General features: G+C 72.6%; 50 protein-coding genes and 3 pseudogenes (1 of these 53 only partly in view). 19 read left to right on the forward strand and 34 right to left on the reverse strand.

What is annotated here, in order from left to right; genetic code table 11:
* Positions 1-91: 91 nt before the first annotated feature.
* Both ACZ4MF_RS18850 and ACZ4MF_RS18855 read right to left on the reverse strand, forming a co-directional pair.
* Positions 92-1,039 (reverse strand): GNAT family N-acetyltransferase, encoded by a 948-nt coding sequence (locus tag ACZ4MF_RS18850; protein WP_467493096.1) that lies wholly within the window; start codon positions 1,037-1,039, stop codon positions 92-94.
* Positions 1,040-1,151: 112 nt separating this feature from the next.
* Positions 1,152-1,391: pseudogene (locus ACZ4MF_RS18855) on the reverse strand (ALF repeat-containing protein); the annotation flags it as partial.
* A gap of 320 nt (positions 1,392-1,711) precedes the next feature.
* On the opposite strand from ACZ4MF_RS18855, the gene ACZ4MF_RS18860 reads away from it, so the two are divergent.
* Positions 1,712-2,716, forward strand: coding sequence for a zinc-binding alcohol dehydrogenase family protein (locus ACZ4MF_RS18860; RefSeq protein WP_467493097.1), 1,005 nt, complete (start codon positions 1,712-1,714; stop codon positions 2,714-2,716).
* 37 nt (positions 2,717-2,753) lie between these two features.
* On the opposite strand, the gene ACZ4MF_RS18865 is transcribed toward ACZ4MF_RS18860, so the two are convergent.
* From ACZ4MF_RS18865 to ACZ4MF_RS18880, 4 genes are all read right to left on the reverse strand, one after another.
* Entirely contained in the window at positions 2,754-3,482 is a 729-nt protein-coding gene (locus ACZ4MF_RS18865; RefSeq protein WP_467493098.1) for an SDR family oxidoreductase, read from the reverse strand.
* Between the two features lie 108 nt (positions 3,483-3,590).
* Positions 3,591-4,259, reverse strand: a complete 669-nt coding sequence (locus ACZ4MF_RS18870; protein ID WP_467493099.1) for a nitroreductase — start codon at positions 4,257-4,259, stop codon at positions 3,591-3,593.
* Between the two features lie 158 nt (positions 4,260-4,417).
* Complete coding sequence (locus ACZ4MF_RS18875; RefSeq protein ID WP_467493100.1) at positions 4,418-4,783, reverse strand: MarR family winged helix-turn-helix transcriptional regulator; 366 nt, start codon at positions 4,781-4,783, stop codon at positions 4,418-4,420.
* 221 nt (positions 4,784-5,004) lie between these two features.
* Entirely contained in the window at positions 5,005-5,406 is a 402-nt protein-coding gene (locus ACZ4MF_RS18880) for a cupin domain-containing protein (RefSeq protein ID WP_467493334.1), read from the reverse strand.
* A gap of 347 nt (positions 5,407-5,753) precedes the next feature.
* Between ACZ4MF_RS18880 and ACZ4MF_RS18885 the strand changes: the two are divergent.
* From ACZ4MF_RS18885 to ACZ4MF_RS18895, 3 genes and pseudogenes are all read left to right on the forward strand, one after another.
* A pseudogene (locus ACZ4MF_RS18885) lies at positions 5,754-6,222 on the forward strand (GntR family transcriptional regulator).
* An 85-nt stretch (positions 6,223-6,307) separates the two neighbouring features.
* Positions 6,308-6,787, forward strand: a complete 480-nt coding sequence (locus tag ACZ4MF_RS18890; RefSeq protein WP_467493101.1) for an ATP-binding cassette domain-containing protein — start codon at positions 6,308-6,310, stop codon at positions 6,785-6,787.
* Positions 6,760-6,906: a hypothetical protein gene (locus ACZ4MF_RS18895; RefSeq protein WP_467493102.1), complete on the forward strand. Its 147-nt coding sequence runs from the start codon at positions 6,760-6,762 to the stop codon at positions 6,904-6,906. The genes ACZ4MF_RS18890 and ACZ4MF_RS18895 overlap by 28 nt, the downstream gene beginning before the upstream one ends.
* A 389-nt stretch (positions 6,907-7,295) precedes the next feature.
* On the opposite strand, the gene ACZ4MF_RS18900 is transcribed toward ACZ4MF_RS18895, so the two are convergent.
* Positions 7,296-8,282 (reverse strand): SDR family NAD(P)-dependent oxidoreductase, encoded by a 987-nt coding sequence (locus ACZ4MF_RS18900; protein WP_467493103.1) that lies wholly within the window; start codon positions 8,280-8,282, stop codon positions 7,296-7,298.
* An 87-nt stretch (positions 8,283-8,369) separates the two neighbouring features.
* Positions 8,370-9,701 (reverse strand): cytochrome P450, encoded by a 1,332-nt coding sequence (locus ACZ4MF_RS18905; RefSeq protein WP_467493104.1) that lies wholly within the window; start codon positions 9,699-9,701, stop codon positions 8,370-8,372.
* Positions 9,702-9,842: 141 nt separating this feature from the next.
* On the opposite strand from ACZ4MF_RS18905, the gene ACZ4MF_RS18910 reads away from it, so the two are divergent.
* Positions 9,843-10,379 (forward strand): winged helix-turn-helix transcriptional regulator, encoded by a 537-nt coding sequence (locus tag ACZ4MF_RS18910; protein WP_467493105.1) that lies wholly within the window; start codon positions 9,843-9,845, stop codon positions 10,377-10,379.
* A 73-nt stretch (positions 10,380-10,452) separates the two neighbouring features.
* On the opposite strand, the gene ACZ4MF_RS18915 is transcribed toward ACZ4MF_RS18910, so the two are convergent.
* Together ACZ4MF_RS18915 and ACZ4MF_RS18920 are read right to left on the reverse strand one after the other, a co-directional pair.
* Positions 10,453-11,529 carry an LLM class flavin-dependent oxidoreductase gene (locus ACZ4MF_RS18915; protein ID WP_467493106.1) on the reverse strand — a complete coding sequence of 359 codons (1,077 nt, stop codon included), beginning with the start codon at positions 11,527-11,529 and terminating at the stop codon, positions 10,453-10,455.
* Positions 11,529-12,035, reverse strand: a complete 507-nt coding sequence (locus ACZ4MF_RS18920) for an SRPBCC family protein (RefSeq protein ID WP_467493107.1) — start codon at positions 12,033-12,035, stop codon at positions 11,529-11,531. The genes ACZ4MF_RS18915 and ACZ4MF_RS18920 overlap by 1 nt, the downstream gene beginning before the upstream one ends.
* A 268-nt stretch (positions 12,036-12,303) precedes the next feature.
* On the opposite strand from ACZ4MF_RS18920, the gene ACZ4MF_RS18925 reads away from it, so the two are divergent.
* Positions 12,304-13,497, forward strand: a complete 1,194-nt coding sequence (locus ACZ4MF_RS18925) for a carboxylate-amine ligase (protein ID WP_467493108.1) — start codon at positions 12,304-12,306, stop codon at positions 13,495-13,497.
* Positions 13,498-13,645: 148 nt separating this feature from the next.
* On the opposite strand, the gene ACZ4MF_RS18930 is transcribed toward ACZ4MF_RS18925, so the two are convergent.
* From ACZ4MF_RS18930 to ACZ4MF_RS18940, 3 genes are all read right to left on the reverse strand, one after another.
* Positions 13,646-14,710, reverse strand: coding sequence for a DMT family transporter (locus tag ACZ4MF_RS18930; RefSeq protein ID WP_467493109.1), 1,065 nt, complete (start codon positions 14,708-14,710; stop codon positions 13,646-13,648).
* The gene (locus ACZ4MF_RS18935; RefSeq protein ID WP_467493110.1) at positions 14,707-15,315 is read right to left on the reverse strand and encodes a TetR/AcrR family transcriptional regulator; all 609 of its coding nucleotides are present in this window, start codon (positions 15,313-15,315) and stop codon (positions 14,707-14,709) included. Before ACZ4MF_RS18935 ends, ACZ4MF_RS18930 begins: the two co-directional genes overlap by 4 nt.
* Positions 15,316-15,376: 61 nt before the next feature.
* Complete coding sequence (locus ACZ4MF_RS18940; RefSeq protein ID WP_356036345.1) at positions 15,377-15,745, reverse strand: VOC family protein; 369 nt, start codon at positions 15,743-15,745, stop codon at positions 15,377-15,379.
* Positions 15,746-16,151: 406 nt separating this feature from the next.
* Here ACZ4MF_RS18940 and ACZ4MF_RS18945 point away from each other — a divergent pair, with 406 nt between their 5' ends.
* From ACZ4MF_RS18945 to ACZ4MF_RS18955, 3 genes are all read left to right on the forward strand, one after another.
* Positions 16,152-17,747: a helix-turn-helix domain-containing protein gene (locus ACZ4MF_RS18945; RefSeq protein WP_467493111.1), complete on the forward strand. Its 1,596-nt coding sequence runs from the start codon at positions 16,152-16,154 to the stop codon at positions 17,745-17,747.
* A gap of 119 nt (positions 17,748-17,866) precedes the next feature.
* Positions 17,867-18,325: a cyclic nucleotide-binding domain-containing protein gene (locus tag ACZ4MF_RS18950; protein ID WP_467493335.1), complete on the forward strand. Its 459-nt coding sequence runs from the start codon at positions 17,867-17,869 to the stop codon at positions 18,323-18,325.
* A 26-nt stretch (positions 18,326-18,351) separates the two neighbouring features.
* The gene (locus tag ACZ4MF_RS18955) at positions 18,352-19,005 is read left to right on the forward strand and encodes a CBS domain-containing protein (protein ID WP_467493112.1); all 654 of its coding nucleotides are present in this window, start codon (positions 18,352-18,354) and stop codon (positions 19,003-19,005) included.
* 72 nt (positions 19,006-19,077) lie between these two features.
* On the opposite strand, the gene ACZ4MF_RS18960 is transcribed toward ACZ4MF_RS18955, so the two are convergent.
* The 3 genes from ACZ4MF_RS18960 to ACZ4MF_RS18970 all read right to left on the reverse strand — a co-directional run bounded on the left by ACZ4MF_RS18960 (position 19,078) and on the right by ACZ4MF_RS18970 (position 22,280).
* The gene (locus tag ACZ4MF_RS18960; protein ID WP_467493113.1) at positions 19,078-19,683 is read right to left on the reverse strand and encodes an Rv1733c family protein; all 606 of its coding nucleotides are present in this window, start codon (positions 19,681-19,683) and stop codon (positions 19,078-19,080) included.
* Between the two features lie 36 nt (positions 19,684-19,719).
* Positions 19,720-20,421: a CBS domain-containing protein gene (locus tag ACZ4MF_RS18965; RefSeq protein WP_467493114.1), complete on the reverse strand. Its 702-nt coding sequence runs from the start codon at positions 20,419-20,421 to the stop codon at positions 19,720-19,722.
* Positions 20,422-20,558: 137 nt separating this feature from the next.
* Complete coding sequence (locus ACZ4MF_RS18970; RefSeq protein WP_467493115.1) at positions 20,559-22,280, reverse strand: sensor histidine kinase; 1,722 nt, start codon at positions 22,278-22,280, stop codon at positions 20,559-20,561.
* Between the two features lie 245 nt (positions 22,281-22,525).
* Here ACZ4MF_RS18970 and ppdK point away from each other — a divergent pair, with 245 nt between their 5' ends.
* Together ppdK and ACZ4MF_RS18980 are read left to right on the forward strand one after the other, a co-directional pair.
* Entirely contained in the window at positions 22,526-25,213 is a 2,688-nt protein-coding gene (gene ppdK, locus ACZ4MF_RS18975) for a pyruvate, phosphate dikinase (protein WP_467493116.1), read from the forward strand.
* 23 nt (positions 25,214-25,236) lie between these two features.
* Positions 25,237-25,689: a pyridoxamine 5'-phosphate oxidase family protein gene (locus tag ACZ4MF_RS18980; RefSeq protein ID WP_467493117.1), complete on the forward strand. Its 453-nt coding sequence runs from the start codon at positions 25,237-25,239 to the stop codon at positions 25,687-25,689.
* A gap of 49 nt (positions 25,690-25,738) precedes the next feature.
* On the opposite strand, the gene ACZ4MF_RS18985 is transcribed toward ACZ4MF_RS18980, so the two are convergent.
* Positions 25,739-26,818, reverse strand: a complete 1,080-nt coding sequence (locus ACZ4MF_RS18985) for a zinc-dependent alcohol dehydrogenase family protein (protein ID WP_467493118.1) — start codon at positions 26,816-26,818, stop codon at positions 25,739-25,741.
* 261 nt (positions 26,819-27,079) lie between these two features.
* Between ACZ4MF_RS18985 and ACZ4MF_RS18990 the strand changes: the two genes are divergently transcribed.
* Positions 27,080-27,481 (forward strand): STAS domain-containing protein, encoded by a 402-nt coding sequence (locus ACZ4MF_RS18990; RefSeq protein WP_467493119.1) that lies wholly within the window; start codon positions 27,080-27,082, stop codon positions 27,479-27,481.
* Between the two features lie 39 nt (positions 27,482-27,520).
* The gene (locus tag ACZ4MF_RS18995; protein WP_467493120.1) at positions 27,521-28,069 is read left to right on the forward strand and encodes an Rv1733c family protein; all 549 of its coding nucleotides are present in this window, start codon (positions 27,521-27,523) and stop codon (positions 28,067-28,069) included.
* Positions 28,070-28,360: 291 nt separating this feature from the next.
* On the opposite strand, the gene ACZ4MF_RS19000 is transcribed toward ACZ4MF_RS18995, so the two are convergent.
* From ACZ4MF_RS19000 to ACZ4MF_RS19010, 3 genes are read right to left on the reverse strand one after another with little or no spacing between them, the layout of a single operon-like run.
* Positions 28,361-30,787: a phosphoketolase family protein gene (locus ACZ4MF_RS19000; RefSeq protein WP_467493121.1), complete on the reverse strand. Its 2,427-nt coding sequence runs from the start codon at positions 30,785-30,787 to the stop codon at positions 28,361-28,363.
* Positions 30,788-30,834: 47 nt separating this feature from the next.
* Positions 30,835-31,689: a universal stress protein gene (locus ACZ4MF_RS19005; RefSeq protein ID WP_467493122.1), complete on the reverse strand. Its 855-nt coding sequence runs from the start codon at positions 31,687-31,689 to the stop codon at positions 30,835-30,837.
* Positions 31,690-31,743: 54 nt separating this feature from the next.
* Complete coding sequence (locus ACZ4MF_RS19010) at positions 31,744-32,649, reverse strand: universal stress protein (protein ID WP_467493123.1); 906 nt, start codon at positions 32,647-32,649, stop codon at positions 31,744-31,746.
* 244 nt (positions 32,650-32,893) lie between these two features.
* On the opposite strand from ACZ4MF_RS19010, the gene ACZ4MF_RS19015 reads away from it, so the two are divergent.
* From ACZ4MF_RS19015 to ACZ4MF_RS19030, 4 genes are all read left to right on the forward strand, one after another.
* Positions 32,894-33,568 (forward strand): CBS domain-containing protein, encoded by a 675-nt coding sequence (locus tag ACZ4MF_RS19015; protein WP_467493124.1) that lies wholly within the window; start codon positions 32,894-32,896, stop codon positions 33,566-33,568.
* A 78-nt stretch (positions 33,569-33,646) separates the two neighbouring features.
* Positions 33,647-34,345 (forward strand): response regulator, encoded by a 699-nt coding sequence (locus ACZ4MF_RS19020; protein ID WP_467493125.1) that lies wholly within the window; start codon positions 33,647-33,649, stop codon positions 34,343-34,345.
* Positions 34,346-34,640: 295 nt separating this feature from the next.
* Positions 34,641-35,519, forward strand: coding sequence for a universal stress protein (locus tag ACZ4MF_RS19025; RefSeq protein ID WP_467493126.1), 879 nt, complete (start codon positions 34,641-34,643; stop codon positions 35,517-35,519).
* A gap of 30 nt (positions 35,520-35,549) precedes the next feature.
* Entirely contained in the window at positions 35,550-36,539 is a 990-nt protein-coding gene (locus ACZ4MF_RS19030) for an Acg family FMN-binding oxidoreductase (protein ID WP_467493127.1), read from the forward strand.
* 75 nt (positions 36,540-36,614) lie between these two features.
* Here the strand turns inward: ACZ4MF_RS19030 and ACZ4MF_RS19035 are convergent, their stop codons facing one another.
* The 3 genes from ACZ4MF_RS19035 to ACZ4MF_RS19045 form a co-directional block, all read right to left on the reverse strand.
* Entirely contained in the window at positions 36,615-37,058 is a 444-nt protein-coding gene (locus ACZ4MF_RS19035; RefSeq protein WP_467493128.1) for a universal stress protein, read from the reverse strand.
* A gap of 129 nt (positions 37,059-37,187) precedes the next feature.
* Positions 37,188-38,054 carry a universal stress protein gene (locus ACZ4MF_RS19040; RefSeq protein WP_467493129.1) on the reverse strand — a complete coding sequence of 289 codons (867 nt, stop codon included), beginning with the start codon at positions 38,052-38,054 and terminating at the stop codon, positions 37,188-37,190.
* Between the two features lie 81 nt (positions 38,055-38,135).
* Positions 38,136-39,173: an alcohol dehydrogenase catalytic domain-containing protein gene (locus ACZ4MF_RS19045; RefSeq protein WP_467493130.1), complete on the reverse strand. Its 1,038-nt coding sequence runs from the start codon at positions 39,171-39,173 to the stop codon at positions 38,136-38,138.
* A 138-nt stretch (positions 39,174-39,311) separates the two neighbouring features.
* Between ACZ4MF_RS19045 and ACZ4MF_RS19050 the strand changes: the two genes are divergently transcribed.
* On the forward strand, positions 39,312-40,235 hold the full coding sequence (locus ACZ4MF_RS19050) for a pyridoxamine 5'-phosphate oxidase family protein (RefSeq protein ID WP_467493131.1): 924 nt from the start codon (positions 39,312-39,314) through the stop codon (positions 40,233-40,235).
* A gap of 24 nt (positions 40,236-40,259) precedes the next feature.
* Here ACZ4MF_RS19050 and ACZ4MF_RS19055 read toward each other — a convergent pair.
* From ACZ4MF_RS19055 to pdxR, 6 genes and pseudogenes are all read right to left on the reverse strand, one after another.
* Positions 40,260-42,182: pseudogene (locus tag ACZ4MF_RS19055) on the reverse strand (beta-galactosidase).
* A gap of 242 nt (positions 42,183-42,424) precedes the next feature.
* Positions 42,425-43,969, reverse strand: coding sequence for an FMN-binding glutamate synthase family protein (locus tag ACZ4MF_RS19060; protein ID WP_467493132.1), 1,545 nt, complete (start codon positions 43,967-43,969; stop codon positions 42,425-42,427).
* A 128-nt stretch (positions 43,970-44,097) separates the two neighbouring features.
* Positions 44,098-45,624 carry an FAD-dependent monooxygenase gene (locus ACZ4MF_RS19065; RefSeq protein ID WP_467493133.1) on the reverse strand — a complete coding sequence of 509 codons (1,527 nt, stop codon included), beginning with the start codon at positions 45,622-45,624 and terminating at the stop codon, positions 44,098-44,100.
* A 1-nt stretch (position 45,625) separates the two neighbouring features.
* Positions 45,626-46,762 (reverse strand): glycosyltransferase, encoded by a 1,137-nt coding sequence (locus tag ACZ4MF_RS19070; RefSeq protein ID WP_467493134.1) that lies wholly within the window; start codon positions 46,760-46,762, stop codon positions 45,626-45,628.
* Between the two features lie 282 nt (positions 46,763-47,044).
* Positions 47,045-48,601 (reverse strand): FAD-dependent monooxygenase, encoded by a 1,557-nt coding sequence (locus tag ACZ4MF_RS19075; protein ID WP_467493135.1) that lies wholly within the window; start codon positions 48,599-48,601, stop codon positions 47,045-47,047.
* 520 nt (positions 48,602-49,121) lie between these two features.
* Positions 49,122-50,735, reverse strand: a complete 1,614-nt coding sequence (gene pdxR / locus ACZ4MF_RS19080) for a MocR-like pyridoxine biosynthesis transcription factor PdxR (RefSeq protein WP_467493136.1) — start codon at positions 50,733-50,735, stop codon at positions 49,122-49,124.
* A 21-nt stretch (positions 50,736-50,756) separates the two neighbouring features.
* Here pdxR and ACZ4MF_RS19085 point away from each other — a divergent pair, with 21 nt between their 5' ends.
* On the forward strand, positions 50,757-51,725 hold the full coding sequence (locus ACZ4MF_RS19085; protein ID WP_467493137.1) for a DMT family transporter: 969 nt from the start codon (positions 50,757-50,759) through the stop codon (positions 51,723-51,725).
* A gap of 391 nt (positions 51,726-52,116) precedes the next feature.
* On the opposite strand, the gene ACZ4MF_RS19090 is transcribed toward ACZ4MF_RS19085, so the two are convergent.
* The 5 genes from ACZ4MF_RS19090 to ACZ4MF_RS19110 form a co-directional block, all read right to left on the reverse strand.
* Entirely contained in the window at positions 52,117-52,287 is a 171-nt protein-coding gene (locus ACZ4MF_RS19090) for a hypothetical protein (protein WP_467493138.1), read from the reverse strand.
* 113 nt (positions 52,288-52,400) lie between these two features.
* A complete protein-coding gene (locus ACZ4MF_RS19095; RefSeq protein ID WP_467493139.1) occupies positions 52,401-52,745 on the reverse strand; it encodes a hypothetical protein in 345 nt (114 codons plus the stop codon).
* 417 nt (positions 52,746-53,162) lie between these two features.
* On the reverse strand, positions 53,163-54,446 hold the full coding sequence (locus tag ACZ4MF_RS19100) for a phosphatase PAP2 family protein (RefSeq protein ID WP_467493140.1): 1,284 nt from the start codon (positions 54,444-54,446) through the stop codon (positions 53,163-53,165).
* 186 nt (positions 54,447-54,632) lie between these two features.
* Positions 54,633-55,013, reverse strand: coding sequence for an aromatic-ring hydroxylase C-terminal domain-containing protein (locus tag ACZ4MF_RS19105; protein WP_467493336.1), 381 nt, complete (start codon positions 55,011-55,013; stop codon positions 54,633-54,635).
* Positions 55,014-55,061: 48 nt separating this feature from the next.
* On the reverse strand, positions 55,062-55,647 hold the 3' portion of the coding sequence (locus ACZ4MF_RS19110; RefSeq protein WP_467493141.1) for an acyl-CoA-like ligand-binding transcription factor. Its footprint extends 20 nt past the window's final position; only the last 586 of its 606 coding nucleotides appear in the window; its start codon lies off the right edge, out of view — the gene reads right to left on this strand; the stop codon is at positions 55,062-55,064.

The following is a 55,647-nucleotide window of genomic DNA, read 5'->3' on the forward strand; positions in this document are numbered from 1 at the left end:
CTCGCAATCCACACCGAACCCAGAGGCCCTCACCTCATTCAAGGACCGCTCAAAGCGTGTCGCCTGTCACCAACGTCCCGGGACAGCACACCTAGCCCCCGGTATTGATGAGCGGCTCGTCGCGTGTGAACGGACGGAACCCGACGCCGTAGTACAGCCCACGTGCCTCGGGATGCCCCGGCGCACCCAGACAGGCGACCGTCATGTGACCGGCACCGGCCTCCCGTGCCAGGTGCATCCCGTGCAGCAGCATCGCGCGGCCCAGCCCGAGCCGCCGGTAGTCCGGATGCGTGCCGACCGGCTCGAATTCGGCGGTCCGGTTCGCCTCGTCGAGCCACATGATCGTCGATGCGGCCATCGTTCCGTCCGGTGCCTCCACCAGGAGGTGCAGGTCGCCACGGTACGGCGGTGTCCGCCGGACGCCCTCGTAGGCCTCGGCCGTGTACGTCGTCGGAGCCCAGGCGTCCACATGAGCCTGGACCGCGGCCCGCGGCCCGGCCTCGTCGGCCGTGCGGAACCGGAAACCGTCCGGCAGCACCGGCTGTTCCAGGACATCGAGGTCCCGCACGTTGAGCTGTGTCCAGGATCCGGTGTCGCCGAGCGAGTCCGGATCGGTGTGATAGCCGTGTGCCGCCCATCGCGTCAGGGCGAACTCATCGGCAGCGGCCGGCACCACCGTGCGCTCGACGCCGGGCGCCACGGCGTCGTACCAGTCGATCGCCTCGTCCACCAGCTCGCGGTGGCCGGGATGGACCTGGTACACCAGACAGGCGCTGGTGATGTCCGCCACCGACCCGTCGCTCCGCCGCGCCCGGTGCGGCAGTCGAGCCCAGCCCCACGCGACCAGATCGGTGCCGGAGAACCACAGCCGACGGAGCCAGCTCCCGCCGGCGCGGGTGTGCCCCTTGCCCCAGATCCAGGCCAGCTCGCCGTACGACGCGTCGCTGTTGACCAGGTCGGGACGGACGGCGGTGACCCGCTGCGCCAGGCTCTGCATGAGCTGTACATCCGCAGCCGTCAGGAGCTCGGAGTCATCCATGGTGCGCCACTGTGCCAGTGCTCGGCGAAGCCGGCGAACCATTTTCCAGGGGCCAGGACCTCAGTGGCCGACGGCCCAACTCCCTTGGCGCAGTTCGCCTTTCCCGGCGGGATCAGCGGGAACGGTGGCGTGCGGCGTCCGCGCTCGTCATGCTCCCCTGGGCGCCCACCTCGTACCGGCCATGCTCCAGGAAGTACCGCAACGCCTCCGGCGAGCCGTCGTCGAGGGCCCGCTCCGCGGCCGTGCGCAGTACCGCGCCGGTGGCCGGATCGGCGAGGATCCGGAAGATCGCCACGCGGTCGTCCTCGGCCCGGGCGAGGCGGTAGCCGGTCTCCAGGAAGGCGCGCACGGCGGCCGGTGTGCCCGCGGAGGCCGTGCACGCCGTGCGCAGCGGCTCCGGCAGCGACGACGTCACGGGCGCCGCGAGCGACCTGGCGACGGAGCAGGGCACCGCCGCCGTACGGGAAGCCATCCCCCGCCGTCGACATCCTCGCCTCACCCCACGCCTCCGCCACGACCGGCGGCGGCGTGCGGGTCGACGGCGGCTACATCGACTCCGTCCTTCCCTGAACCCATCGCCCGCCACGGTGGCACCGGGGCGGTACCGCGCGCCGGCCGTCGTGCTGGACCACACTGGAGGGGCAGGCGTGCACAGGACAGGGGGCACAGCCGATGCGTGCATGGGTGGTGGCCCGGCCGGGGCCTGTCGAGCAGGAGCCGTTGCGGCTCGTCGAGCGGCCCGTGCCGGAACCGGGATCCGGTGAACTGCTCGTGCGGGTGCGGGCGTGCGGTGTGTGCCGTACCGATCTGCACGTCGCCGAAGGTGACCTGCCGGTGCGCCGGGCCGGGGTGACACCCGGCCACGAGGTGGTCGGCGTGGTCGACGGCGTCGGTGCGGGTGTGAGCGGGTGGGCGGCCGGCGACCGCGTGGGGGCGGCCTGGCTGCGCCGCACCGACGGCACCTGCCGGTACTGCCTGCGCGGGGACGAGAACCTGTGCCCCGGCTCCGAGTACACCGGCTGGGACACCGACGGGGGCTACGCCGAGTACACCACCGTCCCGGCCGCCTTCGCCTACAGGCTGCCCGCGGACGTCGACGACGTCGCGCTCGCACCGTTGCTGTGCGCGGGCATCATCGGTTACCGGGCACTGCTGCGGACGTCACTGCCGCCGGGCGGGCGTCTCGGACTGTACGGGTTCGGCGGCAGCGCCCACCTGTGCGCGCAGGTCGCCCTGGCACAGGGAGCGACGGTCCATGTCCTGACCCGCGACGAGTCCTCGCGACGGCTCGCCCTCGACCTGGGCTGTGCGTCGGCCCGCGGGGCCTACGACGAGCCGCCGGAGCCGCTGGACGGGGCGATCCTGTTCGCACCGGCCGGTGAGCTCGTGCCGGTGGCACTGCGGGCACTGGACCGGGGAGGGATCCTGGCGGTCGCGGGCATCCATCTCAGCGATGTCCCGGTGCTGCGCTACGAGAGCGAGCTGTTCTACGAGAAGGAACTGCGCAGCGTCACCTCGAACACCCGGGACAACGGCCGGGACTTCCTGGCACTGGCGGCCCGGTACGGCGTCCGGGCCACCACACATCCCTACCCGCTCTCCGAGGCGCAGCGGGCACTGAGCGATCTGAAGGCGGGTCGCTTCGACGGGGCGGCGGTACTGCTGAACGACCTGTGAACCCCAGCGCGCCACGGATCCAGCGCGGGCGGGGATGTCAGGACAGCCACTCGGTGTAGCTGGTGGGGGCGAGGTGGGCGTTCCTGTCCGTGAGGACGTCGCCTTTGACTGCGGCGAACATGCCGGCCGTGGGGTCGGTGACGACGGTACGCTTGTCGCCCTTGCGGGACAGGGTCATCCGGCCCAACTCGTCCAGGGGGTAGATCTCGGGGCCGGCGACGTTCCGGATGCCGTTCAGCGGGGCGCCCGCGGCTACCTCCGCCACCGCGGCGGCCACGTCCTTGGAGGCGATGGGCTGGATGGGCGTGGCGGGCAGCCGGACGGTGTCGGCGTCGGCCGTCCAGGACAGGACCGCCTCCATGAAGTCCATGAACTGCGTGGCCCGCACGATGGAGTAGGGGATCGGCCCGGCCGCGAGGATCCTCTCCTGGAGCAGCTTGGCGCGGTAGTAGTCCAGCTCCGGCACCTGGTCCACGCCGACGATCGAGAGGACGACGAAGTGGCCGACACCGCCCTTCTGGGCCGCGGCCAGGAGGTTGTCCATCGACGTCTGGAAGAAGGCCAGGGAGGCCTCGTCGAAGGTCGGCGAGTTCGTCAGGTTGACGACGACGTCGGCTCCCGCCACCGCCTCGTCCAGCCCCTGACCGCTGATGATGTCGACTCCGGTGGACTTCGAGTGCGGTACCGCCTCGTGTCCGGCCGCGTTCAGGTCCTTGACGACCTGCGACCCGATCAGACCGGTACCGCCGATGACTGCGATCTTCATGTCATACCTTTCATCCGGATTACGTGCGCAATATGGCATACGGAGCGCCGCGTGGGCGGGGCATGAATCAGCCTGTCGCGCTTGTGGGCCGACCGAGGAGGGGCCGCGTCAGAGTCCGTCGACGAACGTGACCGTCTCGTCGAGCGGCGCCCGGCCCGTGCGCTCACCATGGACCTTGACGTCCTCGTATCCGATCGCCATGCCGCAGAAGAGGACGAGGTTCTCCGGCGGCGACACGACTTCCGCGACGGTCCTGCGGTACTCCGACCACGCCATCTGCGCGCAACTGTGCAGACCTTCGGCACGGAGCAGCAGCATGACGGTCTGCAGGAACATGCCGACGTCGGACCATTGAGCCGGGCCCAGGTCGCGGTCGATGTAGCAGAACAGGGCGGCGGGGGCTCCGAAGCAGTTCCAGTTCTCGGTAGCGGCCCTGCGGCGCGCTTCCCAGTCCTCGCGGGCGATGCCGAGTGCGCCGTAGCGCGCCTTGCCGAAGTCGGATCGGCGCTCGCGGTACGGCGACTTCAGGTCGGGCGGGTACATCTCGTACTCCCGCTCGTCCCAGGGGTCGCCTGCGGCCAGCCGTTCGCCGGCCCGCTTCTTTATCTCGGCCAGCGGCCCGCCGGTCACCACGTAGGCGCGCCATGGCTGGATGTTCGATCCGGACGGCGCCCAGGCCGCGGCGGACAGCACCCGCTCCAGCGTTTCCCTCGGCACGGGCCGGTCGGTGAACGCGCGCACCGCCCGTCGGCTCGTGACGGCGTCATAGACGTCCATGATCGCCCGCCTCCATCCACTCAACGAGTTCAGCTTCGTTACACTCAAGATAGTATCACTCGATACCGTATCGCGCTCAACTATCTCGGCGTGGATCTCGGCTCTCGGTGGTTCGCGCGTCGGAGCCGGCGCGGCCGCAAACCGGCGCGCGGGCGCGCTTACGCCTCGCCGTCCACGGGATGGGCGAGCCGGGTCAGCAGCTCCGTCAGCCGCTCGGGCTCCCCGGCAGCCAGTTCGGCGACCAGACGCTCGGCCAGCGGCTCGGCGGCCACGTGAGCCGCATCGAAGAGTTCGATTCCCTCAGGGGTGATCTCCACTGCCCGCGCCCGCCGGTCCCCCGGAACGGCCTTGCGTACGGCCAGACCCTTGCGCTCCAGGTCGTCCACGACCCGCATGATTCCCGCCTTGTCCGACCCGGTCGCCGCCGCCAGGTCCCGCTGCACCGTAGGTCCGCGGTTGACCAGCACGATCAGCACGGCGAAATGCCGCAACTCGATACCGAGCGGCCGAAGCGCTTCCCCCATCAGCGCGGCCGCACGCCAGTGAGCCCGACGCAGCAACAAGCCCAGAGCGAAGGGCGACTGATCCCCAGGGCGGTCGGTCGCGCGCGGGACGGCGGGTTGACGAGGAGCATTGGCGGCCATGAGGGAACATTACCAGCCATCCGCTCATTCGATACGGTATCGAATGAAACCATATGGGGGTGGCCTTCGCGGGTCCCGAGCCTGTGCGAGCAGGCGGCAGGTCAGTCAGTGGGACGTGGGGCGCGCAGATGGGCTCGCTTCTTCAGTTCGTCCTCGTCGACCAGGGTGAGCATCGGCCGGCCCGGGGCGCACATCATGACCAGGACGAACCTGGTCGGCGTGTCCGACAGGGCGTTGCCGTCCTGGTAGTGGATCACGTCACCGCCGGGCTCCCAGAACGTCTCGCCTGCCTTGATCACGCGCTCCGGCTCGCCCTCCAGCTCCCACCGGACCGCGCCTTCGATCACGTAGCCGAAACAGGGCCCCGAGTGGCGGTGCGGAGGAGTCCCGGGGTCACCGGGAGGCCACTCGACGAGGACGGTCATCCCCGAAGCGCCCTCGGGAATGAACGGCGGCTTGACGTCCGCCAGCATCTTGGGTCCGACCCCGGTCACCGATGCCATCTCGCGTGTCTCGCGCACGGTGCTGCACCTCCTGGCCCCTCTCGCCGGACTCCCGCCCGCAGGGGCCACACGGCACTCCACGGCACTCCGGCCGCAGGTCCGTTCCACCGCCGAGCGGGCAGCGCGCCGGCCTTCCTCGCCTGGACGCCGTTCCGGTTCACCTCACGGTTACAGGCTTTCACACTCACGACCGACGGCATCTCGGGGCGCGACCTCGTCCCGCCGGAGGCTTCGCCCACGACGCTTCACGGGCTCGCGCACCCCTCGGCGTTCGGCATCGCCGTCGGGTATCCGCCACGCCTCCATTGATTCATGAGCAGAAGCATGATGGGGTCGAGGAAGGCGACGTGATCGACTACCGGATCGATCGCGGCAGCCACGTACCGGCCTATGTGCAGATCGTCGAGCAGACCGAACGGGCGCTCCGGATGGGCGTCTTGAAGGTCGGGGACAAGTTGCCCACGGCCAAGCAGGTGGTGGCGGCGACCGCCGTCAACCCCGACACCGTGCTCCCGGCCTACCGCGACATGGAGCAGGCCGGAATGGTCGAACTGCGCCGGGGCCTCGGAACCTTCGTGACGCGGTCGCTCGCCCGGCCCGCCGCGGAGGACGACCCACCGCTGCGCCAGGAGATCACCAGGGTGGGTGGACCGCGCGCGAACCGCGGGGCTGGCGCGGGCCGATGTCCTCGCCCTGGTCACCACGGCCCTGGACACCTACGACAACGAGCACGAGCAGCACAGCCGTACCCCGGGGGACCGGGAACCGAAGAAGGAAAAGGAAGAAGAAGGAGGAGGACGTATGACCGGGGCCTGACGCGCCGGATGCGCTGCGCGCCACGGGACTCGGATTCCGGTACCGGAGGCGGGGCGACTGGGCCCTGCGGGACTGCGAGTTCACCGTGCCCGGCGGTCGTGTCACCGCCCTCGTCGGACGCAACGGCGCCGACAAGACCACCCTGTTGCACCTGGCCGGCGGCCTGCTGCGGCCCGGCTCCGGGGAGCTGCGCGCACTGGACGCCGTACCCGGCACGTCCCGTGGCGGACACCCTCTGAACTCGTCGCGGGACCGGACGACCGCCGAGCGGATCGTTCGCGAGGGCGGTATCCCCCTCCACGCCCGCTTCGGCGAGCTGTCCCCCGGGCGACGCCCTCGCGTCGCGCTCGTCCCGGCCGTCGGCCAACGGCCCGAACTCCTGCTGCTCGACGAGCCGTTGGCCGACCTCGACCCCGCGGCACGGGGCGACATCATGGCGGGCCTGATGGCCGAGGCCGCCGAGCGTGGGATGAGCATCGTGCTGTCCTCGCACGTCCTGCCCGAAATCGAGGAGACCTGCGACCGGGGCTGGTGCTGGTGCCGCGCGACGGCCGCGTCGAGCTGAGCGAGGACGCCTACACGGCGCGCGAGAGCCACACCGTGCTGACCGGACAGCCGACCAGGCAGACGCCCCGACCGCAGAGCACACCGTCGTACGGCGCCGTACCGCCGGCAGACAGCTGACCGCGCCGATACGGAGGCACGGGCCGCTGCGCGGCGACTGGCACATCGACCGAGGCGCCCGCCCCGGACGAGCGGGCGGAGGCGGCGGCCGCGGCGCCCGCCGTCCTCGCCGCCGCGCCGAGCGCCCCACGCACATGGACATACGTGAGGTGGCCGGGTTCATCGCCTCGGGCGCCATCGCGCCGCCGCCGCGGACGACGGTGGCGCAGGGCGCCGCGACCTCGGTGCTGCTGGCGGCATCGCCGACGGTGGAAGGCATCACCGGCCGCTGTTTCGAGGACTGCGCCGAGGCCGAGCCGGTCGCCGGCGTCGAGCCCCACGCCCTGGACGGCTGTGGGCCGGGTCCGAGGATCTCGCCCGGTCGCCGAACCGGCCACGGGTCCGGGAAGTTACACCGGGTCCTCGGCGGGAGCGGCGGGGAACGCGTTGACGCCCGTCAGCTCCGCCGAGAGCTCCCACAGCCGGGCCGCCTGCTCCGGGTCGATCGCCCACTCCTTGACGCCGAGGGGCCCGGCGTCGCCCTCCGGCGCGAGTGCGGCGATGTCGCAGTCCTCCAGATAGACGCCACCGATCCCGTCCAGCTGCGGCGAGGTCGCCGCCCACACCTGGGTGGCCGCACCCTGCGGCGGGGTCTTGAAGCCCTTGGGGTTGAGCACGTTGCCGTCCTCGTCGATCCAGCCCCGCTCGATCATCTCCTCCTTGGGCAGATGCCGCTGGAGCGGGGTGATGATGCCACCGGGGTGCAGGGCGAAGGCCCGGACACCGGCATCGCGGCCGAGCTTGTCGAGCTGGACGGCGAACAGGACGTTGGCGGTCTTGGCCTGACCGTAGGCCTCCCACTTGTCGTAGCCCTGCCGCCAGTGGATGTCGTCCCAGCGGATGCCGGAGAAGTGGTGGCCACGGGAGGAGACGGAGACGACCCGGGCGCCGCCGCGTGCGAGCACGGGCCACAGACGGTTGACGAGGGCGAAGTGACCGAGGTGGTTGGTGGCGAACTGGGCCTCCCAGCCGGGGCCCACCCGGGTCTCCGGGCACGCCATGATCCCGGCACTGTCGATCATGATGTCGATCGTCCGCCCGGAGGCGAGGAACCGCTCGGCGAAGCCGCGCACGCTCTCCAGGTCGCCGAGGTCCAGCTCGTCCAGTTCGACGCCGGAGATGCCGGCCAGTGCCTGTTCGGCCGTGGCCGGGCGGCGGGCGGGCACGACCACGTGGGCGCCGGCCTTGACGAGCGCCCGGGTGGTCTCCAGGCCGATCCCCGAGTAGCCGCCGGTGACGAGGGCGAGCTTGCCCGTCAGATCGATGCCGTGCAGGACGTCGTCGGCGGTGCTGGTGGCGCCGAAACCGGATCCGATCTTGTGCTGTGCAGTGCTCATGTCCGGAACGCTACGAATTCGAGTGCACTCGAAGTCAAGTGGCGCCCTGCGCGCCCCTCGGGAAACCGTCGTCGTACCGCACGCGCCTCACGCGAGTGGCGGTTGCAGGGTGGCGGGTGTGGGGCCGTCCGGGCGGACGGTGATGCCGTACGCGGCCTTCTCGGGGGTGGAGCTGAAGACCGGTGTGTGGTGCGGCAGCAGGTGTTCGAGCAGGACCGTCGATTCCCGGAGTGCGAACTGCATGCCGAGGCAGGCGCGGGGGCCGATGCCGAACGGGTAGTACGCGCCGGGCCGGGAGGGGCGGGCGTCGGGGGCGGTGAAGCGCAGCGGATCGAAGCGGTCCGGATCCGACCACAGTCGGGGATCACGGTGGGTGAGGTACGGGCAGACCAGGATGTCCGTACCCGCGTCGACGGCGTAGCCGACGAGGGTGTCGTCCTCCGTGGCGTGGCGGGGCAGGATCCAGCCGGACGGGTAGAGCCGGAGCGTCTCATGGACGAGAGCCTGGACGGCCTCGCGGCGTCGCTCCGATCCTTCGCCGCCCGCCGCGAGGGCTTGCTCACGGGCAGCGGGATTCGCGTCGAGGAGCAGGTAGAGCCAGGTCAGGGTGGTGGCCGTGGTTTCGTGCCCGGCCACGAGCAGCGTGACCAGTTCGTCGCGGATCAGCCGGTCCGTGTACGCGGGGCGCTCGGCCGAGGCATCGATCAGGACGTGCAGCAGGCCAGGGCCGTCAGGCCCGGTCGACCCGCTGCGCACGGCTTCGATGGCGTGCCGGGCGACCGCGTCGATCCGGGCGAGATCGGCGGCAACGGCGTCCTGGGCGTGGCGGACGTCAGCGGGCAGCGTCGGCAGCGCGGCGGCCACGGAAGCCACGGCGGCCAGTTCACGATCGGTCCCGTCGTCGAGGGGGTGCCCGGTGAGGGAGCGCCAGATGGTGTCCAACGCGAAGCGCCGCATCTCCTGCCCGACGTCGAAGGGCTGTCCGGTACGGGCGTACGCGGCCCAGCGTCCGGCGGTGGTCCGGGCGGCCTCGGTGATCCGCCGTTCGTAGCGCCGCATGCCGGTGGCGGTGAACCGGCTCTGCAGCAAACGGCGTTGCTGCCTCCAGGCGGCACCGGTGGCGGACAGGACCCCGTCGCCGATGAGCAGCCGGGCGCGGTGCGACCGTTTGACGTACCGCTCCGGGTGCCTGGCGAGTACGTGTTGGACCGCCTCCGGGTCGGTGACGAGCACGGTGGGGGCCGGTCCCAGGCGGAACGCGGCGACCCCGCCGAACTGCTCGCGCACCTCGGACAGCAGTTCCACCAGTTCGCCGCCCGCCGCACGCCACCGCTCCACCAGTCCGTGACCGGCTTCGGGGACCGGGCACCCCGCTCCGGAAACGTGTGGAAGGGAGCCGGATCCGGCTTCGATACCCATGCTTCTTCTCCTGGTGTCCTGGTCTCCTGCCCGGCTCGGCTCGCCGAGGCACCAGACGTAGTGTGGGGTGTGTTCCCCGCGATCTCCACGATCACCTTCGCCGGCTGCTGAGTCTCACGAGAAGACTCGTACCATCGCCGTATGAGACGCACGTCGTTCGCGAACTGGCCGTGTTCGGTGGCCAGGACCATGGATCTGCTGGGCGACTGGTGGACTCCCCTGGTGCTGAGAGAGGCCTTCTACGGGATCCGCCGGTTCGACGCGTTCCAGCAGGAGTTGGGCATCGCCCGGAACACGCTGGCGGAGCGGCTGCGCAGGCTGGTGGAGGCGGGCCTGCTGGAGAAGCGGGTGTACGAGACACAGCCCGTGCGCCACGAGTACGTGCTGACCGAGTCCGGTCGCGATTTCTACGGTGTCATCCTCGCTATGACGCGGTGGGGCGACCGGTGGCTCGCGGACGAGGAAGGGGCACCGGTGATCACCCGGCACGAGACCTGTGGTCATGACGCCCACGGCGAAGTGGTGTGCTCGCACTGCAAGGAGCCCCTTGCCTGGGAGAACGTCACCGCCCGGCCCGGCCCCGGCTATCCCCCGCGACTCCTCGACCGGCCGTCCGTCCGGCGGCGTTTCCGGTTGGATGAGTCGAGGGAAGAGGCGCCGGATCCGGACGCCGGGTGAACTCGGCGTGCGGATCCGGCGCTCGCGGGACGCCGATCACAGACGTATGCGGCGCAAGCAAGCGCGCCGCGTGTCAGCCGCTCGGCGACGTCTCAGGGCTCGCGTCGACCTCGCGGACCAGCTCGATCGCCCTGGCCAGGGTGTCCAGCCGGTCGCCCAGGGTTTCTCCGGCCGGATAGAGACGTACAGTCGTGACGCCCGCGTCGCACCAGACCCGTAGCCGCTCGCGGACCATGTCCTCCGTACCGATGAGCGTCGTACCGAGCACCATCCCGTCGGTCACGAGACCGACGGCGCCGTCCCGGTCACCGGCCTGCCACCGCTCGCGCACCTCGGCCGCGACCTCGGCCCAACCCTGGCGGCTGTAGGCGTTGTTGTAGAAGTTGGTGGACGCCGAACCCATGCCGCCCAGGCTGAAGGCGAGTTCCTTCTTGCGTCCGGCGATCATGTGGCCGAGTGCGTCCGCGTCCGGTGCGAAGGCGACTTCGGCGCCCTGGCAGACGTCAAGGTCCGCTCGGGTACGACCGCTGCGGGCCAACCCCTCGTCGAGGTGGGCGAAGTAGGCGTCGGCGGCGCCCTCGGGCACGAAGCTGGTGCCGAGCCAGCCGTCGGCGACCTCGCCGGTCAGGCGGAGCATCGCCGGGGACAGTGACGCCAGGTAGACGGGGATGTCGTACTCGGCGCGCACGGACAGTCGCATCGGGACGGCCTCGCTGCCGGCCAGCGGGATCGTGAACTCCGCGCCGGAATAGGCGAGTCGGCCGCCGTCGAGGACCCGTTTCACGATCTCCACGGTTTCGCGCATGCGCCTGAGCGGCCGGGCGAAGGGCACTCCGTGCAGTCCCTCGATCACCTGGGGGCCGGATGCGCCGAGGCCGAGCAGGAAGCGTCCGCCCGACAGGTTGGAGAGGGTGACGGCGGTCTGTGCGACGGCCGCCGGCGTCCGTGTGCCCAGTTGCATCACGCCGGACCCCAGGAGCAGCCGGTCGGTTCGTGCCGCGTAGTAGCCGAGGGCCGAGGGCGCGTCGGAGCCCCACGCCTCGGCGACCCAGCAGATGTCCAGACCCAGTTTCTCGGCCTCGACGACGAAGTCCGCGTGGCCGGACCAGGATTCCCCGCCCGAGGCCTCGATGGTGGTGGCCGTCCGCATCACGCCTCCGCCCGCTGCTTGATCTGCGCCAGCGTGTGCGTCATGGCGCGCTCGAACTCGCGCATGCGCACGAAGACGATCTTCTGTTCCTTCTCCGGCATCCGGTCGATCGCCATGGACAGCCCGGAACGCCCGGGTCCCAATTGCATCCACTGCGACAGTTCCGTCCCGCCATCCCTGGGCCGAAGCCGGAAACGCCAGACCGCGGAGGGATGGGCCGGATCCTCCACCGCCCAGGCGAGGACGGAACGCGGTTCACACTCGATGACGTGGGACGTCGTCTCCCACGTGCCGAGCGCCCCGTGCTCACTGCGGCCGACGAACCTCGCCCCCACCACGGGACCGGCGGCCCCGTCGAGCCACTCCACGGACCGGAGCTCCTCACTCATGCCCGGCATCAGCTCGATGTCGCTGACCATGGCCCACACCGTGTCGGGTGAGGCGTCGATCCATACCCGTACCTCGGTCGTGGGTGTGTCCGCGTAGCACGCGCCCGTCCATTCCAAGACCGCCCGCCTCCTCGTCAATTGCCGCACTGACCTCCAGAGTTGCTTTACGAGACTTACATGTCAAGGACTCGGGTCCACGGATGACGCCCGTGGGCGGACACCGGCCGGCCACGGGGCCGGGCCGCTGTGCCCGGACCGTACGAGCCAGGCCGGACCAGTGTTCCGCCGGCACGGAACCGGGGTTCTTCGGCCATCTGCCGCTTCGTTCGCGGCGTTTCCCCCTCGCGGCGGGAGCCCGGCGGTCGCCCGGTGAAGGATCCCGACTGTGGAGAGCCGAATATCCCGCAGCGAGAGATCACCCGCCCCCGAGACCGGCAGCGGGCCGGTGGCAAGGGTGAGGGGGCCGTTGTTGACGGTGGGGGTGGAGGAGGAGTTCCTCCTCGTCGATCCGCGGACGCGGCTGCTGATGCCGGTGGCCGCGCCGGTCATCGCGACCGCCGAGGCCAGGCTCGACGACCGGGTCGCCCCGGAGCTGACCCGCTATCAGGTCGAGACGCGCACGGACCCCCACCGGGATCTGGGCACGCTCGCCGAACAGCTCTATGCCAACCGCCTGCACCTGTCCCGCGCGGCCTCCGCCCACGGGGCCGGGCTGGTCTCCAGCGGCACCCCGGTCCTCTCCCCCGCGGGTGCCCCGCCGTTCATGCCCGGTGACCGGTACGAGCGCAGTGCGCGAGCCTTCGGCGCGCTGGACGAGGAGCAGGTGTGCTGTGCGTGTCACGTCCACGTGGGGATGGACAGCCGTGCGGAGGCCGTCCGGGTCAGCAATCATCTGCGGGCCTGGATCGCGGTGCTGATCGCGGTGGCGGCGAACTCGCCGTTGTGGGGCGGGCGGGACACCGGCCACGCCAGTTGGCGCACTGTGTGCTGGGCGCGCTGGCCGGCCGCCGGGCCCCCGCCGTACTTCGAGTCCGCCGATCACTACGACGACCTCGTCGCCACCCTGATCGGCACCGGTGTGGTACTCGACGCAGGCGGGATCTACTGGGACATCAGGCCCTCCCACCACCTGCCCACCCTGGAGGTGCGGGTCGCCGACGCGGCCCTGACCGTGGACGACACCGTACTGTTCGCCGCCCTGGTTCGCGCGGCGGCCGCCACCGCACTGGCCGAAGTCCGCTCCGGTCGGTCCGCCCCACGCCCCGACCCCCATCTGCTGCGCGCGGCATCGTGGCATTCGGCCCGCGAAGGCCTTACGGGTACGGCCCTCGACCCGGTCTCCCGCCTGCGCACGCCGTCCTCGCGCCGGATGCGCAGCCTGCTGGACTGGATCCGCCCCGCGCTCGACCGGCACGGCGACAGCGCCCTGTTCGACTCCCTGCTCTCCCGGCTCGACCTGCACGGCACCGGCGCGGTCCGGCAGCGCGCCGCTCTGCGGCAGCGGCGGCGCCCGACCGACACCGTCGACTACCTCATCGCCCACACCCTGACGGCGCCGGGCGGCGGTGGCCGGGGGTGACGGCACCCGGGCACCGCGGGCCGCCGACGGGCGGTCCGCCGGGCGCCACGGCCGAGGGCATGAGGCGGACGCTCACCGCGGAGACGGTGGTGCACGCCGCGTCCTACCGGGGCGGGCACCGGAGGGGCGCCCGGACAGGGCCGTGGCGCTACCCGCCGCCGGCGCGGCCGACCAACTCGTCTCGCGCTTCCTCGGACAAGGGCGCGCTCTCGCGGTGCGGCACTCCGTCCGGGCCCGCCGGGAGGCGGTCGCGGCCCGGAGAAGCCGGGCCGTCGTCGTCCGCTTCCCGCGCCGCCGCCCGGCGGGACGGCACGGTGAGCACGGCGAGACAGCAGACGACCAGGGCGATGCCGATCCAGCCCGGCACGGGGATGCGTTCACCGACGACCAGGACGGCCAGTACGGCGGCGACGGCGGGCTCCAGCAGCGACAGCGTGGTCGCGGTGCTCGCCGGCACGTGCGCCAGACCCCAGCCGAACAGGACGTAGCCGAGGAACATGGGCACCAGGGACATGTAGGCGCCGACGGCCGTGTTGGACCACGAGTCGAGGAGCGGACCGCCGGTCGCCAGCAGTACCGGCATGAGCAGCAGGCCGCCCGCGCCGAACACGGCGCCCATGGCGGCGCGGGAGCTGATACCCCGGCTGATCAGGCGGTGGGCGGCCCAGGAGTAGAGGGCGTAGGTGCAACCGGCGACCAGGCCGAGCCCGACGCCGAGCACGGTCGACCCCGCGGATCGGGCACCGGTGTGCTCACCGGCCGCTTCGGCCACGCACAGCAGCGTCGTACCGGACAGGCCCAGCACCGCACCGACCGTCCAGCGGCGCGTGAGCCGGCGCTTGTCCACGACGCGTTCGACGAGGGCCGAGGCGAGCGGGGCCGAACCGATCGACACCACGGTTCCGGCGGCGACTCCGGCCAGACGCATGGAGCTGTAGAAGGCCAGCGGGTAGACGCCCACCGCCAGGGCGCCGAGCAGCACCGCACCGCGACGCTCGCGCAGCGCTGAGGCCTCCCCGGCGATGCGGGGGCCGGCCATGACGGCTTGGAGCAGGCCGCCCAGACCCATCGCGGCGGCGCCGATCGCGAGGGGACCGACGTCGGGGGCGAAGGTCGCGGCGGTGCCGGTGGTGCCCCACAGCACGGATGCCAGCAGCACGCAGAGCGAGCCCATGCCCACCGAGCGGGCCGGGCGTCCGGCGGGCCGCGTCACAGCCGGTCCAGGAGGGCGGCTGCCATGGTCCGCGCGTGCTGCAGGCGGGTGTCCACACCCTCCAGGCCGGCCCGGGCCATCGCGCCCTCCAGGAGGAACGCGAGATGCTCCGCCGCCGCACGCGCCTCCTCGGGGCGGTCGGGCAGGAGTTGCTCCAGGTGTCCGGCGATCAGGGACTCGACCTGCTCCTTGTGCCGGCGCACGACGGCGCGCCCCTCGTCCCCGGCGGGCAGTTCGGCGGCGGCGTTGAGCAGGCCGCAGCCCCGGAACCCGTGCTCGTAGGCGAAGGCCGCGTGATCGGCATACGCGTCGAAGACGGCGAGCACGCTTTCGCGGGCGCCCCGGGCCTCTTCCAGGCGGCGCCGGTACAGGCCGAGCCACTCCTCGTGCCGCGCGTCGAGGTAGGCCCTCACCAGGTCGGACTTGGACGAGAAGTTGTTGTACAGGCTCATCTTCGCCACGCCCGCGTCCGCGGTGATCGTGTCGATGCCCGTGGCGGACACGCCGTCCGCGTAGAAGCGGCGGGCCGCGGCGGCGAGCAGCCGTTCACGCGCCGGCCGCCGCCTCTCTTTGGACCGTGCTGCCGCACCGCCGATCTCGCTCATGACGACCTTTCCCTCAGATTAGGTAGACCAGTCTACCTAATCTGCTCGGGCGCCGTACGGGTCAGGTGAGGGGTTCGAGGAATTCGAGCCGGTTGCCGACCGAGTCCGTGCTGTAGAAGCGGCGATGACCGGGGAGGGTGTCGTCCCAGACCACCGGGGCGCCGTGCGCCGCCAACCGCCCGGCGAAGGCGTCGATGTCCTTCACCCGAAGTCCCGGGTGGGCCTTCTTGGCCGGGCGGAAGGGCTCCTCGATGCCCAGGTGGAGCTGGACGCAGCCGTCGGCGGTCGCGAACCAGACGCCGCCGCGCCTGGCCAGCACCGGTGGCTTGGGAATCTCGACCAGGCCCAGCGCATCGACGTAGAAGGACCGCAGGCGGTCCTCGCTGGAGGGCGGTGCGGCGAGCTGGACGTGGTCGAGAGCGACAAGCATGGGGAGCGGCCTCCGGTGAGCAATGTGTCGGATGTGGTTCGGGCCGGCCCGGGGCGCGGGGACGGTGCCCCGGGACGTACCGAATGAGTCGGGGTTTCAAGGAGCGGACCGGTCCGCGCGCGGCGGGCGGTACACCCCAACTCGTCGGCGCCTTGGCACTTCACGGCGTCTTCCCGGTGGCCTGTGTCCGCGAAGACGCCTCACCGAACGAGATGCCTCTTCAAACCTTCAGCAGCATAGCCACTTAATTGCGCAATCGTGCAATTGACTGGCGAAACCCGGCCCCGAGGAATCGGCGCATTACGGCTTGCGCGTGCCGGACCGCACGGCGAGCCCGTTGTTCACCTCCGTCGGCACCCGGCTACTCTCTGGCCTGACCGACTCGGATGTCTCTCGGGGGAGTGACATGCACGGTGACGATCCGCGTACCGCCACGGCAACGGCCGAACGGACCCGACGGGCCGAGGACGTGCTGAACATGCAGCGTGCCGCCCGAAAAGGCGGCACCGCGCGACTGCTCCGCTGGCTGGCGGGCCGTACCGGGGCCGCCGCCCTCCTGGTCGACCGCTCGGGCGTCGTGACGTCCCCGCTCCGGTTCCCCCTCGGCAGGGCGGAGCACGTTCTCGTACGGCACGGGGTACGGGAGATCACCGCACGGGGGCTCAAGTCCCTGGTCATCGACGAGGAGGACCTCGTGTGCTTCGTCCTTCCCCTCGACGGCCCGCCGGGCGTCCGCACACCGTTCCTCGCCGCCGTGCTGCGCGGGCCGACGCCGCCCGGTCTGCGGCTCCTGCTCGCGGACGCCACGTCCTGTCTGAGCCTGTGCTGGCAGCTGGAGCACGCCCGGCGGCAGCAGCGGTCGCTCCGGCTCGCCGATGCCCGGACGCGCGAGGCCGTCCTGCATCTGCTGATGAACGGTCAGGTGAGCGCCGCACGCCAAGTCGCCGGGGCGCTGCGCCCCGCACTGCCCGACGTGATGCGGTTGTACGTCGTCGAGGGACCGTCCGCGATACGCCGCGCGGTGGCGGACGCGTTGGCCGCCGCGGTCGACGACGCGTGGGTCGTGCCGTGCCCCGTGTACGCCGATCACCTGGCGGTACTGGAGCCCGCCGGTCCCGAGGCGCACCCCGGCATCGCCACCGAGCCGGTCTGGCTGCGCTCCGTGACGGACACCTGCTGGATCGGAGTGAGCGACCCGCTGCCGTTACGCGACACCGCCACCGCATACGCCCAGGCCTTCCACGCGCTGGCCGCCGCACGCCAACGCGCCGAACGGCACGCCTCGTTCGCGGCCGACCCCGACCTGGCGCTCACCATCGGGCCCCCCGCGGAGGCCTGGGCCGCGGTCCTCCTCGCGCCGCTGCGCACCCACTCCGCACGGCGCTCACAGGACCCGGACGGCAGGGAACTACTGGCCACCGCGGCCTCCTGGCTCAGCTTCTCCTCCCGTGCGACGGCCCACCTGAAGATCCACCGCAACACCCTGACGGCGCGCCTCACCCACGTCCAGAGACTGCTGGGCCTCGATCTGAACCGCCTCCACGACCAAGCCGCGCTGGCCCTCGCCCTCCGCGCCATCGCCGCCGGCATCCCGCCCGGCCCGCAGCCCCGCGCGACGGACCCCGTGAGGACGGCGCCCTCCTTGGACGAACTCCTCGCACTTCCCCACGTCGTGGCCTGGGCACAACGCCAGTTCCGCCCGTTACTGACGCCCGGCGTCCCGGAATGCACCGCGCAGACGCTCACCACCTGGCTGCGGCTCGACGCACGCATCGGCCCGACGGCCGCCGCGCTGTCCCTGTCGACGTCCGCGGTACGCAAACGCCTCGCCCGGAGCGAGGCCCTGCTCCAACGCTCCCTGCTGCGCTCCCCGAGCGCCGTCCACGACCTGTGGCTCGCACAACGGGCCCTCGACCTGGCTGAGAGGCGCCGGGCAGGGCGCACGGGCGGAACCGGAGGCTCGCACTCCGTTGCTCCGGAACCCTCACCTGCCGCACCGTGAGGCGCCCTTGGGCCGCGCGGCATGGGCCGAAGGGCCCCGGGCCGGGTCCTGGCGGCCCGTGGCGGCGAACGCCGAAGGCGCCGAGGCTGGAGGTGACCGCCATGAAGGGAGCCGGTGCGATGGCCTCCGCGACGACCTTGAACTCAGCTCTCGACCCCGCGTACCGCGAGCGGCTGATGCAGCTCGCCCGCGAGGTCTCCTTCGAGGCCGGGACCCGGCTGTTCGAGGAGGGCCGGCGTGCCGACCGCTTCTGGATCGTGCGCTCCGGCACCATCGCCCTCGATCTGCACGTGCCCGGCCGCCGTGCCGCCGTGATCGAAACCCTCGGACACGGCGAACTCGTCGGCTGGTCCTGGCACTTCCCGCCGTGCCTCTGGCACCTGGGTGCGGAGGCGACGAGCCCGGTGCGGGCCTGGGAGTTCGATGCCGAGGCGGTACGGACACGGTGCGCCGAGGACGCCGCGTTCGGCCGGGCGATCGCGGCCTGGGTCGGACAGGTGGTCGCCCAGCGCCTGCACGCGTCCCGGGTCCGTCTGCTCGATCTGTACGCCCCCTACGGCAGCGGAGAGCCGGCGTAGCCACCCGGCCCTTCGAGGAGGAGACCATGGAGACCACCCCGCACCGGGTCAGTGACGTGATGACCCGGGCCGTCGTCGCGGTGGGCCGCAGGGCCCGGTTCAAGGACATGGTCGAGCACATGGAGCAGTGGCAGGTCAGCGCGCTTCCGGTGCTGGAGGGCGACGGCCGGGTGATCGGGCTCGTGTCCGAGGCCGATCTGCTGCCCAAGGAGGAGTTCCGGGGCAGCGACCCGGACCGGTTCACCCAGCGACGCCGGCTGGCCGACCTGGCCAAGGCCGGGGCGGTGACCGCCGAGGACCTGATGAGCGCGCCGGCCGTCACCGTGCACGCCGACGCCACGCTCGCCGAAGCGGCGCGCATCATGGCGCTGCGGCACGTCAAGCGGCTGCCCGTGGTGAACGCCGAAGGCATGCTCGAAGGCGTGGTGAGCAGGGCGGATCTGCTGAAGGTGTTCCTGCGCCCGGACAACGAACTCGCCGACGAGATCAGGCGTGACATCGTCGACGTGCTGTTCCCGGCGCCGGTCGAGCCCGTGCACATCACGGTCGTCGACGGTGTCGCGACGCTGACCGGTCGGGTCCAGGACGTCACGGACATTCCGCTCGCCGCCCGGCTGGTGCGTGGCGTCGAGGGCCTGGTGGGCGTGGACTGCCGGCTCACCGCGGCCGGGGAGGGGTGATCCGGAGACAGACGTCGAGCGGGGCCGACGGCACCTTGTCGTCGGCCCCGTGGGCCATGGCCACCCCGCCGTTCAGCCTCTGCCCCCGCCGCCCCCGCTCCCGCCGCTCAGGTTCCCCCACCGCGGTCCGATCCGCTTCCACTCCTCGTCCCATTCGGCCATGCGCCGCCGGATGAGCCGCGTACGGACCGCCCAGCCCGTGCCCCAGGCCGCGGCGCCGACGGACACGGCGACGAGGGCGCCTGTCATGCCCGCCTCCAGCGTCGCAGCGGCACCGGTGACCGGTGCGGACACCACCCGGTCCCTCGGGTCCGTCCATATCGTGATCCGGGTGCCCGCCGGAGCTCCCGGGGAGACCTTCGCCCGGCCCGTGTGCGCCGAGCCGTCCGCATCGGTCCACCGGACGGCGGCCCACACCCTGCCGTCGTCGTGTCCGCCGGCGCCGACCGGGGTGCGTGCCGCCGCGTCGGTGAGGACGGCGTGCACCGCGTGCACGCCGAGCGAACGGTCGACGCTCTGCGCGGCCGCCGCCCCGGCGACGCCTCCGGCCAGGATCGTGAGCATCCAGATGACGAGCACGACCCAGCCTTCGACGACGTCGCTGTGCCGCCGCAGCGGGTTGCGGCGCCAGCGCCACAGCCGCACCGGGCTGACGGTCGCGGGAGGTGTCCCAGTCATCGTCGCCGCCTCCTGCCCTGTGCCGGCGGCTCCGCGTCACGCCGTGCGGGCCCGGCCGGTGCCGGGGAGGCCGGGGTCGAGGTCCGGGTGCCGGGGCGGGCCGGTCAGTGCGCACCGCACGTCGACCACGCCCGGCACGGTCCGCGAGAGCCGGGCGACCAGCGGGATCAGGAAGGTCTCGCGGACCCGCCCGGAGAGTGCGACGACGCCGTCGTGCACCTCGACCCGGACCGTGTCCGCGCGCGGGCCGAAGAGCCGTACGACGACGTCGCGCCGTACCTCCTCGGCGATGTCGACGTCCGCGCGCAGGAAGACCTTCAGCAGGTCGGAGCGGCTGACGACACCCTTCAGGGCGCCGTCGAGGCCGACGACCGGAAGCCGTTTGACGCCGGTGCGGGCCATGAGGCGCGCGGCGTGGGCGAGGGGGGCGTCGGCTCGCACGGTGACGGCCGGGGCGGTCATCAGCTCACCCGCGGTCACCGCGTCCGCCTTGTACGCGTCGGCCGCCCGCTCCGGTTGCCCGTACCGTCCGCTGACGTCGTCGCTGTACTCCTCCTTGGGCAGCAGATCGGCCTCGGACACGACGCCCACGACCACTCCGCCGTCGTCCAGGACCGGGAGAGCGCTGACCCGCCACTCATGCATGGCCTGCACGATGTCCTTGAAGACCGCGCCGGTGCGCAGGGCGACGACCCGGTGGGTCATCACGTCGTTCACGACGGTCGGAGTGCCGTTCATGGCATCCTCCATGGGCTCGGCTGCCGTCCCGGGACACCTTCAAGGCTGCGACGCCCGGGCCGTCCGCGTCATGGGCCGAGTGGGCCCGACACGCCGCCCCCTCGGCCCCGTCGGCCGCGCACTCCGTGGCGCGCTGCCTAGCTCAGGGGCGGGAGCGGAACGTGCCACTCCAGTACGGTTCCACCGCTCGCGGGGCCGCTGATGTCCAGTGTCCCGCCGAGTTGTTCCGCCCGCTCGGCCATGTTGCGCAGCCCGCTGCGCCGGCCGCCGGCCGCGATGCCCACGCCGTTGTCCGAGACCTTCAGACGCACCTCGCGGCTGTCGGTCGTGAGCGCCACGTCGGCCCGGTCGGCGTGCGCGTGCCGGGCGATGTTGGTCAGCGCCTCCGAGAGCACGGCCACGACATGGTCGGCGAACTCGCGCGGCACATCGGTGTCGAGCAGGCCCTCCATGCGCACGCTGGGCGCGAAGCCCAGCACCTGCGCGGCCTCGCCGACCACCTGGACGACCCTGGCCCGCAGGCCCTCGGCCGCGGTGGTCTCGCGGGCCCGCAGGCCGAAGATCGCCGACCTGATGATCTTGATGGTCTCGTCCAGGTCGTCCACGGCCCGCAGCACCCGCTCGGAAGCCTCGGGGTGCTCGATGAAGCGGCCCGCGCTCTGGAGGGTCATGCCTGTGGCGAACAGCCGCTGGATGGCCAGGTCGTGGAGATCGCGGGCGATCCGGTCGCGGTCCTGGAGGACGGCGATCTGCTGGGCGTCCTGCCGGCGTTCGGCCAGTTCCATCGCGATCGCGGCCTGTGCGGCGAAGCCGCGCAGCATCTCCGTCTCCTTGCCCGAGTAGACCGGCCGGCCGGTCTCACGGCACAGCAGCACCACGCCGCGCGCGCCGTCGTCGCCGGTGCCGATGGGGATGGCCACGGCGGGGCCGAGCCCCTGAAAGCGCGAGGGTTCGGACGAGACCCGCTCGTCACGGGTGACGTCGTCGCTGGTGACCGGGGCGGCGGCGGAGAACGCCAGGCCCATCAGCGTCCGGTCCAACGGCAGCACCAGTCCCCGGTGCGCCTCCGCGTCCACGCCGACGGCGATCTCCACGTTGAGCAGCCCACTGCCCGCGAGCGGCATGGCGACCGCGGCGAGGGCGGAGCCGGAGATCTCCCGGGCCCGTTCCGCGATCAGGTTCAGCGCCACGGTGCGGTCGCTGCCGGACATCAGGCTGTAGGTGATGTCCGCGTTCGCCCTCAGCCAGCGCTCGCGCAGCCGGGAGTCCTCGTACAGGCGGGCGTTGTCGATGGCGACACCGGCGGCGAACGCCAGCGTGGACAGGACCGATTCGTCCTCCTCGTCGAACTCCACCCCGCCGCGCTTCTCGGTCAGGTACAGGTTGCCGAAGACCTGGTCGCGCACCCGGATCGGAACGCCCAGGAAGCTGTTCATCGGCGGGTGGCGGGCCGGAAAGCCGTACGAGGCGGGGTGCTGGGAGATCTTTTCGAGGCGCAGGGGTTCCGGGTGGCGGATCAGCTCCCCGAGGATGCCGTGCCCCTCGGGGAAGGGGCCGATCTCGGCGATCTGCTCGTCGCTGACCCCGACGGTGTGGAAGGCCGACAGGGTCCTGCCATCCGGGCCGATGACGCCGAGGGCCGCGTACTCGGCGTCCACCAGGGTCGCGGCGGCCTCGACGATGGAGCGCAGGGCCTGTTCCAGGTGCAGGTCGCGGCCGACGGCGAGGACCGCTCCGAGCAGGCTGTGGACGCGGTCCCGGGTGCCACGGACAGCGTCGATCCGGGACTGCAGTTCCGCCAGCAGCTCGTCGAGCTTCAGCTGCGGCAGCAGGTCGCGGGGCTTGTCGGGAGATCCCACCGTGCTCCTCCCGCTCCCTCGGTTCACGGACCCTGCTCCGACGGGTCGTGTCCACCGTATCCCGCCCCGGCGCGGGGCGGCACACATGGTCGCGGCAACCGGCCACCCTGCCGCAACCGCCCGGCCCGCCCGCACCGGCCGTGGGCCGAACGGCCCGGTCACCGGGACGGTGGGCACCTCCCCCGCCGACCGGTCCGGACCGACGCTGGAGGGGTACGCAGACCGTACGGCCGAGGAGCTGCGCCATGGTTCGTTACGTGTACGACTTCCGGGACGGCGACCGGGCCATGGCCGACCTGCTCGGCGGCAAGGGCGCGAACCTGGCCGAGATGACCCGGCTGGGGCTGCCGGTGCCGCCGGGGTTCACCGTCACCACCGAGGCCTGCCGCGTGTTTCTCGCCACCGGTGCGGAGCCGGACGGCATGGTGGAGGAGGTGTCCCGGCACCTGTCGGCGCTGGAGGGGGCCACCGGTCGGCTGCTGGGGCAGCCCGACGATCCGCTGCTGGTCTCCGTGCGTTCCGGCGCGCGCTTCTCCATGCCCGGCATGATGGAGACGGTCCTCGACATCGGTCTGACCGACGCCTCCGTGCCCGGCCTGGCAAAGGTGTCCGGAAACGAGCGCTTCGCCTGGGACTGCTACCGCCGGCTCATCCAGATGTTCGGCAGCACGGTGCTCGGCGTGGACCCGGCCCTGTTCGACCAGGCCATGACGCTGTTCAGGGATACGGGGGAGACCCCCGACGGCCTCCGTCCGGACGCCTTCGGCCTCGCCCGGCTGGTGGAGACGTACAAGGACCTCGTCCGCGACAAGACCGGCCGTGACTTCCCGCAGTCCCCCGCCGAGCAGTTGCGGCTGGCGGTCCGCGCGGTGTTCCGCTCCTGGAACGCCGAGCGGGCCCGCCTGTACCGGCGGCGCGAGCGCATTCCGGACGACCTCGGTACGGCCGTCACCGTGCAGCGCATGGTGTTCGGCAACCTCGGACCCGACTCCGGCAGCGGCGTCGCCTTCACCCGCGACCCGGCCACCGGACAGCCCGGCCTGTACGGCGACTATCTGCCGAACGCGCAGGGCGAGGACGTCGTCGCCGGCGTACGCGACACCGTGTCCCTCGCCGAGCTGGAGCGGCTGGACCCGCGTTCCTACCGGCGGTTGCGCGACCACGCGCAGACGCTGGAGCGGCACTACCGCGACCTGTGCGACATCGAGTTCACCATCGAGCGCGGCACCCTGTGGATGCTGCAGACCCGGGTCGGCAAACGGACCGCCGAGGCCGCTTTCGCCATCGCCGCGGAGCTGGTCGGTGAGGGGCTCGTCACGGCCGACGAGGGGCTGCGCCGGGTGGACGGTGACCAACTCGGCCGGCTGATGTTCCCCCGTTTCGACACCCGCGCGGCCGGCCCGGAGATCGCCCACGGTGTACCGGCCTCGCCCGGTGCGGCGGCCGGTGCGGCCGTCTTCGACTCCGCGGCGGCGGTACGGCGTGCCGCCGACGGTGAGCCGGTGGTGCTGGTGCGCGAGGAGACCACCCCCGAGGACCTGCCCGGCATGGTCGCCGCCCGGGCGGTGCTGACCGGCCGGGGCGGCAAGACCAGTCACGCGGCCGTCGTCGCCCGTGGCATGGGCCGCGTCTGTGTGTGCGGCGCGCAGGACATCACCGTCGACGGCGAGGCCCGGCGCTTCACCACACGTGACGGCACGGTCGTCGAGGAGGGCACCGTGGTCTCGGTGGACGGCTCCACCGGTGCCGTGTACGCGGGGTCGGTGCCGCTCGTCGCCTCCGCCACGATGCGGTATCTGGAGTGCGGCGAGCAGGCGGACTGTCTGGTCGCCGCGGTCGCCCGGGCCCTGGAACACGCCGACGCGGTACGCCGGTTGGAGGTACGGGCCAACGCCGACACCGCCGAGGACGCGGCGCGGGCCCGGCGGTTCGGGGCGCAGGGCATCGGGCTGTGCCGCACCGAGCACATGTTCCTGGGCGAGCGCCGCACGCTGGTCGAGGAGATGATCCTCGCTCGGACCGAGGAGGAACGGGACCGGGCCCTGGCGGTTCTTCTCCCGCTCCAGCGGCAGGACTTCACGGACATCCTCCGGGCGATGGACGGCCTGCCCGTCACCGTCCGGCTCCTCGACCCGCCGCTGCACGAGTTCCTGCCCGAGCGCACCGAACTCGCCGTCCGCGTCGCCGCCGCCGAGGCCGCGGGACGCGGGACCGACCCGCACGACGTGGAGTTGCTCGCCGCGGTCAACCGGATGCACGAGGACAATCCGATGCTCGGCCTGCGCGGCGTACGGCTCGGGCTCGTGGTCCCCGGGCTCGTGGCGATGCAGGTGCGAGCGGTGGGCGAGGCGGTGGCCGAGCGGGTGCGCGAGGGCGGCTCGCCCCGGGCGGAGATCATGGTGCCCCTCGTCGGTTCGGTCGAGGAGCTCCGGCTCGCCCGCGCGGAGGTGACGCGGGTGCTGGCCGAGGTCGGCGAGGAGACCGGCGTGCCTCTCGACTGCCCCGTCGGCACGATGATCGAGCTGCCCCGGGCCGCGCTCACGGCGGGCCGGATCGCCGAGGAGGCCGAGTTCTTCTCCTTCGGCACCAACGATCTCACCCAGACCACCTGGGGCTTCTCCCGCGACGACGTCGAGGCCGCGTTCTTCTCCGCCTACCTCGACAAGGGCGTCTTCGCCGCCTCGCCCTTCGAGACGCTCGACCGCGAGGGTGTGGGCCGGCTGGTCCGGATCGCCGTCGAGGAGGGCCGTGCGGTCCGGCCGGAGCTGCAGACCGGTGTGTGCGGCGAGCACGGCGGCGACCCGGAGTCCGTCCACTTCTTCCACCGCGTCGGGCTGGACTACGTCTCCTGCTCGCCGTTCCGGGTCCCGGTGGCCCGCCTGGAGGCGGGCCGGGCCGCGCTCGGCGGGAGCGGCGGCGGGGACACCAGGTGAGACCAGGTGAGCGGAGACCGGCCATGATCCCAGGCACCGAGCGCGTACGCCGCCGTATCGACCTCGACCGGGTCGAGGCGCTGCGGTTGCTGGGCAGCGTGACCCTGGGCAGGATCGTCCTCACCCGCCAGGCCCTGCCGACGATCCACCCGGCCAGCCACGTCCTGGACGACGGCGACATCGTCATCCGCACCCACGAGGGCGCGGCACTCACCGCGCACGCCGGGCAGAGCGAGGGCGAGGGGGTCGTGGTCGCCTACGAGGCCGACACCATCGACCCGGTCACCCACCTCGGCTGGAGCGTGGTGGTCACGGGGTACGCCCGCCTCGTCACGGCCCCCGGTGAAGTGGCCCGTCTGCGCGCCCTGTTGGAGCCCTGGGCGCCGCATCCCGGCACGGACCACGCGGTGCGCATCCGTCCCGAACTGGTCACGGGCGTGCTGCTCACCGACGCCGGCCGGCATCGGGAACCGTGATCCTTGTGCGGCGTGTCCGGGGCCGGTCGGCAGGTCGAGGCACCGCCGGTCAGGTCGTGGGAGCCGTGGGAACGGCCACCTGCGCGTGCTGCTCCCCGCCGAGCACCACCTTGAGCGCGCCGGTCTCGGCGGCGTTGCCGAAGACGTCGTACGCCTCCTCCATCTGCCCGAGCAAGAAGGTGTGGGTGACCAGGTGGCCGGTGGGCAGTCGGCCGGCGGCGGTCATCCGCAGCAGGGTCGGGGTGGAGTAGGTGTCCACCAGGCCCGTCGTGATGGTCACGTCCTTGATCCACAGGTCTTCCAGGTGCAGCGTGGCCGGCCTGCCGTGCACGCCGATGTTGGCGACGCGCCCGCCCGGGCGGACCATGCGGGTGCACAGCTCGAAGCTGTCAGGGACACCTACGGCCTCCATGACGACGTCGGCGCCGAGCCCGTCGGTCAGGTCGGCCACCAGCTGGGCGGGAGCCTCCCGGACGTCCGCGACCGCGTCGGCACCGAGCCGGTGGGCCGCCTCCAGCCGGGCCGGGGCCAGGTCCACGGCGATGATCCGCTCGGGCGAGAACAACCGCGCTGTGACGATCGCGGCGAGCCCGATGGGCCCGGTGCCGACGACGACCACGGTGTCTCCGGGACGTACCCGCCCGTTGAGGACACCCACCTCGTACGAGGTCGGGAAGATGTCCGCGAGCAGGACGGCGTCCTCGCTGCGGACGGCGCCGGGCAGCGCGTGCACCGACAGGTCGGCGTGGGGAACGCGGACGTACTCGGCCTGGGTGCCGTCGATCAGATGGCCGAGGATCCAGCCTCCGCCGTCCCGGCACTGGCCGTAGCGCTGCTCCCGGCAGAAGCGGCACCGGCCGCACGAGGTGATGCAGGACATCAGCACGCGGTCCCCCGGCCGGACGGTGCGCACGTCGCCGCCGACCTCGACGATCTCCCCCACCGCCTCGTGGCCGAGCACCGTTCCGGGAGGCACCTCGGGCACGTCGCCCTTGAGGATGTGCAGATCCGTCCCGCAGATCGTCACGACTCCGACCTGCACGATCGCGTCGGTCGGCTCCTTGATGCCGGGGTCCGGGACGTCCTGCCAGGAGGCCTGTCCGGGACCGTGGAAGACGAAGCCCTTCATGGCGTTCCTCACTCTCTTCGGTCGGTCCGTCGCGAGTCCGGCACTGTCCGGCACGGCCCGGAGGCCGCCCCGCACCTTCAGCTTCGTCGGTGCGCGGGACGTTCCGCTTGGGCCGTACGGCCCTCGCACCGGGGCGGGCGGTGCGAGGGCGCCCACGGCCCGGACCGGCGGCGGACGGGTGGCGCGGGTGTCCCGGACGGGCCCGCAAGCAGGGCCGGACGGCCCTACCGTCGTGCCCGGTGCACCCGGTTCGATCTCCCCATGGCCGAGAAGCACACGGCGCACGCGACCGGCGGGCCCGTCGAACCGGTATCGGCCGTGGCCCGCCACGGAAGCAGCGGCGCGACGGTCGTGACCCTGTACGGCGAGCTCGACGTGCTGACGGCGCCCGCTGTGTCGGAACGGCTCGACACGGTCACCCGGGCATCCCACCTCGACCTGGTGCTGGACCTGCGTCCGGTCGCGTTCATCGACTGCGTCGGACTCGGCGTCCTGTGCCGCGCACGTAACCGGGTGCTCGCCCGGCAGGGCCGGCTGCGGCTGGTCGCGGGGGACGCGGCCTTCTTGCGCGTGCTGCGCGTCACCGGGCTGCGGGACGTCTTCGACGTGCACCCCGAGCTCCCTCGGCCCGCGTCGGCACCCGACGTCTCCCCCGGTCCCTGACACGGCGCGGACGGCAGCGCCGCGGCGAGGAGGTGCCCGATGAACGCCAGGAACCCGCTGCGCCGTCGCGAGGACGTCGTGGAGTCCTGGATCGTCCTGGCGATGTGGGTCGTCGTGGTGGTCGGCGGCGCTGGGGCCGCGGTGACGGCGACCCGTGCCGCGCAGGACGTGTTCGCGCAACAGCGCGCCCACCGGCACGCCGTCCGCGCCGTTCTGCCGGCGGACGCGCCGAGCGGCGCCCTGTCCGCCCTGTCGGCGGACGGCCGGGTCCTGGCGACGGTCCGCTGGACGGCCCCGGACGACACCGCACACACCGGACGGACGACGGTCGCCGCCGGTCTGCGTGCCGGGTCCCGCGTGCCGGTCTGGCAGGACGACCAGGGCCGGCTGGCCCCCGCGAAGCCGACGGGACGTGTCGAGGGCGCCGTCGAGGCGGGTCTCTTCGGTGCCGCGGCCGCCCTCGCCGTCGCCGCTCCCGCGTGCGGGGCGACGGCGGTCGCACGGGCATGCCTGGACCGGCGGCGCACGGCCCGCTGGGACCGGGAGTGGGACGCCGTGGAGCCCCTGTGGCGCCGCAGGTCCGGTTGACACGACCACGTTCCGTCCCACTCACCCCGCCCCCCTACCGGTGAGCCTCCGCCGAGCCGGGCGCGGCACCCCGCGCGACGCCGGGTGCCGACCGCCCTGCCGCGCAGCCGGCCCGTCCCCGGCGAGCGCCGTCGGACCCCACGCGCCGAAGGCGGTCGGCGTGTTCCGCGGGCGGTACACGGAAGAGCCGGCGCATGCGGTGAGCCTCCGCCGAGCCGGGCGCGGCACCCCGCGCGACGCCGGGTGCCGCGAGCGCCGCTGTCGTGGTCGGGGCCGGTGAGCTGCCCGTGCTCAGCTCTGCCAGCTCCACTCCGCGACCTCGGGCAGGTCTGTCCCGTGGGCGCGGATCCAGGCGTGGTGACGGGTGCGGGCGTCGGCCATGGCCTGGCGCACGGACGCCGCACGCACGGAAAGGCCCGGGACCCGGTCGATGACGTCCATGACGAGCCGGTAGCGGTCGAGGTCGTTGCGCACGACCATGTCGAACGGGGTGGTCGTCGTGCCCGACTCCTTGTAGCCGCGCACGTGCAGGTTCCCGTGCCCCGTGCGGCGATACGCCAGGCGGTGGATGAGCCACGGGTAGCCGTGGTAGGCGAAGATCACTGGCTTGTCGGTGGTGAACAGGCCGTCGTACTCGAACTCGGTCATGCCGTGGGGGTGCTCCTCGTGCGGCACCAGCCGGGTCATGTCGACGACGTTCACCACGCGCACCGCGAGGCGGGGCAGGTGCCGGCGCAGGAGCTGTGCGGCGGCCAGCACCTCCTGGGTGGGTACGTCCCCGGCGCACGCCAGGACGACGTCCGGTGCGCCGCCGTTCTCGGTGCCGGCCCACTCCCAGATCCCGGCTCCGCGCGCGCAGTGCTCGCGCGCCTGGTCCAGCGTGAGCCAGTCGAAGCAGGGCTGTTTACCGGCCACGATCACATTGACGTAGTCGCGGCTGCGCAGGACGTGGTCGGCGACGCACAGCAGGGTGTTGGCGTCCGGCGGCAGGTAGACGCGGACGACGTCGGGGCTCTTGTTCAGGACGTGGTCGACGAAACCGGGGTCCTGGTGGGAGAAGCCGTTGTGGTCCTGGCGCCACACGTGCGAGGTCAGCAGGTAGTTGAGGGAGGCGACCGGGGCGCGCCAGGTCAGCTCGCGCGAGGTCTTCAGCCACTTGATGTGCTGGTTGACCATCGAGTCGACGATGTGCACGAACGCCTCGTAGCAGGAGAACAGTCCGTGCCGGCCGGTGAGCAGGTAGCCCTCCAGCCAGCCCTGGCAGAGGTGTTCGGAGAGGATCTCCAGCACCCGGCCGTGCCGGTCGAGGTGTTCGTCGACCGGCAGCAGGCCCGCCTGCCAGGCCTTTCCGCTGACGTCGAAGACGGCCTGGAGCCGGTTGGAGGCGGTCTCGTCCGGGCCGACGAGCCGGAAGTCCCGGCGCGACCGCGTGCCGTTCATGACCTGTTCGAGGAGGGTTCCGAGGACCCGGGTGGGTTCGTGCAGGGTCGAGCCCGTCTTGTCCACGGGTACGGCGATGCCGTCGAGGGGCGGGAGGGGCAGCTCGCGGACGAGGAGGCCGCCGTTGGCGTGCGGGGTGGCGCCGAGCCGCCTCGGTCCGCCGGGGACGCAGGCCAGCACGTCAGGTACGGGCCGTCCGTCGGCGTCGAACAGTTCCTCGGGCCGGTAGGAGCGCAGCCACTGCTCCAACTGCCGTAGATGCGCCGGGTTTTCACGGACGGCGGGCAGCGGGACCTGGTGGGAGCGCCAGGTTCCCTCGACGGGTTCGCCGTCGACCTCGGCGGGGCCGGTCCAGCCCTTCGGTGTCCGCAGCACGATGACCGGCCAGTGCACCCGGTCACCGGCCCCGTCCTCCCGCGCGGCGTGCTGCGCCTCGGCGATGCGGTCCAGCGCCTCGTCGAACGCCGCGGCCAGGGCTCGGTGCACGGCGGCGGGGTCGTCACCGGTGACGTGGAGGGGTTCGTGGCCGTATCCGCGCAGCAGCGCGTCCAGTTCCTCCCGCGGAATCCGGGACAGGACGGTCGGATTGGCGATCTTGTAGCCGTTGAGGTGCAGGATCGGCAGCACGGCACCGTCGTGGACGGGGTCGAGGAACTTGTTGGAGTGCCAGGACGCGGCCAGCGGCCCGGTCTCCGCCTCGCCGTCGCCGATCACACAGGCGACGAGCAGTCCGGGGTTGTCGAAGGCGGCGCCGTACGCGTGCGCGAGGGAGTAGCCGAGTTCGCCGCCCTCGTGGATCGACCCCGGGGTCTCGGGCGCCACATGGCTCGGGACGCCGCCGGGAAACGAGAACTGCCGGAACAGCCGCTCCATGCCGGCCCCGTCCCGTGACACGTCCGGGTAGGTCTCGCTGTAGCTGCCCTCCAGCCAGGAGCCCGCGAGGACGGCCGGCCCTCCGTGGCCCGGGCCCCACACGCACAGCGCGTCGAGTCCGCGCGCCGTGATGACGCGGTTGAGGTGGGTGTACACGAGGTTCAGGCCGGGTGAGGTACCCCAGTGTCCGAGCAGCCTCGGCTTGATGTGCTCGGGCCGCAGCGGCTCGCGCAGCAGCGGGTTGGCCATGAGATAGATCTGGCCCGCCGCGAGGTAGTTGGCGGCGCGCCAGTGCGCGTCGAGGGTGCGCAGTTCGTCGTCCGTGAGAGCGGTGTGTCCGGTGGGTTCGATGAGCTCGGCGGGTTCGATCGGTGCGGTGTCGTCCCGGTGAGCGGCCTTGGGCATGGGAACCTCGGGTTCGTAGTCCGTTATCAGCCATTTTGCCGATTTGATCAGGAAAGTTCGGGTACGACCGTCACCGGGCACGCCGCGTGGTGCAGGACGCCGTGGGCGACGCGGCCGAGCTGGAGCCCGTGGTGTCCGGGCCGGCGCCGGGCGCCGACCACGAGCAGATCGGCTTCGCGGGACACCGCGATCAGGGCGTCGCGGGCGTACCCCTCGACGGTGCGGCGGTCCACGTCGAGGCCGGCCGGCGCGACCCGCAGGACCTCCTCCAGGATCTCGGCGGCCTGGCCCTCGTGGACGTCCGCCGGTTCACCGGTCGCGTGCACGGGCCGCCGCCATGCCCGTACGACCCGGAGGGACACGCCCCGCAACAGGGCCTCCTCGGCCGCGAACCGCGCGGCGGCCGATCCCGCCGGCTTCTCGCCGGCGCCGAGGACGACACGGCCCCGGATCCCGGCGCGGGCCTGGTTGTCGTGACTGCCGCGCAGCACGACGACCGGGCAGTGGGCGTGTCCGGCGACCGTCACGCTCACGGAGCCGAGCAGCGCGTCGGCGATCTCGCCGCGGCCACGGCATCCCAGCACCAGCATCAGGGCGGCACGGCTCTCCCGGATCAGCACGTAGTCCGGCTCCTCGGGCAGCACGTCCGTCGTCACCTCGACCTCCGGCTGCCTGCGGCCGGCGCGGCGCGAGGCGACGGCCACGACGTCCTCGATGAGCATGCGCTCGGACGGCTCGTCCGGGTCGGGATCGAGCAGTGCGCCCTCGTAGCGTTCCCACAAGGACGCGTGCACCAGCCGGAGCGGCACCCCGCGCAGGGCGGCCTCGTCGGCCGCCCAGTCCACGGCCCGCAGACTCGGCTCCGAACCGTCCACGCCGACGACGATCGGAAGATCCGTCATGGTTCTCCTCTCCGTTCCACTCGTCTTTGCTCGTGTCCACTCGTCCGCTGCGGGTCAGCCGTGCGGGACCACGGCGACGGGCGCCACGACGTGGTGCAGGACCGCATGGGTGACGTGGCCGATGTGGGCCCCGAGCGGGCTGGTGCGGATGCGCCGGCCGACCACGGCGAGGGAGGCGTCGCGGGCCGCGGTGACGAGGACCTGCGCGGCACTGCCGCAGCGGCTCGCCTCGATGACGTCGACGTTCGGGAATTTCCGCCGCCAGGGTCGTACGGCCTCGGTCAGGGCGGCCGCCTGACCGCGGGAGAGCGTGCCGGAGAGTTCCGCGTCACCGTAGAAGCGGTAGAAGACGGTGGGCGGGTCGGGCCAGCCGTGCACGATCCGCAGGGGAGCGTCACGGCGTGCGGCGGCGTCGAAGGCGAACTCCAGGAGCGTCTCGTCCACGTCGTCGGTGTCGAGGCCGACGACGACGGGCCGGAAGGGGGTCGCGGCCGACGGGATCCCCACGGGGTCCGCCGAGTGTTCGTCGGCGGCCTGCTCTCCGGCCCGCACCAGCACCACCGGGCGAACGGCATGGGCGATGACGGACAGGCTGACCGAACCCGTCATGAACCCGCCGATCCCGCCGAGACCGCGTGAGCCCAGCGCCAGCAACTCCGCGGCGCCCGCCGCCTCGGCCAGGACCTCGGAAGGCTCGCCGGTGACCTGCTCGGTGATCACTTCGAGGCCGGGGTGGCGCAGTCGCAGGCCCTCCGCGGCCTCGACCGGAATCCTCTCCGCCCAGTCCTGGCCGGTCTCGGCGCCGAGCAGCGGGGCCTGCGCCACGGGCAGGGGCGCGGGCTCGAAGACATGGAGGACCTTCAGCGGCAGATCGCGCAGCCGCGCTTCGCGGGCCGCCCATTCGGCGGCGGCACGGCTTTCGGGCGAGCCGTCGAGACCCGCCGTGACGGTTCGGGTCATGGCCTCCACCTCCCGGGACGAGGAACCCGATACCAGCGTGGTGACACCGCCGTCGCGGAGTCAGGGGCCGCAGGTCCCTGCACAGAGCCGAACGGCCCCCTTGCGGAGCACGAGTGACGCGCGCATGACGCAACGCACGGGCACCCGACGGCCCGCCCGGAGGGCCGGGTGGCCCCTGGCCGGCTTCACCGCAGCGGCACAGGCTGGAAAGGGCAGGACCGACACAGAACCCACGGAGTTCACCATGTACGGCACCTCGCGCACCGTCAGCGATGTCATGACCCAGACGGTCGCCGCCATCGGCCGCCGGGCCCCCTTCAAGGAGACCGTGCAGCTGATGCAGGACTGGAAGGTCAGCGCGCTGCCGGTGATCGAGGGCGAGGGCCGGGTGGTGGGAGTGGTCTCCGAGGCCGACCTGCTGACCAAGGAAGAACTGAGGGACGACCCCGATGCCGCCTACCTCCAACTGCGTCAGCCGGTCGACGTGGCGAAGGCCGAGGGCCTGACGGCGGGCGACGTGATGTCCTCCCCGGCGCTCACCGTACGGGCGACCGCCACCGTCGCCGAGGCCGCCCGGATCATGGCGCGGGGTGGCGTCAAACGGCTGCCCGTCGTGGACGAGGCCGGGCTGCTGCGGGGAATCGTCAGCCGCGCCGACCTGCTCACGGTCTTCCTTCGCGACGACGAGGACATCGCCGAGGAGGTCCGGCGGGAGATCGTGTCGTACCTCTTCCCGCTGTCGGCCTCGGCCGTCCAGGTGGAGGTGCGGGACGGCGTCGTCACGCTGGCGGGCCGCATCCGCGACCGTGCGCTGGTCCCGGTGGCCGCGCGCCTGGTACGGGCCGTCGAAGGAGTGGTGGACGTGCGGTTCGACCTCGTGCACGAGGACCCTGGAGCGAGGGGGGCCGGTCGGCCCTAGTGTGTGCGGCGCCGGCAGGTCATGATCAGCCTCACGGACAGTCGCAGTCTGTTCGCCACCGGGGAACGAGGGGTCGCCATGACCGAGCCACGCACCTTCACCGAGCAGGACCCGATCCGGGTGTTCCTGCTGGACGACCACGAGGTGGTCCGCCGCGGACTGACCGATCTGCTCGACGCCGAACCGGACATCCAGGTGGTCGGCGACGCGGACACCGCGGAGCACGCGCTCACCCGCGGCCCCGCGCTGCGCCCGCACGTCGCCGTACTGGACGTCCGGCTGCCCGACGGCGACGGCATCACGGTCTGCCGCGAACTGCGCGACCGCGTGCCCGGGCTGGCGTGCCTGATGCTGACCTCCTTCGACGACGAGGAGGCCCTGCTGGACGCGATCATGGCCGGGGCGTCCGGCTATGTCCTGAAGCAGATCAAGGGCTCGGACCTCGTCTCGGCGGTCCGCACGGTCGCCTCGGGGCAGTCGATGCTGGACCCCGCGACCACGGCCCGCCTCATGCGTTCCCTCCGGGATCCGGGCGCGGCCCCCTCGATGCCGCCGGAGCTCGCGAGCCTGTCGCCCCGGGAGCGGGAGATCCTCGCCCTGATCGGCGACGGCCTGACCAACCGTGAGATCGGCAAGAAGCTGTACCTGTCGGAGAAGACCATCAAGAACCACATCTCGCGGATGCTGTCCAAGCTCGGCGTCCAGCGCCGGGTCCAGGCGGCGGTCCTCGCGTCCCACCTGGAGCCGCAGGGCTCGACGGCGCGCTCTGACCACTGAGGCCCGGGAGACTGCCGACGTCCGGAGTCCGACCTGCCGAGGACCGGCGGGCCCGCTGTGGGGACCAATGGCCCCTGGCAGGCCGGCACCGCCGGGGCCTTCGATGGAATCGGCGGCGCCGCCCGTCCGCGGCACCGCGGGAAGGAGACGAGAGCGATGACGGCTCCCGCACGGACGACGGCACCCGCACGACGTCAGGACGAGGACCGGGCCGCGCGGCCCATCGACAGGCGGGCCGGGACAGTCGTACGCGAACCGGTATACGGCTGCGGCGAGTTGGCGGCTGGAGGCGGCCGTGTCCCGGCCCGGTGACCGTCTTCCGGTCGTGGTGGGCGTCGATCCCGATCCCGCCCGGCGCACGGCGCTGGCGTGGGCTGCCGACGAGGCCGCCCGTCGTGGCCTGCCCCTGCGGGCGGTCCACGTCGAGGGGGTGCCTACCAGGGGCCTGCGGGGGCGAGAGGTCCCGCCCTCCTGGGAGGAGTGGAACGAGGCCCTGCACGGTGCGGGAAAGCACGTGCTGGAGCAGGCCGGAGACTTCGTCGCGGCCCGGCATCCGCGGCTGGAGCTGGACGTCCTGCTGGCGGAAGGCGATCCCGCGTGGATCTTGCGCGAGCAGAGTCGCGACGCCACCGCGGTCGTCCTGGGATCGCGCCATCTGAGCCGGGGCCGGGAGGTGTTCGGCTCCGCATCGGTCGCCCTGCCGGTCATGGCGCACACGCGCTGCCCCCTGGTGGTCGTGCCCGAGCCGGAGCACATCACTCAGGACCCGGCCTTCTTCGTGGTCGGCGTCGACGGCAGCGCGCACTCCGTCGCCGCGGTCGACATGGCGTTCGAGGAGGCGGCCCTGCGCGGCGCCGAGCTGCGGGCCCTGCTCGTGTGGGAACCCGGGCCGCTGAGGATCTTCGACGAGCACGCGCCGCAGCAGGAGGCCCGCCGGCTGCTCTCCGAGGTCGTGGCGGGCCGTCGCGACCGCTTCCCCGAAGTCGAGCTGCGTCACGAACTGGTCGTCGGACATCCCGTGCAGGTGCTCACCGAGGCCTCGGCCCACGCGCTGGGCCTGGTCGTGGGGACCCGGGGGCGCGGAGGTTTCACCGGCATGCTGCTGGGCTCGGTCAGTCAGGGCGTGCTGCACCACGCCCGCTGCCCGGTCATCGCCGTCCCGTCCCCCGGGTGAGCCGCCGTACCGGCACGAAGGGAAGTCACCATGACCGCACCGTCTCCTGGCGTGGACACCGTCACCGCGCTCGTGGCGGACGCCGGTGCGGCGCCCTCGCTGCACAACGCACAGCCCTGGGCGTTCCGCTACCTGCGCGACAGCGGCGTCCTGCGCCTGTACGCCGACCTGGAGCGCGCTCTGCCGCGGACCGACCCGGACAACCGGGGCCTGCACGTGGGCTGCGGCGCCGCGCTGTTCAACCTGCGGGTGGCCGCAGCCGCGGCGGGGCTGGCGCCGACCGTGCGACTGCTGCCCGATCCGGCCTGCCCGGAGTTCCTCGCCGAGGTGCGGCTGCAGGGCACCGGGGCACCCGACGGGTCGCTCGTCCCGCTGCGGCCCGCGATCCGCCGCCGGCACTCCAGCCGAGTGCCGTTCCTCGACGAGGAGATCCCGGCCGCCGTGCGCGAGCGGCTCTGCGAGGCGGCCCGCGCCGAGGGTGCGCAGCTGGTGTTCCCCGGCGCCTGGCACGTGCGGTCGATCCTGGACCTCGTGCGGGACGCCGAGGGCAGGGAAGCGCTCGACCCCGGACTGCGTCAGGAGACGGCCCGGTGGACGCACACGGAAGCACCGGATGCCGTCGCGGTGCCCGACGGCATCCCCGCCGATGCGTTCGGGCCGCGCCAACCCACCACCTCCGCCCCGGTGCGTGACTTCGCCGCGGGCCGCCCGGTGCCCGGACGCGGCTGGGCGCCCTTCGAGAAGAACCCGAACGTCGCTCTGCTGGGCACGGCCCGCGACGAGCCCGCGGACTGGCTGTGCGCGGGCCAGGCGCTGGAGCGGGTCCTGCTGCGGGCCACCGCGGACGGACTGGTCACCTCGGTCACGTCCCAGCCCTTGGAGTGGCCGGAGATCCGCTGGGCCGCACGCGATCCCGTCTCGGACATGGCGTACGTCCAGATGGTGATCCGGCTCGGCCACGGCCCCGAAGGGCCCGCGAGCCCACGGCGAGCGGTGTCGGACCTGCTCGACGTGATCTGACCCCGGCTCACGGCCGAGCTCACCGGCACTGGCGCCGCGTGGAAGCCGGCCAAGGGGTCGCGGTCGACGCCACGCTCATGACGACGTGGTGCGCACGATCACGACCGGGCAGTCCGCGTGCTGGGACACGTGCTGGCTGACCGAACCGAGGAGGGCGCGGGCGAATCCGCCCCTCCCCCGGCTGCCGACGACGAGTACCTCGGCTCCCTCGGCGGCGCGCAGCAGAACGTCGGCGGCGTTGCCGTGCACCACGTGGGGCCGGACCGAGCCGACCGCGTCCGCGCCGAGTACGTCGGTCAGTTCCTCGCGCAGCGTCTCCCGGGTCTCCTCCTCGTCGACCTCCATGTCCACGGCGGGCGCCGACCAGCCGTGCAGGCCCGGCAGCTCCCACGCCGCGACGGCGTCCACGGTGGCGTCCAGCAGGCCGGCGTAGCGCACGGCCCAGCGCAGGGCCTCGTACGAGGACGGCGACCCGTCGACACCGACCACCACCCGGCGCTCGGAGACATCCTTGTCCATGCGTGCCACCTCTCTTCTTCCGACGCCTCTTTGGACGTGCGCGCCGGCGCCGTACTCCACGCTGCGGGACGCATCGCCGCACCGCCAGAGAAGTGCATCCTGCGGCATGACGCGCGGCGGCGGACGCGGTCAGTGACGCTGCGGCACGACCGCGACCGGGCAGGAGGCGTGGTGCAGCAGGGTGTGGCTCACCCGACCGAGCTGAAGTCCGAAACGCCCCGCTCTGTGTCCCGCCCCGATGATCACGAGATCCGCGGCCGCCGACCGGTCCACGAGGATCCTGCCCGCCGAGCCTTCTGGAGTGGCCCGGCGCGTACGGACGTGCGGATACGCGGTGGCAGCGGCGCCGAGCAGATCGTCGAGCAGCGCCGAGGCGCGCTGCGCGTGGGTGTCGGCGGCCGCTGCCCGGTCGCCGATCCGGTCGTGGGCGGGCCTGCGCCAGGCGCGCACCACGTCCAGCACACAGCCGCGCACCTCGGCCTCACGGAAGGCGAACCGCACGGCCTCCGCCCCCGTGTCGGCATCCCCGAGGCCGAGCAGGATCCGCTCGTGCGTGCCTGCCAGGCCTGCCGGGTCGCCCCGCACCACGACCACCGGGCAGGGCGCGCGGGCAGCCACGGCCAGACCGACCGAACCGAGCAGCATGCCCTGCAGCCGACCACGCCCACGCGACCCCGTCACCAGCGCGAAGGCATGGTCGCCCGCGCGCACGAGGGCGTCCGCCGCGTCCTCCGGGAGGATCTCGGTGGTGACCTTCACCTCGGTGGCGCGCCGTGCGGCACGGTCGGCCGCGGAGGCGACGATGTGCTCCGCCAACAGTTGCTCGGAGGGGCGCTCGTGGCCCGCTGCCGGCAGGCCGCCCTCGTAGCGCTCCCACAGGGAGCCGTACACCAGCCTGAGCGGAAGACCGTGGCGTACGGCTTCGGCCACGGCCCAGTCGACCGCCGTCAGACACGAGTCCGATCCGTCGACGCCCACGACCAGAGGGAGCGTCATGTTCCCCACCGCCTTTCATGGGGTCGCCGCGGCAGGCAGCTCGGGGGGATCCAGCGCGCCGGACGGGTTGCCGGGGCTGGTTCACTCGCGATGGAGTACGACCTTGAGCGCTCCGGTCGTGGCGCCGTGCGCGAACAGCTCGTAGGCGTCTTCCATGCGGCTGAGGCCGAAGGTGTGGGTGACCAGGCCGGAGACGGGCAGGCGTCCGCAGCGCAGCAGCTCCAGCAGCTCCAGCAGCCACAGGGTGGCGGACGTGTCCACCTGACCGGTGCTGATCGTCACGTTCTTGCGCCACAGGGACTCCAGATGCAGCGTCGCCGGCTTGCCGTGCGAGCCGATGTTGGCGATGCGTCCCCCCGAGCGGACGGCGCGCGTGCACAGCACGAAGCCGTCCGGATCGCCCGAAGCCTCGATGACCACGTCGGCGCCCGGCCCCTCGGACAGCTCGGCGATCATCGTGCCCGGCGACTCGGCGGCGTCGGCGCCGACCCTGAGCGCGGTCTCCAGACGGGCGCCGGCCAGGTCCACGACGACGATCCGGCGGGGCGAGTAGAGCCGCGCCACGATCACCGCGGCGAGGCCGACGGGGCCCGCGCCCACGACGACGAGGGTGTCTCCCGGGGACACATGTCCGTTGCGGACCCCTACCTCGTAGGCGGTGGGGAGGAGTTCGGCGAGCAGTACGGCGTCGTCGAGCGGGAGATCGGACGGACATCGGGTGACGGAGTGGTCGGCGAACGGCACCCGGACCAGCTCGGCCTGGGTCCCGCCGATCAGATTCCCCAGGATCCATCCGCCGCCCCCACGGCACTGGCCGTACCTGGCCGCCCGGCACTCCCCGCAGTCACCGCAGGACGACACGGACGACACGATCACCTGGTCCCCGGGGCGCAGCCGGTGGACGTCGGCGCCGACGTCCAGCACCTCGCCGACGGCCTCGTGACCGAGCACCGTCCCGGGTTTCACCTCGGGAAAGTCCCCCCGCCGGATGTGCAGATCACTGCCGCACACGGTGGTGGCGTCGATGCGTACGATCGCGTCGGTCGGCTCCTCGATCACGGGATCCGGGACGCTGTCCCAGGAGGTCTGTGCCGGGCCGTGGTAAACGAGCGCTCGCACGGTTCTCACTTCCTCGCTCCCCCTCTCCACGGTCACCCCCGCCGTACTCCAGGGCAACACGGCCCCGTGCGACCATGCGACCACGCGCCCCGCGTGGCAGGTTGGATACAGCACCCCTGCGAGGAGAGGGCGGCGATCATGCGAGCTCACCTCGGCGACCTGCTCGTCATCGACAGCCCGACGACCGGCGCCACCAGGCGCGACGGCAAGATCGTCGGACTCCACCACGAGGACGGAACGCCCCCGTACGACGTGCGTTGGTCGGACACGGACGAAGTCACCCTCGTGTTCCCGGGGCCCGACGCCCACATCCGTCATCTTGAGCAGGTCGGGCCGGCAGCCGCCGCACGAGAGACGCGGCCCGGCACGGACGAGGCGGAGGCCGGGTACCTGACCGCCCCTCCGGCCGGGACGGCGAATCCCGGCGACATCGGCCGGCGCGTGGGGGTCGAGCGCCGCAGGAGGGGGCTCAGCCGGGAGGAGACGGCCGGCCGCGCCCGGATGTCCCCCGACTACCTGGCCTACCTGGAGGAGCGGCCCGCGGATCCGACCATGGCCACGGTCATCAGGCTGGCCGACGCCCTGGGCACCACGGTCGCCGCGCTGCGCGGCGGAGGCATGGATCTCCCACCTGGGCAGGGCCACGCGCTGCTCCACCCGCAGCTGCGGGATCTCAGCCCGGACGAGTGCCGCGAACTGCTCTCCACACACGGTGTGGGGCGCGTCGCGGTGTCGTCCTCCGACGGCCGCCCGGCGGTCGTCCCGGTCAACTACGAGGTCGTCGACGACGCCATCGCCTTCCGGACCGCACCCGGTGCCGCGCCGGCGGCAGCCGCGGGCAGGGAGGTCGCCTTCGAGGTCGACCATGTGGACGAGGCGCTGAGCCAGGGCTGGAGCGTGCTCGCGATCGGCCCCGCGAGCGTGGTGACGGAGCCCGGGGCCGTCCACCGGCTCACCGAACGGGCCCACACCAGGCCGTGGGCGGGCGGCGGGCGCGAGATGTGGGTGTCGATCCGGCCCACGCACCTCACAGGCCGTCGGATCACTCCGGCCGACCGGTAGCCGGCCCCGGTGACAGGAGCCCGGTCAGCCGGAGGGGCGCCGGTCGGGAAACACGGGGGCTTCGTCCTGGGCCGTCGGGGCTTCGTCCGCGGTGACGAGGATCCGTACGTCCCACGGGCCGAGTTCCAGCGGGGCGCGGGCCGGCACGGGGCCGCCGTCGAGGACGTCGGTCAGGTCCACCGATGCCGTGACACGGGCCGGTTCCCAGCTCCAGTTGCGGACGACGTGGACGCGGCGGCCGTCCGGTGAGGTGCCGGTCGTCGCGGTGACGGTCGGCGGCGGATCGCGCCAGCCGCCGACCGGTGAGGGCGTCAGCCATGCGCCCGGCGCCCGGACGAGGCCACGGCCCGGGACCGTGCCGACATACGTGATGCGCCCCGCTCCGTGGTGGCGAGTGGTGACCGTCGGCCAGCGGCCGAAGTGCGGGTGCTCGTACACGACCAGTACGTCGGCGTCGGTGACCGTCAGGCCGTCGGCCCACCCGGTCGCCGTGGCGTCCTCGGGCAGCCGCAGCGGGCCGCCGTCCGTGGCACGGACCGGGATCGGCCGCGCCAGGTCGCTGAACTCGTCGTAGCTGACGCCCGCGGCCTCGGCGAGGCGCCCGGGTGCCGGTTCCCGGCGGGCGCGGGCCTCCTGGTCGGCGTAGCCGGTGCGCGGGCCGAGGACGAGGTGCCCGCCCGCGTGGGCGTAGGCAGCGAGCCAGTCGGGTGGCGAGCCGCCTCCTCGGGGGGGGCCGGGGCGTTCGCCACGGGGGTCGTGCAGTTGGCGGGCGTGGACGATGCGCACCTGACGGCCCGCGTCGAACGCGCCGCGGCAGAAGGGGGCGACGATCCGGTGGTGGCCGGCGGGGTCCGGTTCGCCGTCCGGGGTGGCCAGTGGCGGGTACCTCTGCATGAGCCACTCGCTCGGCGTGGAGTACCCGAGCGTGATGTCCGCGTCCGGTTCGAGGCCCGCGACGAGGGGCCCCGCGGTCTCGAACTCCCCGCCCGGCCAGGAGAGTTCGGCGTAGGTGCGACCCGGCGGCCGGTGTGGGGCAGGACGCCGCCCCAGTAGGTCTCGACGCCGTGGTGCAGGGTGTGCGAGTGCCGGTACTCGATCACGCGGGCGCCGCGGCCGACCAGCGCCCAGGCCGCCTGGCGCCACTGGCCGTCGTAGGTCGGGCGGTTGTCCCAGGGGAAGCCGATGGAGCCGGCGTCGGTCTCGGTGACCAGGAACAGCGCCTGGCGCGAGGCGTACATTCAGTCGGCGGTCTGCCTAAGTGCCCAGACGCCGGTGGTCTTCCACTGCTGTCGGTGGTCGTCGGGGGTGGGGCCGGGCAGGAGCAGGCCGTCCTGCATGTCGTGCCTGCCGATGAACTCGGTGACCTGGCGGGCCTGGAACTCCCGCCTTGCCACGTCGTACTGGGGCTGGGCGTTGCCGTCGGGGGTCCACAGGTCGGCCCGGGTCGACAGGCGGTGGGACCAGTAGGCGAGGCCCCATTCCCGGTGGAGAGTCTCGACGTCGCCGTACTTCGCCCGCAGGTGGTCGACGAAGCGCTGGAAGACGCCGTGGTGTGGAGCAGCTCCAGGCCGGGCGGGTGAAGTCCGCCTCCTCGCGGGCGCTGCAGCCGATCCGCTCTCCGGTGCGCCGTTGGCCGCTGATCTCGGAGTACTGACGGGCCAGCCACGGCGGTACGGCGTACGTCGGGGTGCCGAGGACGACGCCGATGCCGCGTTCGTGGGCGCCGTCGAGGACGGGCTGCAGCCAGTCCAGGTCGAAGTGGCCGTTGTCCGGCTCCCAGGTCGACCAGACGGACTCGCCGACCCGGATGACGGTGAACCCGGCCCCGGCCATCAGGTCCGGGTCGCTCCTGAGCCGTTCCCGCAGGTCGGCCGTGCGGTCGTGGGCGGGCGTGTACTCGTGGTAATACGCGGCACCGAAGGGAGCACGGGCGGGCAGGACCGTCATAGGGCGAACCTCCGGACGAGAGAGGGATACGAGGAGCGGACGCGCGCCGCCGCGGTGGTGCGGCGCGCCCCGAAGACTGCGTCCGCGCCGCGCTGTTGAGCCCGAGGGCGTCATAGCGCGGCATCCCGGTCCCCTCGCGTGCCGGCCTGCCTGCTGACACGCGAGGCGCCCGGCGGGTTCTCGCCGAGTGCGGGCCGACGACGCTCTCGCAGCCCGCCTGTTCATGGGCGGGTGAGGGTGCGTCAGACAGTCGGCTTCCGGACGGCGGTCGGCTTGGTGGTGAGCAGGGCCGTGATCTCGTCGGCGAGGTGCGGGCCGAGCTCTCCCCAACCGTCCTTGTAGCCGTAGACGCCGGCCAGGGTGCGGGCCTCGTAGTCACCGTTCATGATCTCGATGTCGTCGGCGGTGATGAGTGCCGGGTGGGCGACCCCGACGGCTGCCGAGACCTTGGTCAGCTCCTTGCGCAGGGTGCGCAGGTAGACAGCGGCCCGGGTGGCCTTCGAGGCCGGGTCGAGGCCGCGGGCCAGCCACTGGTTCTGCGTGGCGATGCCGGTGGGGCACTTGTCGGTGTGGCACTTCTGCGACTGGATGCAGCCGATGGACAGCATCGCCTCACGGGCCACGTTGACCATGTCGGCACCCAGAGCGAAGGCGACCGCGGCGTTCTCGGGCAGGCCGAGCTTGCCGGAGCCGATGAAGGTCAGGTCGTCGGTCAGACCCAGCTCGGCGAAGGCGCCGTAGACCCGGGAGAAGCCCATCCGGAACGGCAGCGACACCGAGTCGGTGAAGATCAGCGGCGCCGCCCCGGTGCCGCCCTCGCCGCCGTCGACGGTCACGAAGTCGACACCGCGGTCGCCACGCGCCATCAGCGCGGCCAGCTCCCGCCAGAAGCCCATCTCTCCGACCGCGCTCTTGACCCCGACCGGCAGACCGGTCTCGGCGGCGACCAGTTCGACGAAGTCGAGCATCGAGTCGACGTCGCTGAACGCGGTGTGCCGCGACGGGGAGGCGCAGTCCTTGCCGACCGGTATGCCGCGGATCCGGGCGATCTCCGGGGTCACCTTCGCGCCCGGCAGCATCCCGCCCAGCCCTGGCTTGGCCCCCTGCGAGAGCTTGATCTCTATCGCCCTGACCGGGGCGCCGGCGACCACGTCCTTGAGCTTGTCGAGGTTGAAGCTGCCGTCCTCGTTGCGGCAGCCGAAGTACGCCGTACCGATCTGGAGGACGAGGTCGCCGCCGTTACGGTGGTACGGCGACAGGCCGCCCTCGCCCGTGTTGTGCATCGTGCCCGCCAGCGCCGCCCCCTTGTTGAGCGCCGTGATGGCCGCGCCGGAGAGCGATCCGAAGCTCATCGCCGAGATGTTCACCACGCTCGCCGGCCGGAACGCCTTGGCACGCCCGCGCGGCCCGCCCAGCACCTTGGCCGAGGGCAACGGCGCCAGCGGGTCGTGCGCGTCGGGAAGAGTGCCGGCGAACGTGCGCTGCTTGAGGTAGGCGTGCCCCTGCACATGTTCGACGTCGACGTCGGTCCCGAAGCCGAAGTAGTTGTTCTCCTCCTTCGCCGACGCGTAGATCCAGGAACGCTGGTCACGGCTGAACGGCCGCTCCTCCTCGTTGGAGGTCACGATGTACTGCCGCAGCTCCGGCCCGATCGTCTCCAACAGGTACCGGGCGTGCCCGATCACCGGGAAGTTCCGGAGCAGCGCATGCCTCTTCTGGACAAGGTCGCGGGCAGCCAGAAGCGCCACCGCTGTCGCGGCGGCCGCGCCGATCCTCCGAGCCTGCATGACCGTTCCTCCTAGATGCACGACTCCATCGCCGTTCGGTGAAGTCGTTGTGTGATGTTAAGAGGGCGCGTGGACAGGCATGTGGTCAGGGGGTTGGTTCACGCTCGGGTCCAAGTACTCCAGGTCGGTCACTGCCCGGAGGCGGTCCTGGGGTGGGTGCACCATCGTCCCAGGTAGGCCGTCACCTCCTCGGGGCTTCGGGTCTGAAGGGCGATGTGCAGGTCGGGACGGACAAGTACCAGGGAATTGTCGGGTAGTTGGCGTGAGGCGTGTGTCGGGGACACCGCGCGGACGGTGACCGGCATGGGGCAGGAGGCCAGTGCCGGGGCGGGTGCGGGGCGTTCGCCGACCGAGAGCAGGGTCCAGTGCCGGTAGGAGAGCAGGGCGCGCAGGCGGTGTTCGCCACCGTCCGCCCAGACCTGCTGGTCGGGCATCCGGTCGCCGCCTCCGGGTGCCGAGAGCGGGCTTCCCCGGTGGTCCAGGTCCAGGTCGGCGAGTCGCCCGCGGATGCGGTCGGTCGCCCATCGGGTGCCCAGTACGTGACGGCCGACCAGCCGCATCGCCAGCAAGACCCGCCATGTGCCCGGCGATTCCAGCACGTCACGCCTGGTGCGACGCATCACCCGCAGGGCGGTGCGCCGTTGCTCGGCGGAGTAGGTGTCCAGCAGCTCGGGCGGGGCCCAGCCGCGTACCACACTGGCCAGTTTCCAGGCCAGGTTGTGCGCACCGCGCAGGCCGGTGTTCAGGCCGCGTCCGCCGATCGGCGCCCACAGGTGCGCGCTGTCCCCGGCCAGCAGGGCCCGTCCGGAGCGCAGCGTGCGGGCGAACCGGTCCTGGAACCGGGCCCGGTTGGTCCACTCCGGCAGTGTCGGTGTGAGCCATACGTCGGAGTCGTGAGCGGCCCGCATCAAGAGCTGCCGCATCTCCTCGACGGTCACCGGGGTGAGTGGTGTCGAGTCCGGTTCGCGGGTGAAGGCGAAGCAGCGGTAGCCGCCTCCGGGGCGGGGCGCGCAGCCGAGCGACAGGTCCTTGTCCAACAGGAGGTTGCGGTCCCCGTGGTACGGCAGCCGCCAGTCCACCTTCGCGTTGATCTGCGCGACCTGGAGGTGACGCCGCGGGCCGCCGTCGAACGGCACGCCGGTGGCCTTGCGCACCAGGCTGTGCGAGCCCTCGCAGCCGACCACCCAGGCACAGCGCAGCGTCCGCGGCCGGCCGTCCGCACAGCGGACCTCGACCTCGGCCGCGTCCTCGGCCACCCGGACCGCCGTCGCCTCGGTCGACCACTCGATCGAGCCGCCCACCTCTCCGAGCCGCTCCGCCAGCAGCCGCTCCACCGCGTCCTGCTCGATCGAGAGCGGGTTGGGCCAGCGGGTGCCGCTCGCGGTCAGGTCGAGGACTCCGACCGTCCGCCCCTGGACGATCAGCTCGGTCGAGTTGAGCGGCACTCCTTCCTCGACGAACCGCTCGGCGCAGCCGAGGTCGGCCAGCACTTCCATGGCCCGGTGCCAGACGATGCCGGCGCGGGCCTCGCGTTTGCAGCTGTCCTGCTTCTCCAGGACCCGTACCCGCAGCCCGTACAGACGCAGTCCCACCGCGAGGGCCAGGCCGGTCGGTCCGGCGCCGACGATCACGACGTCGCAGTCGTCCCGTTCCATCTCACGCTCCCCCGCTCGCGACCTTCTCCAGGTCGCTCACCGCCGCCTGGATCGGTGGGAGGCCGAGCATCCGCCGCTGGGCGTGCCGGGAGCGTGCGGCCACCTCGGGGTCGTTCAGCACCTGCCGGCACACCGCGGCCACCTCGTCCGGCGAGGGGACACGGCGGCCCAGACCCAGTTCCTGCACCCGGTCGGCGTTGGCGAGCTGGTCACCCAAGCCAGGCAGCACGGCCATCGGCACCCCCGCCCCGACCGCCTCCCTGACACTGTTGTACCCGCCGTGGGTGACGAGGAGTTGGGTGCAGCGCAGCAGCATCGGCTGCGGCACGCGGTCCACGAGGTGCACGTGGCCCGCCGTCTGCGGGCGCTCCACCGCAATGCCGCCGGTCGCCACCACCGCCTGGCAGTCGAGCGCCGCCAGACCGTCGACGACGGCGTCGAGCAGGGCCGGCACGTCCAGCACGTGGGGCGGGACGCTGGGCAGTACGGTCCCGATCGAAGCGAGCACCAGTGGCCGGTCGGCGGGGAGTTCGGCCACCCATGGCGGCAGTACGGCGCCGGGATCGATCTCGGAGGGTTGTCGGTAGCGGTAGGACCTGCCGGTCGGGTGGCGGGCGAAGGAGAACTCCGGGGGCATGCAGTCCAGCCGGCCGTGCCGGTGGATGGCGTCGGGGTCGTCCTCGGCCGGTAGTCCGAGCGCGGCGCGCCGCTGGTTGAGCTGCGGTTGCAGGGCCGCGGGGTTCAGGTGGTTGGCCGCTCCCGAGGGCGCGGCCAGGTGCGGCAGTCCGAGTGACTTCGCCACCAGGTATCCGGCGAACTCGCCGCCGTCCCGCACGACCAGGTCGGGTGCGAACGCGCGGGCCACGGGCAGCAGCGCACGGTAGCTGTCGATGAGGTGGGGTCCGGCGAACAGGTCGAACGCGCGGCGTTCGGGCGGTCCTTCGGCCTGCGGCGAGAAGGTGGTGTGCGGATCGGTCAGCGGTGGTTCCCGCTGCACCGGCGGGCTGTCGAACGGCCCGAGCAGATGGGCCGGGGCCGCGACGAGCACCTGGTGGCGCGCTGCCGCGAGCGCCGCGACCAGGGGCAGCACGGCATTCACGTGGGAGGACGATCCGGTGACGGTGACGAGGACACGCATGGCGACAACTCCTGCCGGTGATCGGTCGGTTCGGTGCGTGGCGGACCGGACTGGCGGACCGGACCGGGGGCACGCGGACGGGAGTGGGGGAACGGCGGCCGGGCCCGCTCACGGATGCGCCCGTTCAGCGGATGGCGGTGGCGGTTGCACGGCGCGGCAGCCCGTGGAGAACGTGCTGTTACGTTCCGGGTATTCGGGCGGGCAGCGCGGCTGCGGCATGGCTGCCGAGGGCGCCTGTGCCGCCGGGCCGACTCGGGCCGGCAATGCGGGCCGGGCCGAACGTCATCGCCGCTCCCCGCGCACGGTGTCCACCAGGGCACCGGGGTCGGCCGGCAACTCGGCGCCGTGCCAGGCGACATGGCCGTCGGGCCGGATCAGGGCGTACGGGCTGGCGTAGAGCGGGGCCCGGGTCAGCGCGAACGGGACCCGGCGAGCGCCGAAGGCGCGTGCCAGTGCGTCGAGCGCGGGCAGGTCGGGGCGGGGGTCGGAGGCGACCAGGTGGAAGCCGTGACCGAACAGGTCCAGGCTGGAGGCCCCGTACCCCAGCCGGACGTGCGGGGCCCGGCCGCCGGCCACGAGGTCGGCGCACCAGTCGTACGCGGTGCGGCCGTCCGGAACGATCACCGGGGAGGCGTAGCGGTAGCCGAAGTGCATGTCCGGGGCCTCGAACTCGCGCCGTACACCGCTGCGTTCGATGGCCCGGGCGAGGCGCGTCCGCGCCGTGGCGCCCTGGGCGGTGTCGAGCAGGATCTCCGTGGGCAGGCGGCGGTCGAGGGTGCGGCGTAGGTTGCCGTCGGCCTCGGTCAGGCTGAGTTCGGCCACGGGGCGGCGCTCCTGCTCGTAGGAGCCGAGCAGTGCGGGACCTGCCCAGCCGGCGAGTTCTGCGGCCAGCTTCCAGCCGAGGTCGGCCGCGTCCGCGATGCCGGTGTTCATCCCGAAACCGCCGGAGGGCGACAGTGTGTGGGCGGCGTCCCCGGCCAGCAGCACCCGGCCGTGGCGGTAGCGTTCGGCGACCCGGTGGGTCAGGTGCCAGACGTTGTCCGAGAGCACCTCGATGGGCGTCTTCAGGGCGATCGCCGACCGGATGGCCCGGATGGGGTCGGCCGAGGTGCGGTGGCCGACGGTCAGCCGGTACAGGTCCCTGCCGTTCATCGCCCGCAGCGGGTAGCGCAGGTCCGGGGGCTGGGTCAGGAAGTACACCAGGGCGCCGTCGGGGCCGAGTTGCTCGCGGAGCCGAGGAGCCCGGAAGAGTATGTTGCGGAAGACCCGTGTCGGGCGCCGGGGCGGTGCCGCGATCCGCAGGGCGGTGCGCACACGGGAGGCGGCGCCGTCACAGCCGACGAGGTATCGGGCCCCGACGTCGAGGCGGCTGCCGTCCGCCAGGTCGGTCACGGTGGCGAGGACCTGGTCGTCGTCCTGGACGAAGGAGTCCAGCCGGCACTCGCGCCGCAGTGCCTCGGGTCCCACCGCCTCGGCGAGGAGCGGGAGCAGCCAGTGCTGCGGGCAGACCTGCTCGGGTTCCGGGGTGTAGGGCAGGGCCGGACGGGTGTCGGTGGTGCCGAAGCCGAGACGATGGATCTCGTGCCCACCGACCGCTGTCACCCAGGCGATGTCGAGCGAGTGGTCACCGGGCCAGCCGGTCCTGCGAATCCGCTCCGCCAGGCCCCAGCGGCGCATCAGCTCCATGGACCGGGGACCGACGGTGCCGACTCCGGGATGGCGTACCCGGCCGTCGGTGGTTTCGAGGACCAGGCACGACACCCCCCGGGAGCGCAGGTCCAGGGCGAGCGCCAGCCCGACCGGCCCGCCACCGATGATCAGTACTTCGGTCTCGTTCACAGTGCCTCCGCGTCCCCGAGGAGCCAGTCAGCATGAAGGGCCGTGGACTCCGCTGTGTTCAGGGGCAGTTGCTCACAGTTCGTGGTGCGCGCAGGAGAGGTCACCACATCGCATCGATCGCGGCATTCATCAGTCGGGGGGCGGCACAGCCAGCTGTACGGACTCTCGGAAAAGTACTGCACCACAGGCTGATCCAAGAGCGGACCGACCTGCCGAACAGTTGCAGGAAGGTGCGACCGGCGCAGTCACCTGATCGTTCACGCCGTCCGCGGCGGCCGAGCGCGCGGGCGCACCGTACCGGGACGCCCGGCTGCCCCGGCGACGGCGAACCGGCCGGAAGCGACGCGGCCGAGCCGGGGACCGGCTGGGCCGCCTTCGGCCGCACCCGCCCGCCGCCCGGGCTTCTACGGGCCCACCGACTTCGGCGAGTTGTCCACCCGGCACACCGGTAGCCCGCCCGGGTCACCGTCGGCGGTGCCGGCGTGGACGTCGCCACGCACTCCCGGCGCGTGCACCGGGCTCAGCCGCGCAGACCCCTCAGCGCGGAACCGATGACGGCGATGCCCTCGTCGAGCTCGTGCGCGGGGCCCGCCGCGTAGCCGAGGACGAGGCCCGGCGGACCGGGGGTGATCCGGTGCCAGGACAGTGGGTGCGCCTTCACCCCTTGGGCGAGAGCCGCCGCCGCGAGGTCCGTGTCCCGGAGGCCGTCACGGGCACCGCCCGGTGGGTTGCCGAAGGTGACCGTCAGGTGCAGGCCGGCGGCCGCACCGTGGACATGGGCGCCGGGCAGGTGCCTCTCGATCGCCCGCAGCATCGCGTCCCGGCGTCGGCGGTGGCGTTGCCGGACATGGCGCAGGTGCCGTTCCAGCTCACCCGAGTCCATCAGGCGCGCCAGGACGAGCTGGGTCAGGATGCCGTTGCCGAGGTCGGCGTAGCGTTTGGCCGCCACGAGCGCGTCCAGCCTGTTCTGCGGTACGAGCAGCCAGCCCACGCGGAGCGCCGGGGCGAGCAGTTTGGACACACTGCCCGCGTAACACACGCCTTCGGGCATCAGCGAGCGCAGCGCCGGCACCGGCGGCCGGTCGTAGCGGTGTTCGGCGTCGTAGTCGTCCTCGATGACCGTACCGCCGCCGGCCGCCCAGCTCAGCAGCTCGCGACGGCGTTCGCCGTCGAGGACGACACCGGTCGGGAACTGGTGGGCCGGGGTCAGCAGCACCGCCCGCGCGCCGCCGGCACGCAGCGCCGCGACGTCGAGGCCGGCCGCGTCCACGGGAACGGGCACGATCTCGTGGCCGCCGTACTCCAACTGCTGGCGCGCGCCGAGCGAACCGGGATCCTCGACGGCGATGCGCCGTATTCCGTCCGCCGCGAGGATCTGCCCGAGCAGGCCGAGTGCCTGCGCCACGCCCGCGACCACCACGACCTCGTCCGGGTCGGCGCGGATGCCCCGGTTGCGCGCCAGCCAGCCGACGACGGCCGTGCGGAGCGCGGGGGCGCCCCGGGGGTCGCCGTAGCCGAAGTCGGCCGGGGTGGCACCCGCGAGGACGGCGCGTTCGGCGCGCAGCCAGCTCGTGCGGGGGAATGCGGCGAGGTCAGGGACGCCCGGGGAGAGGTCGATACGGCTCGGCAGGGCTCGCAGTGCGTCGACGACGCCCTCGCGGTCACCCGAGCCGAAGAGCACGGCCCCCGGCCCCGACGGGGCCGCGCCGCGGACGCGGTCCCGGTCGCGGGGCATGGCCGTGGCGGGGACGCGGGGTGCGGCGGGCGCCGCGACGACCACCGTGCCCAGCCGGCCGCGGCCGGCGATCTGTCCCGACTCGGCGAGCCGCCGGTACGCCTCTGTGACCACGCCGCGGGTGACACGCAGTTCCTCGGCGAGCACCCGGCTGGCGGGCAGCCGTGCGCCGACCGGCAGCCTGCCGTCGGCGATGGCCGACCGCAGCCGGTCGGCCAGCCAGGCCGTACGCCCGCCGGGCGGCGCCTGGCCGATGTCCAGCTGGAGGAAGTCCGAGCCGACACCCGCCCCGGCGGCCGACGCGGCGTCCGCCGACGCCTCCGCTCCTGCACTCGTGGCCGGGTGCGAGGTTTTGGACCCCCGTACCGATGGCTCTGTGGACCTGCTCATGACGTCCATTGTGGAGGCAGCCTGGACGCCATGAAGACACCTTCCGCTTCCTTCGCCCAGCTCTTGCCGGGCATGGTGGGGATGGCGCTGGTCGGCAGCAGCGTGACCGTCTCGCACACGCTCGTCGACGCCCCGCTGTTCACCACCCAGGCCGTCCGGTACGCCGCCGCGACCGCGATCCTCCTGGTCATGGCCCGGCTCGCCGGTGCGCGCCTGCTCCGGCCGCGCGGCCGCGAGTGGCTGTGGCTGGCCGGGATCGCCGTCACCGGGCTGGTCCTGTTCAACGTGGCCGTGGTCCGGGGCGTCGCCCATGCGGAACCCGCGGTGATCGCCGTCGCGGTCGCCTGCGTGCCGGTGGTCCTCGGTGTGGCGGGCCCGTTCCTGGAACGGCGCAGGCCGAGCCGGCAGGTCCTGTGGGCGGCGCCCGTCGTCATGGCGGGCGCGGTGCTGGTCGAGGGCACCGGCCGCACCGATGCCGTCGGAGTGGCCTGGGCGGTGCTGGCCCTGGGCTGCGAGGCCGCGTTCACGCTGTGCGCCGTGCCTGTGCTCCGTCGGCACTCGCCGTGGGGTGTGTCCGTGCACGCGATATGGCTGGCTGCCGTGATGCTGGCCGCCCTCGGCGTGACGCGGGAAGGGCCGTCGGCCGTGGGCGAGTTGACCGGGTCTCAGTGGGCGGCGGTCGGATATCTGGCGTTGCTGGTGACGGCGGTCGCCTTCGTCCTGTGGTACTCGACGGTCCGCGCCGCGGGTTCCGGGCGAGCCGGGCTGCTCACCGGCATCGCACCACTCGCCGCGGCCGTCGTCGGCGCCGTCACGGGCAGCGGCACGCCGAGTCCGTCGGTATGGCTGGGCATCGCCGTCCTGATCCTCGGCCTGATCGGCGGCCTGCGCCCGCGCGACGTCCCCACCGCAGAGGCCACTGGCCCGAGCCCTTCGGCCACGGCCGGTCCCCCTCCCCCGTCCGCTCGCCGCCGACGGTCAACTCCCGCACGCCGGTGACGATTTCCCGCGCATACGCCGCCGACGGCCGGGGCGCCCACGCGTCGCGTCCCGTCGCCGGCCGCGGCGGACAGCCTCAAGCGGGTGACGAACGGTGACGAACAAGGACGTGCCGCAAGACGACACCCACCGGCAGATCGTGCCGATCAGCGACACCGTTACGCCGCCCTGTCCAGCCCTGGACCACGACGGCGCACGACGGCACAGGCCGGGCTCGTCCGCTGACTCGGGACCCGGTGCGGGGCCGACGGCGGGCCGGAGGGTGGTGGAAAAAGGCGGAGGAGGCCGTCGTGAGCGGTCGGCCGGGTCACTCCCCGGACACCCCCCCCCGGCAACTCATCCGGGGCCGGGCCCTCAGGGCATGCTCAGGAGCGCGGCAGGCAGTGGCCGCTCATGCCGCCCAGCCGCGCAGCGCGCTGAAGTCGACGGCCCGGTCCGCCTCCCGGTGAATCTGCACGCTCACGCGGTTGACCTCGGTGGGGACGTCACCCAACTCCTCGACGAGGCGGGCGTAGATGGGGGTCTCGCTCAGCATCCAGTTGGCGCCGTCCTGATGGTTCATGCTGCAACACTCTCCCCGTTGGCCGACAAGGGCAGTCAGTGTACGGGGTACTCCGAGGCACGTTCCGCGGTGGTGTGCGTCGAGGAGTCGACGCCCCCGGCTCCTGCGGCAGGTCAGCCACCCGGCCGGAATCGGAGCGCCGACCAGGTGTCGTCGATGGCGATCTGTCGCACGGGGCGCACGCCTTGCTCGGACAGGGCGGCGGCCAGGGTGTCGCGGTTCAGATCCGTTCCGAGCCTGCCGCCCTTCGGGTAGGCCACCCAGGCGAGGGCATCGCGCCGGGCGGCGCCGAGCGCGGCCTGCGCCCCCGCCCCGGGAAGGTCGCCGGCGGTGGTGACGAAGGCGAGCACGGCATCGGCGGAGGCCACGTCACCCGTGGACTCGAACTCCAGCTGGACGTCGTCCGGCTTGCCCAGCACGACGACGCTCTGACCAGGCTTGATTTGCAGCTTGCTCATGACGGACACCCTTCCGATCCTGCCATCCGGGGTACGGCGCCGCGCGCCAGGGGTTGCCCTGACACCGGATTCTGGCATCTGCGCGCGGAGGGCTCCCCCGGCATCGGCCGCTCGGGAGCAGGCGCGGCTCCGGTCCCCCCGCTCCACACACGGCTGTCGCCGGGGCGCATTCCGACTTCGACCACCCCGAGTCGGCCCGTCCGCCGCTGAGCCTCGCGGCGTTGTCGCGGTGACCACTCGGGAGCGGAAGGGGAATTCCCGGACGCGCTCATGGTCGCCGTGGGGGGGACGTCTGCATCCAACGCGATCGTCGGCGCTGCCCCGTTGCTCTACCTACTGACGCACCGGCTGAAGCCCCCGTGGCTGAGGGAAGGAGCGGCACCGCCCTGCGGTGCCGACCTGCGGTGCCGACCTGCGTCAGACCGGTTCGGGTTGCGGTTCCGGTGTGCGCACCGGGGCGGTCGTCGGCTCCCACTGTCTGGTGGTCCGCAGGTAACCGACGATCACGGAACTCATCGCCGCGATGAGCAGCGGTCCGAACAGCCACGGGTGCTCGGCCATCTTCGTGGGCAGATAGCGGTACGACGCCAGGAGCACGGCGAAGACGGTCGCCCCGTAGGCGACGAGCCGGCTCCCCGTCCGGTCCCAGCCGCGTGCGAACGCGCGCAGGGCCGCCTCGACCGTGAGCGCGAACACCGCGCCGGCGACGAGATCCACGCCGTAGTGGTAGCCGAATCCCAGCGTTGCGCCGAGCGTGGCGACGAGCCAGAAGGTGCCCGCGTATCGCAGAATTCGCGGGCCCTTGCGGGAATGCAGGAAAATCGTGGTGGCCCATGCCGTGTGCAGGCTGGGCATGCAGTTGCGCGGGGTGATCTCGTCGAACGGTATGGGGTGCGGGGCGTTGATCGGCGGCGGTGTGTCGGGCCACAGGTTGGCCACCGCCCAGTTCCCGCCCTCGGCGCCGTACGCGAAGACCGGCCCGACCACCGGGAAGAGCATGTAGACGGCCGGCCCGAGGAGACCGATGACCAGAAAGGTCCGCACGAGATGATGGCGCGGGAATCGGCGCTCGGCGGCCACATTCCGCAGTTGGTACATCGCGACGACGACCGCGGCCACCGCGAGCTGGATGTAGACGTAGTCGAGAATGTGAGCACCGATCGGACCGGTGGCCCTGACGATCCGGCCCGCCACCCACGACGGGTTGCCCAGCGCGTGATCGGCGGTCGCCGCGTACTGGTCGAACACCGCCGGGCGGGTCTTCGAGGTGACGAGGAGCCAGGCGTCACCGGTCTTGCGGCCGGCCACCAGCAGCAGTCCCAGGCCGACGCCCTTCAGCAGCAGGACGCGTTCGCGTCCGGTACGGCGTGTGACGGCGATGACCGCATGGCCCAGAATCACCCACAACGCCCCGTTTCCGAAAGGATGGCCGTCGGTGATCCTGACGTCGGCCGCCCAGCGCACCACCAGGATCACGACGTCGATACCGACCGCGACACCGAGCGCGACGAACCGCTGCCGCCAGGTGAGCACCACCATCGTCAACGCCAGACTGGCGTAGAGCAGAAACCCTGATTTCGGCGGGAATATCACCTCTTCCACCTGATTGGTGATCGGTCCCGGCAGGCCGTAGTGACGCGCGGCGATCTCCAGCGAGACGAGGAACCCGAGGGCCACCGCACCCGCCACGGCCCACAGCATCCCCCGCGGTCGGCGCCGATCAACGAACCTTGTCCTGCTGTCTATTCGCGAAAGCACTCGCGATGTTCTGGATATCAATTATCTGGCCGATGTGTGAGTTGTCGATCAATAGGTCACTCGTCGCGCCGGGCGGCATGGCTTTCCGACGAGCGGCCGGCGAAGAGGTCACCTTCGCCGTGAGTTCGATCATGTTATCCGAGCGGTGCGGGTGGATTCCGTGAGCACCGGTTCGCACCACGTTTCCAGCGCTTCGTGCAGGCCGTCGCCCGTGGTGCCCTGCCAGGCGACGCAGCAGTCGGGGCGGAGCAGCAGGGCCGTTTCGAGGTGGGGGAGGGTCGCCGTGCCGACGTGCGGCGCCCAGTGGCCCGCGTCGAAGGTGCCGGTGAGGTCCAGGAGGACCACATGGCCGACGAGGCCGTTCGCGCGGTGCTCGCCGGACGGTTCGGTGCGGCATTCCGGGACCAGGGGAGTGCGCCGGCCGGGGCCAGCTCGCAGGCGAGCATCAGACCGTTCGGCCCGGCGCCCGCGACAACGACGTCGATCACGGACAAGTTCCTTTACGGGCAGGGGACATCGGCCCGAGCACCTGCCGGGCTTTCCATCCGCAGTGGCTTGTCAGGGGGTGGGCAGGCCCGCCGTGAGCTGTGCGAGGGCGTCCGCGAGCAACTGCCCGACGGGGACCGGCGGATCGGTGCGGAGATGATGGGCCGTGGCGGTGTTCGTCGCGGCCATGACCGCGGACGCGACGAGGTGCGGGTACAGGTCCCGCTTCGGGTCGGTGCCGGTGCGGTCGGCCACGGCCGCGGCGATCTCGGCTTCGGCGACGGCCCCGGCGCGCAGCATCTCGCCTCGCAGTGCCGGTTCCGCGAGCATCATGCGCACGCCCGCCGTCCACTGCACGGCGTCGGCGGCGGGGTGCTCGGCGGCAGCCCTGTCGGGCGCGAACTGTGCCAGCACCGCGCGGGTGAGGGCGTCCCACAGCGGTTCCTCCGGACTTTCGCGCAGCACGTCCGCCACGCGCAGGCAGCGGTCGAGGTGGCGGGCGACGATCGCCTCACCCTTGCCGGAGAAGTAGTTGTTGAACGTGCGAGGCGAGACCCCGGCGGCCTCGGCGATGTCCTCGACCTTGACGTTGTCGAGCCCACGCTCGACGGTCAGCCGCAGCGCAGCCCCACTGAGCGCGGCGCGCGTCTCGGCCTTC

This window comes from Streptomyces sp. NPDC025793, from assembly GCF_055558375.1.

What these genes read in the sequence shown, in the direction of transcription:
- ACZ4MF_RS18900 (WP_467493103.1), bottom strand. Translation starts at nt 8,282, where the DNA reads ATGAGCACTGCACAGCACAAGATCGGATCCGGTTTCGGCGCCACCAGC.
- ACZ4MF_RS18965 (WP_467493114.1), bottom strand. Translation starts at nt 20,421, where the DNA reads ATGAACGGCACTCCGACCGTCGTGAACGACGTGATGACCCACCGGGTC.
- ACZ4MF_RS18980 (WP_467493117.1), top strand. Translation starts at nt 25,237, where the DNA reads ATGATCCCAGGCACCGAGCGCGTACGCCGCCGTATCGACCTCGACCGG.
- ACZ4MF_RS19035 (WP_467493128.1), bottom strand. Translation starts at nt 37,058, where the DNA reads ATGGACAAGGATGTCTCCGAGCGCCGGGTGGTGGTCGGTGTCGACGGG.
- pdxR (WP_467493136.1), bottom strand. Translation starts at nt 50,735, where the DNA reads ATGGACGTCATGAGCAGGTCCACAGAGCCATCGGTACGGGGGTCCAAA.
- ACZ4MF_RS19040 (WP_467493129.1), bottom strand. Translation starts at nt 38,054, where the DNA reads ATGACGCTCCCTCTGGTCGTGGGCGTCGACGGATCGGACTCGTGTCTG.
- ACZ4MF_RS18950 (WP_467493335.1), top strand. Translation starts at nt 17,867, where the DNA reads ATGGCCTCCGCGACGACCTTGAACTCAGCTCTCGACCCCGCGTACCGC.
- ACZ4MF_RS19065 (WP_467493133.1), bottom strand. Translation starts at nt 45,624, where the DNA reads ATGGAACGGGACGACTGCGACGTCGTGATCGTCGGCGCCGGACCGACC.
- ACZ4MF_RS19070 (WP_467493134.1), bottom strand. Translation starts at nt 46,762, where the DNA reads ATGCGTGTCCTCGTCACCGTCACCGGATCGTCCTCCCACGTGAATGCC.
- ACZ4MF_RS19050 (WP_467493131.1), top strand. Translation starts at nt 39,312, where the DNA reads ATGCGAGCTCACCTCGGCGACCTGCTCGTCATCGACAGCCCGACGACC.
- ppdK (WP_467493116.1), top strand. Translation starts at nt 22,526, where the DNA reads ATGGTTCGTTACGTGTACGACTTCCGGGACGGCGACCGGGCCATGGCC.
- ACZ4MF_RS19100 (WP_467493140.1), bottom strand. Translation starts at nt 54,446, where the DNA reads ATGCTGTGGGCCGTGGCGGGTGCGGTGGCCCTCGGGTTCCTCGTCTCG.
- ACZ4MF_RS18995 (WP_467493120.1), top strand. Translation starts at nt 27,521, where the DNA reads ATGAACGCCAGGAACCCGCTGCGCCGTCGCGAGGACGTCGTGGAGTCC.
- ACZ4MF_RS18880 (WP_467493334.1), bottom strand. Translation starts at nt 5,406, where the DNA reads ATGGCATCGGTGACCGGGGTCGGACCCAAGATGCTGGCGGACGTCAAG.
- ACZ4MF_RS18990 (WP_467493119.1), top strand. Translation starts at nt 27,080, where the DNA reads ATGGCCGAGAAGCACACGGCGCACGCGACCGGCGGGCCCGTCGAACCG.
- ACZ4MF_RS18960 (WP_467493113.1), bottom strand. Translation starts at nt 19,683, where the DNA reads ATGACTGGGACACCTCCCGCGACCGTCAGCCCGGTGCGGCTGTGGCGC.
- ACZ4MF_RS19015 (WP_467493124.1), top strand. Translation starts at nt 32,894, where the DNA reads ATGTACGGCACCTCGCGCACCGTCAGCGATGTCATGACCCAGACGGTC.
- ACZ4MF_RS18940 (WP_356036345.1), bottom strand. Translation starts at nt 15,745, where the DNA reads ATGCTTGTCGCTCTCGACCACGTCCAGCTCGCCGCACCGCCCTCCAGC.
- ACZ4MF_RS18945 (WP_467493111.1), top strand. Translation starts at nt 16,152, where the DNA reads ATGCACGGTGACGATCCGCGTACCGCCACGGCAACGGCCGAACGGACC.
- ACZ4MF_RS18850 (WP_467493096.1), bottom strand. Translation starts at nt 1,039, where the DNA reads ATGGATGACTCCGAGCTCCTGACGGCTGCGGATGTACAGCTCATGCAG.
- ACZ4MF_RS19085 (WP_467493137.1), top strand. Translation starts at nt 50,757, where the DNA reads ATGAAGACACCTTCCGCTTCCTTCGCCCAGCTCTTGCCGGGCATGGTG.
- ACZ4MF_RS18860 (WP_467493097.1), top strand. Translation starts at nt 1,712, where the DNA reads ATGCGTGCATGGGTGGTGGCCCGGCCGGGGCCTGTCGAGCAGGAGCCG.
- ACZ4MF_RS18870 (WP_467493099.1), bottom strand. Translation starts at nt 4,259, where the DNA reads ATGGACGTCTATGACGCCGTCACGAGCCGACGGGCGGTGCGCGCGTTC.
- ACZ4MF_RS18955 (WP_467493112.1), top strand. Translation starts at nt 18,352, where the DNA reads ATGGAGACCACCCCGCACCGGGTCAGTGACGTGATGACCCGGGCCGTC.
- ACZ4MF_RS18875 (WP_467493100.1), bottom strand. Translation starts at nt 4,783, where the DNA reads ATGGGGGAAGCGCTTCGGCCGCTCGGTATCGAGTTGCGGCATTTCGCC.
- ACZ4MF_RS19000 (WP_467493121.1), bottom strand. Translation starts at nt 30,787, where the DNA reads ATGCCCAAGGCCGCTCACCGGGACGACACCGCACCGATCGAACCCGCC.
- ACZ4MF_RS18935 (WP_467493110.1), bottom strand. Translation starts at nt 15,315, where the DNA reads ATGAGCGAGATCGGCGGTGCGGCAGCACGGTCCAAAGAGAGGCGGCGG.
- ACZ4MF_RS19010 (WP_467493123.1), bottom strand. Translation starts at nt 32,649, where the DNA reads ATGACCCGAACCGTCACGGCGGGTCTCGACGGCTCGCCCGAAAGCCGT.
- ACZ4MF_RS18985 (WP_467493118.1), bottom strand. Translation starts at nt 26,818, where the DNA reads ATGAAGGGCTTCGTCTTCCACGGTCCCGGACAGGCCTCCTGGCAGGAC.
- ACZ4MF_RS19005 (WP_467493122.1), bottom strand. Translation starts at nt 31,689, where the DNA reads ATGACGGATCTTCCGATCGTCGTCGGCGTGGACGGTTCGGAGCCGAGT.
- ACZ4MF_RS19090 (WP_467493138.1), bottom strand. Translation starts at nt 52,287, where the DNA reads ATGAACCATCAGGACGGCGCCAACTGGATGCTGAGCGAGACCCCCATC.
- ACZ4MF_RS18910 (WP_467493105.1), top strand. Translation starts at nt 9,843, where the DNA reads ATGAGACGCACGTCGTTCGCGAACTGGCCGTGTTCGGTGGCCAGGACC.
- ACZ4MF_RS19030 (WP_467493127.1), top strand. Translation starts at nt 35,550, where the DNA reads ATGACCGCACCGTCTCCTGGCGTGGACACCGTCACCGCGCTCGTGGCG.
- ACZ4MF_RS18915 (WP_467493106.1), bottom strand. Translation starts at nt 11,529, where the DNA reads ATGCGGACGGCCACCACCATCGAGGCCTCGGGCGGGGAATCCTGGTCC.
- ACZ4MF_RS19095 (WP_467493139.1), bottom strand. Translation starts at nt 52,745, where the DNA reads ATGAGCAAGCTGCAAATCAAGCCTGGTCAGAGCGTCGTCGTGCTGGGC.
- ACZ4MF_RS19020 (WP_467493125.1), top strand. Translation starts at nt 33,647, where the DNA reads ATGACCGAGCCACGCACCTTCACCGAGCAGGACCCGATCCGGGTGTTC.
- ACZ4MF_RS19060 (WP_467493132.1), bottom strand. Translation starts at nt 43,969, where the DNA reads ATGCAGGCTCGGAGGATCGGCGCGGCCGCCGCGACAGCGGTGGCGCTT.
- ACZ4MF_RS18865 (WP_467493098.1), bottom strand. Translation starts at nt 3,482, where the DNA reads ATGAAGATCGCAGTCATCGGCGGTACCGGTCTGATCGGGTCGCAGGTC.
- ACZ4MF_RS18905 (WP_467493104.1), bottom strand. Translation starts at nt 9,701, where the DNA reads ATGGGTATCGAAGCCGGATCCGGCTCCCTTCCACACGTTTCCGGAGCG.